This is a genomic window from Deltaproteobacteria bacterium, from assembly GCA_020848905.1.
Lineage (GTDB): Bacteria > Myxococcota_A > Polyangia.
The window spans coordinates 223,993-281,663 of record JADLHG010000031.1; the positions used below are offsets into that span (position 1 = coordinate 223,993).

Annotated in this window: 42 protein-coding genes and 2 pseudogenes (2 of these 44 only partly in view); 22 read left to right on the plus strand and 22 right to left on the minus strand. The window is 70.9% G+C overall.

All coding sequences use genetic code 11. The features are described 5' to 3' along the window. The 3 genes in view from IT371_13235 to recA are tightly spaced (at most 31 nt apart) and all read left to right on the plus strand, a layout consistent with a single transcriptional unit that may run on beyond the window. Positions 1-640, plus strand: the 3' portion of a protein-coding gene (locus tag IT371_13235; protein ID MCC6748619.1) for a competence/damage-inducible protein A. It extends 806 nt beyond the left edge of the window; the window shows 640 of its 1,446 coding nt (coding positions 807-1,446); the start codon falls outside the window, past its left edge; the stop codon is at positions 638-640. Continuing rightward, positions 637-1,308, plus strand: coding sequence for an RNA 2',3'-cyclic phosphodiesterase (thpR, locus tag IT371_13240; GenBank protein ID MCC6748620.1), 672 nt, complete (start codon positions 637-639; stop codon positions 1,306-1,308). Before IT371_13235 ends, thpR begins: the two co-directional genes overlap by 4 nt. A gap of 31 nt (positions 1,309-1,339) precedes the next feature. Next, on the plus strand, positions 1,340-2,479 hold the full coding sequence (recA, locus tag IT371_13245; GenBank protein MCC6748621.1) for a recombinase RecA: 1,140 nt from the start codon (positions 1,340-1,342) through the stop codon (positions 2,477-2,479). A 79-nt stretch (positions 2,480-2,558) separates the two neighbouring features. Here the strand turns inward: recA and IT371_13250 are convergent, their stop codons facing one another. From IT371_13250 to IT371_13260, 3 genes and pseudogenes are all read right to left on the minus strand, one after another. Then, positions 2,559-2,885 carry a PilZ domain-containing protein gene (locus IT371_13250; protein ID MCC6748622.1) on the minus strand — a complete coding sequence of 109 codons (327 nt, stop codon included), beginning with the start codon at positions 2,883-2,885 and terminating at the stop codon, positions 2,559-2,561. 115 nt (positions 2,886-3,000) lie between these two features. Further along, positions 3,001-3,207 (minus strand): annotated as a pseudogene (locus IT371_13255) (DUF4214 domain-containing protein). A gap of 168 nt (positions 3,208-3,375) precedes the next feature. After that, positions 3,376-3,552: a hypothetical protein gene (locus tag IT371_13260; protein MCC6748623.1), complete on the minus strand. Its 177-nt coding sequence runs from the start codon at positions 3,550-3,552 to the stop codon at positions 3,376-3,378. 655 nt (positions 3,553-4,207) lie between these two features. Here IT371_13260 and IT371_13265 point away from each other — a divergent pair. Then, entirely contained in the window at positions 4,208-4,504 is a 297-nt protein-coding gene (locus IT371_13265; GenBank protein MCC6748624.1) for a hypothetical protein, read from the plus strand. A 31-nt stretch (positions 4,505-4,535) separates the two neighbouring features. Here IT371_13265 and IT371_13270 read toward each other — a convergent pair whose 3' ends face one another. Genes IT371_13270 through IT371_13290 form a run of 5 tightly spaced genes read right to left on the minus strand, consistent with a single transcriptional unit; the run spans position 4,536 to position 10,533 of the window. Next, a complete protein-coding gene (locus tag IT371_13270) occupies positions 4,536-5,504 on the minus strand; it encodes an ankyrin repeat domain-containing protein (protein MCC6748625.1) in 969 nt (322 codons plus the stop codon). Between the two features lie 52 nt (positions 5,505-5,556). Continuing rightward, positions 5,557-6,939 (minus strand): DUF4340 domain-containing protein, encoded by a 1,383-nt coding sequence (locus tag IT371_13275; protein ID MCC6748626.1) that lies wholly within the window; start codon positions 6,937-6,939, stop codon positions 5,557-5,559. Further along, a complete protein-coding gene (locus IT371_13280) occupies positions 6,939-8,819 on the minus strand; it encodes a Gldg family protein (protein MCC6748627.1) in 1,881 nt (626 codons plus the stop codon). Before IT371_13280 ends, IT371_13275 begins: the two co-directional genes overlap by 1 nt. Beyond that, on the minus strand, positions 8,819-9,538 hold the full coding sequence (locus IT371_13285; protein MCC6748628.1) for an ABC transporter permease subunit: 720 nt from the start codon (positions 9,536-9,538) through the stop codon (positions 8,819-8,821). Before IT371_13285 ends, IT371_13280 begins: the two co-directional genes overlap by 1 nt. Then, positions 9,535-10,533: an ABC transporter ATP-binding protein gene (locus tag IT371_13290; protein ID MCC6748629.1), complete on the minus strand. Its 999-nt coding sequence runs from the start codon at positions 10,531-10,533 to the stop codon at positions 9,535-9,537. Before IT371_13290 ends, IT371_13285 begins: the two co-directional genes overlap by 4 nt. 214 nt (positions 10,534-10,747) lie before the next feature. Between IT371_13290 and IT371_13295 the strand changes: the two genes are divergently transcribed. After that, positions 10,748-12,058 carry a hypothetical protein gene (locus IT371_13295; GenBank protein ID MCC6748630.1) on the plus strand — a complete coding sequence of 437 codons (1,311 nt, stop codon included), beginning with the start codon at positions 10,748-10,750 and terminating at the stop codon, positions 12,056-12,058. Positions 12,059-12,062: 4 nt separating this feature from the next. On the opposite strand, the gene IT371_13300 is transcribed toward IT371_13295, so the two are convergent. Then, positions 12,063-13,334 (minus strand): cystathionine gamma-synthase family protein, encoded by a 1,272-nt coding sequence (locus IT371_13300; GenBank protein ID MCC6748631.1) that lies wholly within the window; start codon positions 13,332-13,334, stop codon positions 12,063-12,065. Between the two features lie 127 nt (positions 13,335-13,461). Here IT371_13300 and IT371_13305 point away from each other — a divergent pair, with 127 nt between their 5' ends. Continuing rightward, positions 13,462-14,349: a tetratricopeptide repeat protein gene (locus IT371_13305; protein ID MCC6748632.1), complete on the plus strand. Its 888-nt coding sequence runs from the start codon at positions 13,462-13,464 to the stop codon at positions 14,347-14,349. Positions 14,350-14,353: 4 nt separating this feature from the next. Here the strand turns inward: IT371_13305 and IT371_13310 are convergent, their stop codons facing one another. Next, a complete protein-coding gene (locus tag IT371_13310) occupies positions 14,354-16,204 on the minus strand; it encodes a TIGR04551 family protein (GenBank protein ID MCC6748633.1) in 1,851 nt (616 codons plus the stop codon). A 252-nt stretch (positions 16,205-16,456) separates the two neighbouring features. Between IT371_13310 and IT371_13315 the strand changes: the two genes are divergently transcribed. The 4 genes from IT371_13315 to nagZ are packed head-to-tail and all read left to right on the plus strand — an operon-like array spanning position 16,457 to position 22,268. After that, the gene (locus tag IT371_13315; protein ID MCC6748634.1) at positions 16,457-19,618 is read left to right on the plus strand and encodes a hypothetical protein; all 3,162 of its coding nucleotides are present in this window, start codon (positions 16,457-16,459) and stop codon (positions 19,616-19,618) included. 5 nt (positions 19,619-19,623) lie between these two features. Continuing rightward, positions 19,624-20,787 (plus strand): putative metal-binding motif-containing protein, encoded by a 1,164-nt coding sequence (locus IT371_13320; GenBank protein ID MCC6748635.1) that lies wholly within the window; start codon positions 19,624-19,626, stop codon positions 20,785-20,787. 6 nt (positions 20,788-20,793) lie between these two features. After that, entirely contained in the window at positions 20,794-21,195 is a 402-nt protein-coding gene (locus IT371_13325; protein MCC6748636.1) for a hypothetical protein, read from the plus strand. Continuing rightward, a complete protein-coding gene (gene nagZ / locus IT371_13330; protein MCC6748637.1) occupies positions 21,192-22,268 on the plus strand; it encodes a beta-N-acetylhexosaminidase in 1,077 nt (358 codons plus the stop codon). Before IT371_13325 ends, nagZ begins: the two co-directional genes overlap by 4 nt. Here the strand turns inward: nagZ and IT371_13335 are convergent. From IT371_13335 to IT371_13350, 4 genes and pseudogenes are all read right to left on the minus strand, one after another. Beyond that, a complete protein-coding gene (locus IT371_13335) occupies positions 22,265-24,496 on the minus strand; it encodes an MFS transporter (protein ID MCC6748638.1) in 2,232 nt (743 codons plus the stop codon). The genes nagZ and IT371_13335 overlap by 4 nt on opposite strands. 31 nt (positions 24,497-24,527) lie before the next feature. After that, a pseudogene (gene feoB, locus IT371_13340) lies at positions 24,528-26,692 on the minus strand (ferrous iron transport protein B). Positions 26,693-26,751: 59 nt separating this feature from the next. Beyond that, entirely contained in the window at positions 26,752-27,819 is a 1,068-nt protein-coding gene (locus IT371_13345; GenBank protein MCC6748639.1) for a FeoA domain-containing protein, read from the minus strand. A 95-nt stretch (positions 27,820-27,914) separates the two neighbouring features. Further along, positions 27,915-28,760, minus strand: coding sequence for a site-specific DNA-methyltransferase (locus tag IT371_13350; GenBank protein MCC6748640.1), 846 nt, complete (start codon positions 28,758-28,760; stop codon positions 27,915-27,917). Between the two features lie 189 nt (positions 28,761-28,949). On the opposite strand from IT371_13350, the gene IT371_13355 reads away from it, so the two are divergent. Genes IT371_13355 through IT371_13365 form a run of 3 tightly spaced genes read left to right on the plus strand, consistent with a single transcriptional unit; the run spans position 28,950 to position 32,935 of the window. Continuing rightward, complete coding sequence (locus IT371_13355) at positions 28,950-29,969, plus strand: MoxR family ATPase (GenBank protein ID MCC6748641.1); 1,020 nt, start codon at positions 28,950-28,952, stop codon at positions 29,967-29,969. A 6-nt stretch (positions 29,970-29,975) separates the two neighbouring features. Next, positions 29,976-30,872, plus strand: coding sequence for a DUF58 domain-containing protein (locus IT371_13360; protein ID MCC6748642.1), 897 nt, complete (start codon positions 29,976-29,978; stop codon positions 30,870-30,872). Next, the gene (locus IT371_13365) at positions 30,869-32,935 is read left to right on the plus strand and encodes a VWA domain-containing protein (GenBank protein ID MCC6748643.1); all 2,067 of its coding nucleotides are present in this window, start codon (positions 30,869-30,871) and stop codon (positions 32,933-32,935) included. The genes IT371_13360 and IT371_13365 overlap by 4 nt, the downstream gene beginning before the upstream one ends. A 10-nt stretch (positions 32,936-32,945) precedes the next feature. On the opposite strand, the gene IT371_13370 is transcribed toward IT371_13365, so the two are convergent. Then, positions 32,946-34,526 carry a hypothetical protein gene (locus IT371_13370; protein MCC6748644.1) on the minus strand — a complete coding sequence of 527 codons (1,581 nt, stop codon included), beginning with the start codon at positions 34,524-34,526 and terminating at the stop codon, positions 32,946-32,948. Further along, positions 34,523-37,594: a DUF4175 family protein gene (locus IT371_13375; GenBank protein ID MCC6748645.1), complete on the minus strand. Its 3,072-nt coding sequence runs from the start codon at positions 37,592-37,594 to the stop codon at positions 34,523-34,525. Before IT371_13375 ends, IT371_13370 begins: the two co-directional genes overlap by 4 nt. A gap of 83 nt (positions 37,595-37,677) precedes the next feature. Here IT371_13375 and IT371_13380 point away from each other — a divergent pair, with 83 nt between their 5' ends. From IT371_13380 to gloB, 8 genes are all read left to right on the plus strand, one after another. Beyond that, the gene (locus tag IT371_13380) at positions 37,678-39,861 is read left to right on the plus strand and encodes a transglycosylase domain-containing protein (GenBank protein MCC6748646.1); all 2,184 of its coding nucleotides are present in this window, start codon (positions 37,678-37,680) and stop codon (positions 39,859-39,861) included. A gap of 223 nt (positions 39,862-40,084) precedes the next feature. After that, entirely contained in the window at positions 40,085-41,398 is a 1,314-nt protein-coding gene (locus IT371_13385) for a hypothetical protein (GenBank protein MCC6748647.1), read from the plus strand. A 183-nt stretch (positions 41,399-41,581) separates the two neighbouring features. Continuing rightward, positions 41,582-42,313, plus strand: coding sequence for an RNA methyltransferase (locus IT371_13390; GenBank protein ID MCC6748648.1), 732 nt, complete (start codon positions 41,582-41,584; stop codon positions 42,311-42,313). Positions 42,314-42,434: 121 nt separating this feature from the next. Then, positions 42,435-44,747 (plus strand): PBP1A family penicillin-binding protein, encoded by a 2,313-nt coding sequence (locus IT371_13395; GenBank protein ID MCC6748649.1) that lies wholly within the window; start codon positions 42,435-42,437, stop codon positions 44,745-44,747. Next, the gene (locus IT371_13400) at positions 44,744-46,168 is read left to right on the plus strand and encodes a VCBS repeat-containing protein (protein MCC6748650.1); all 1,425 of its coding nucleotides are present in this window, start codon (positions 44,744-44,746) and stop codon (positions 46,166-46,168) included. The genes IT371_13395 and IT371_13400 overlap by 4 nt, the downstream gene beginning before the upstream one ends. Beyond that, the gene (locus IT371_13405) at positions 46,168-47,628 is read left to right on the plus strand and encodes a hypothetical protein (GenBank protein ID MCC6748651.1); all 1,461 of its coding nucleotides are present in this window, start codon (positions 46,168-46,170) and stop codon (positions 47,626-47,628) included. The genes IT371_13400 and IT371_13405 overlap by 1 nt, the downstream gene beginning before the upstream one ends. After that, positions 47,628-49,352, plus strand: a complete 1,725-nt coding sequence (locus tag IT371_13410) for a HAMP domain-containing protein (protein MCC6748652.1) — start codon at positions 47,628-47,630, stop codon at positions 49,350-49,352. The genes IT371_13405 and IT371_13410 overlap by 1 nt, the downstream gene beginning before the upstream one ends. A 2-nt stretch (positions 49,353-49,354) precedes the next feature. Continuing rightward, positions 49,355-50,125 carry a hydroxyacylglutathione hydrolase gene (gene gloB, locus IT371_13415; GenBank protein MCC6748653.1) on the plus strand — a complete coding sequence of 257 codons (771 nt, stop codon included), beginning with the start codon at positions 49,355-49,357 and terminating at the stop codon, positions 50,123-50,125. A 48-nt stretch (positions 50,126-50,173) separates the two neighbouring features. On the opposite strand, the gene IT371_13420 is transcribed toward gloB, so the two are convergent. From IT371_13420 to IT371_13430, 3 genes are read right to left on the minus strand one after another with little or no spacing between them, the layout of a single operon-like run. Next, positions 50,174-51,499, minus strand: coding sequence for a hypothetical protein (locus tag IT371_13420; GenBank protein MCC6748654.1), 1,326 nt, complete (start codon positions 51,497-51,499; stop codon positions 50,174-50,176). A gap of 13 nt (positions 51,500-51,512) precedes the next feature. After that, positions 51,513-52,805 carry a pyridoxal phosphate-dependent aminotransferase family protein gene (locus IT371_13425; GenBank protein ID MCC6748655.1) on the minus strand — a complete coding sequence of 431 codons (1,293 nt, stop codon included), beginning with the start codon at positions 52,803-52,805 and terminating at the stop codon, positions 51,513-51,515. 34 nt (positions 52,806-52,839) lie between these two features. Further along, positions 52,840-54,945 carry a molybdopterin oxidoreductase family protein gene (locus IT371_13430; protein MCC6748656.1) on the minus strand — a complete coding sequence of 702 codons (2,106 nt, stop codon included), beginning with the start codon at positions 54,943-54,945 and terminating at the stop codon, positions 52,840-52,842. A 367-nt stretch (positions 54,946-55,312) separates the two neighbouring features. Between IT371_13430 and IT371_13435 the strand changes: the two genes are divergently transcribed. Continuing rightward, positions 55,313-56,170 (plus strand): hypothetical protein, encoded by an 858-nt coding sequence (locus IT371_13435; protein ID MCC6748657.1) that lies wholly within the window; start codon positions 55,313-55,315, stop codon positions 56,168-56,170. 31 nt (positions 56,171-56,201) lie between these two features. On the opposite strand, the gene IT371_13440 is transcribed toward IT371_13435, so the two are convergent. From IT371_13440 to IT371_13450, 3 genes are all read right to left on the minus strand, one after another. Further along, the gene (locus tag IT371_13440) at positions 56,202-57,131 is read right to left on the minus strand and encodes a rhomboid family intramembrane serine protease (protein MCC6748658.1); all 930 of its coding nucleotides are present in this window, start codon (positions 57,129-57,131) and stop codon (positions 56,202-56,204) included. Next, the gene (locus IT371_13445; protein ID MCC6748659.1) at positions 57,128-57,445 is read right to left on the minus strand and encodes a hypothetical protein; all 318 of its coding nucleotides are present in this window, start codon (positions 57,443-57,445) and stop codon (positions 57,128-57,130) included. Before IT371_13445 ends, IT371_13440 begins: the two co-directional genes overlap by 4 nt. A gap of 171 nt (positions 57,446-57,616) precedes the next feature. Next, a protein-coding gene (locus IT371_13450; GenBank protein ID MCC6748660.1) for a zinc ribbon domain-containing protein crosses the window boundary here: on the minus strand, positions 57,617-57,671 show its end. 236 nt of this gene lie beyond the right edge of the window; the window shows 55 of its 291 coding nt (coding positions 237-291); its start codon lies beyond the right edge, outside the window — the gene reads right to left on this strand; the stop codon is at positions 57,617-57,619.

A 57,671-nucleotide genomic window follows, 5' to 3' on the forward strand; every position in this document is an offset into this window, starting at 1 on the left:
GGTCCGGTCCGACGCGGGGAGCTCGGCGGGAGCCGCCGACGCGGCGCTCGGGGCGCTCGAGGCGGAGGTGCGGCGCCGGCTGGGGGCGAACGTCTATGGAGCCGACCGCGAGACCTTCAGCGAGGCCGTCGTGGCGGCGCTGAAGGGGGCGGGGGCGCGCGTGGCGCTCGCGGAATCCTGCACGGGCGGGCTCGCAGCCGACCTGCTCACGCGGGCCTCGGGGGCGAGCGAGGTCTTCGAGCTCGGCCTCGTGACGTATGCGAACGCCTTCAAGACGTCGCTGCTCGGGGTCCCCGAGGCGGTGCTCGCCACGCACGGCGCGGTGAGCCAGCCCTGCGTAGAGGCCATGGCGGCGGGCGTGCGCGAGCGAGCAGGGGCGACCCTCGGTCTCGCCATCTCGGGGATCGCCGGTCCGACGGGGGGCACCCCCGACAAGCCGGTAGGCACGGTGCACTTCGCGCTGGCCAGCGCCGCCGGCGTGCGGCACCTCGAACGGCAGTTTCGCTACGGGGAACGGGATCGCATCAAGCTCCTCGCGGCGTACGTGGGGCTCTGGCTGGTCTATCGGGCCGCGCGTGGGGAGCTCACCGAGCCGGGCGACCTGCTCCAGGGGCGCTGGACCAAGGAGACGTCGCGATGAAGCCTCTCGAGCGGGTGCGTGCCTTCGTGGCGGTGAACCTTCCCGCGGAAGCGGTGACCCGAGTGGCGGAGCTGCAGAGGCAGCTCAAGCCCAAGGCGGCGGGGCTCGGCCTGCGCCTCGGCTGGATCTCTCCGGCCAACCTGCACGTGACGCTCAAGTTCCTGGGGGAGATCCCTCGCGAGGTCGTCCCCGCCATCTCCGCCGCGCTCGAGCGGTGCGTGGCCGGGATCGAACCCCTCCCGGTGACGGTGCAGGGGGTCGGTGCCTTTCCGAGCCCCGCGCGGCCGCGCGTGATCTGGGTCGGGGTGCAGAGCCCCGGAGGCGCGCTCGAGAAGCTGGCCGCCCGCGTCGAGCATGCGCTGGGGGAGCTGGGTTTCTCTCCGGAGGCCCGTCCCTTCCACGCCCACCTGACGATCGGGCGCGTGCGGGAAGGGGGGGGGGATCTCACCGCTGGTGCGCCGGAGGCGCCGGTTGACCAGTGCGCTCTCAGCGAGCTGGTGTTATATCAGAGCGTTCTTTCGAGCCGCGACGCCGAGTACACGCCCCTCTTTCGACTCCCGCTTCCGCAGCCGCCGCGCGCCGCGCGCGAGCGAGCGGAGCGTCGAGCCGAGGAGTCCTCGCGCGACGGCGAGGAAGGCTCCGAGGACGCCCGGGACGACGACACGTAACCGACGCTGGACGACGAGATAGGAGACGCACATGGCCATGGAGACCGTGACCCGAGACAAGACCATCGAGCTCACCCTCGCCTCGATCGAGAAGCAGTTCGGCAAGGGCGCGATCATGCGGCTCGGGGACGCCGACCGCCTGGTGAAGGAGCTGGAGGTGATTTCGACGGGCTCCCTGGCCCTGGACATCGCGCTCGGCACCGGCGGACTGGCGCGGGGCCGGATCATCGAGGTCTTCGGGCCGGAGTCGTCGGGGAAGACGACCCTTGCGCTGCAGGTCATCGGACAGGCGCAGCAGCTCGGCGGAGTTTGCGCCTTCATCGACGCCGAGCACGCGCTCGATGTGGGCTACGCGAAGAAGCTCGGCGTGAAGATCGAGGACCTGCTGGTCTCGCAGCCGGATTGCGGTGAGCAGGCGCTCGAGATCGCCGAGATGCTGGTGCGCTCGGGGGCGGTGAGCGTGATCGTGGTGGACTCGGTCGCGGCGCTCACGCCGAAGGCCGAGCTCGAGGGGGAGATGGGCGACTCGCACATGGGGCTGCAGGCGCGGCTCATGAGCCAGGCGCTCCGCAAGCTCACGGCGACGATCTCGAAGAGCGAGACGCTGGTCATCTTCATCAACCAGATCCGCATGAAGATCGGCGTGATGTTCGGTAGCCCCGAGACCACTACCGGCGGGAACGCGCTCAAGTTCTACTCCACGGTGCGCATCGACATCCGGCGCGTGGGGGCGATCAAGCAGGGCGAGGAGGTCGTGGGCAGCCGCACGCGCGTCAAGATCGTGAAGAACAAGCTGGCCGCGCCCTTCAAGCAGGTCGAGTTCGACATCATGTACGGCGAGGGGATCAGCTACGAAGGGGACCTCGTGGATCTCGGAACGCAGCACGAGGTGGTGGACAAGAGCGGCGCCTGGTTCGCGTTCAAGGGCGAGCGTATCGGTCAGGGACGCGAGAACGCGAAGCAGTTCCTGAAGGACCATCCGGAGACGGCCGAGGCGATCCGCAAGGAGGTGCTGAAGAAGGTCGGCCTGATCAAGGAGGCCGACGCGGCGCCGGCGGCGAGCGCGGCGGTCGAGGCCGCGCCGGGCAACGGAGACAAGGCCAAGGCCAAGGAGGCCAGGGCGGCGACGCCGATCAGCGCTGCTCCGACGGCGGCGAAGGCCAAGGCCTAGCTGCCGGCGTAGCTGCCGGCCCGAGGCGTGTTGGACCCCAGCCGGATGGGAGGGATCCCGCGACCGAGCTGACCCGTCGTCAGGCCGCGTCGGCGTACCAGACCAGGCCCATTCCCACCCCCTTGTCGGGGTGCTCGCCCGCCCAGACGACCTCGGCGCCGATCGAGACGAGCTCTCCGCTCGAGGGGAGCTGGATCGTCAACTCGACCGCCGTGCCCGGGTCGAGCAGCCGCGGGGTGTGCACGAACGCGCCGCGGAAGCTGAGCTCCACGACGCGCCCGATGGTGTCCGACGGCTGGTCGTCCGCGAGGTGCCCGTCGGGCAGGCGCAGGAGCAGCTCCATCTCGGCGTTCAGGCGCTGCGCGTGGCGTCGCTCGGGTCCGCTGCTGGGGTACATCGTCGTCACGGCGTTTCTCCCGGTGAGGGTGACATCCACGTTCAGCGTGCCACGGCCTTCGCGTAGAGCGAAATTTCCGGTCCGGAGCGGACGGTAAAGGAGCCGCCGGGTAGCGCGCGCAGACCGCCGCGTACTCCGACCTCGAGAGGAAGCCGTCGATCACCGCGGCCCGGGTCGCCACCTGGCCGAGCCAAGACAGCCAGCCGGCATGTCCGGCGGCGTTGGGGGGACGCTGGAGCAGTCCGAAGTAGAGGTCGGTGACCAGGTCGGAGTTCGTTCGCGCACGACGCACGCACTCGGCCGAGGTGGCGAACGCGCGTCCGAGGCTGATGCAGGTTGCGGTACCCGCGTTCCCTGCGGCGAGCCAGCCCGCGTAGCCCGGCGCATCGGCCGCGCGGTCGAGTAGCCCGGTAGAGGTGGGTCACGCAGTGGCCTCGCGAGAGGCTGGCTTTGGTCGCGAGGTGTGGCGAGGACGTGGTTTCGCGTCGGTCGCACGCATTCAGTAGCCCCGACCGGCGGATGGAAGGACATTGACCTGACGCATCACGGAGCTCCCGTTGGCCTCGACGGGCACGCAGGCGCGCGGCTGGCCGCAGCTCGGGACCCCCTCGGTCACGACGAACGCGATCTGGTTCGGGATGCCCAGTAGCCCCTGCCGCTCGAGCTCGGCGAGCACGTTGTGCTCCGTGTTCTGCGTGTGGCAGCCCTCGCCGGAGCCCCAGCAGGTGCCCGGATCGCGGTGATCGCGATACCCGTTCGAGAGAGAGCGCGACGCCGTAGAGCCGAACCTCGTCGATCACCCCCTGGTAGGCGTTCCACGAGGGGTGGTTGCCGATCGTGAGCGGACGTGTGGAGACCTGCGGCGCCGGATCGACTGCTGCGCGCGCCGCTCGGCGACTCGTCTCGGACGACGGTTCCGGTGGGGGTCTCGTCGAGGCCCCCCGCACAGGCTGCCAGAGGGAACAGGACGGCGAGCGCGAGAGCGTGCCGGCACGGTCGCGTGAAGGGGGGGCTCGATCGAAGGAACGGGCTTCGCATAGGCGCCTCCTTGCGCACTGTCGAGCGCTGCGCGAGGGTCTACGGAGTCGCCCCCTGCGTGTCGCGTCGCCGTCCGGTGCTGCAAGAAGGCTGAAGCACCGCACGTGCCAATCTCCTCTGGGCGGGATTCACTTGGCACTTCGAGGCGGTGGCCTGTCGTTGGAGGCGCCGCGACCTTTCCGCTCCGCGTTGCCCCGGCGACACGGGTGGCACAGCGCGTATCCCGACGGGAACGACGCCACCTGCGGCGCCGCCGTGTGGTATCCTCGCCGCTCACTTCAAGGAGGACGACGATGAAGAACTGGATCGGATGTCTGGCGGCGTTCGCGTTGACGCTGGGCGTAGGGCTGGGGCTGAGCGGGACGGCGGCGGCGGACGGCTGCTACATCTGCACCTCGGGGAGCTCCTGCGGGCAGTACTGCCGCCACTCGGGTCCCGACACGCAGAAGGCGCGTGAGGCCTGCAAGGCGCGCGGGTGCAAGATCGGCGGCACCGCGTCCTGTCCCACCGCGGCAAACGTCAAGATCTGCCGCGCGCCGGTGCGCTCGGACCTGATCCCGGTCGCCTGGCTGCACCCGTCCGTTCGCTAGCCCCCCTCGCCGGGCGCGCGAGACGCCCCCGTTACTTACCGCCACACGCGCGACCCACCGCCTTCGTCGAGGCCACCTCGGCCACCGTCTGATCCTTGTCGGTCTTGGCCGTCGGGTCCGCACCCTTCTGACGCAGGAGACGGCAGAGCGACACGTCGCCGGAGGCCGCGGCGAAGTGGAGCGCGGTCCAGCCGGGGTAGTACTGCCCGGCGGTGCGCGTGGTGACCTTCGCCCCCCTGGCGATGAGCTGTCGTGCGACTGTCGCGAGGCCCTTGTGGAGCGCCAGTTCGAGCGGGGTGAAGCCCTTGTAGTCGGGCTCGCCGCCGAGAACCCCGTCGACGCGGGCTCCGCGCCGGAGCAGTTCCTCGGCCAGCGCGGGCAGCTTGCGCAGGATCGCGAAGGCGAGCGGCGTCCAGTGGCCACCTGCGTCGGCGTGCACGTTCGCACCCTTTCTCAGCAAGTGCAGCGCTGCGGGGCCGTGCGCGCGGTCGAGCGCGTTCACGAGCGGGGTGTAGCCCTGGGCGTTGCGCGCCTCGAGGGCGGCGCCCCTAGCGAGCAGGAACTCCACCGTCGCGACGTGGCCCCCGAGGACCGCGTGGTGCAGCGGCGTGTGTCCCGAGCGGTCCGTGCTCTCCAGGCCGAGGCCCGCCGCCAGAGCGCGTTCGGTCAGCCAGACCAGGCCCCCGTGTGCCGCGGCGTGGGCCAGGTTCAGGCGGTGGTGCGTCAGTGCCTTCACGCTCGCGCCCTTCCCCAGCAGGTAGCGGGCAACCGGGGCGTGTCCTCTGGTCGCCGAGACGAGGAGCGCCGTGATCGCGTCGTCGCCGGGGGCGTCCACCTTCGTGCCGCTGTCGACCAGGGCGCGCACCTTGGTCAGGTCTCCGGCCGCCGCCGCTTCGTGGAGCGGAAAGGCGCCGGGGAGGGGCTTGGCTCCCTCCGCGGGCGTCGCCCAGGCGAGGCCCACCGCCCAGCCGAGACAGGCCACGGGTACTGCGCGTCTCATGCGTCTCCTGTCGTGAAGGGGTCCTGCTCGTTGATACGGCCGGACCGGTGCGCTACTCCCTGAGCACCGCCTCGATGTCTCGGGCTACCTCCTCGCCGAGGGGGCGGCTGAGCTTCACCACGGTGCGCGAGAACTCGGTGAGCGCGTAGTAGTCGCCCACGGCGTCCTCGGAGCCGGGGACGACCTTGGAGGGGGGCGCGATGCGCTTGAAGAGCTGCAGCGTGCCGAGCTTGCGGGAGCCGAGAGCCCACTCGACGGTCATTACGTCGGCCAGCCCGTCGGGCTTCTCTCCGGGAGGGAGGAATTCGAGGCTGCGGAGGCGCGAGAGCCGGTTGACCCAGTTGCGGAAGAGTTCCTTCTTCTTGTCGGGCATCCCCTCGGGGAACCAGGTCGAGCTCGACTGATCGCGGCGTCCCTGCTGTTCGAGCGTGCGCTTCTTGCCCCCCGCCGACAGCGTGACGCGGTCCACGTCCTGTAGCCCGAAGCTGTGCAGGGCGCGCTCCTGCATGCGGAACTCCGCGTACTGGAGATCCTGCAGCTGACGGGGGCGAATCACGTAGACCCTGCCGTCGCGCAGGTCCTGCACGTAGAAGTCCATGTTGCCGTAGGTCTTGCCGCCGACCTTGAACTCGCGTCGCTCCCCGCCGGAGACGAAGACGAGGCGCGACTTGCTCTCCTTGAGCTCGAAGGTCTTGAGGCGCTCCTCGCTCACCACGCCGAGGGAGCGCAGCGCGGTCAGGCGCGCCAGGTCGTTCATCAGCATCTCGGCGTTGCCGTCGCCCTTGAACTCGCGCAGCTTGCGGACCTTGGGCGCGGCCTTGACCACCGGAGGCGGGACCGCTCCACCGGGGGCGCCGGGCCCGCCCGGAGCGCCAGGTGCTCCGGGTGCTCCGGGTGCCGCCTGCGCCACGCGCATGCCGGGAGCGGGGGCTTTCTCGGGACCGGCCTTGGGGTCCTGCTTCAGCCGTGCACCCTCCTTCGACGGCGCCTTGGACGGCGCCTTGGCGGGAGCGAGCACCTTCGCCGGTGGTGCCTTCGTCGGCGGTAGCGCCTTCGCGGGCGGCGCGGCCTTCGGGCCGTGACCGTGCGCGTCCCCGGGCCCGTGCTCGTGCGCGTGCGGGTCGTTCGGGTTCACGGTCCCCGGGCCGGGTCTCGGCGCGCTTCGCACCCCCGGCGGAGCGAGCGCGGCGGGCGGCGGCGGCACCTCCCAGGTCTCCATCTTGATCCAGTAGTAGACGCCCGTGGAGTCCTTCTTCCGCGAGATCTCCACCTTGCGCTCCGGCTCCTCGAAGAGGAGCTGGTCCAGGTGCCGTACGTTGACGAGCGGGATCTCCTCTTCCAGACCCTCGCGCACCGGGTCGCGCGTGTAGACGACGTAGGCCGCGGAGAGCCCCGCTGCGAGAACCACACCGTGAGCGAATGCGGGGTGCTTCATCACTGCTTCCTCCGGCGGCGGGTGTAGTAGATGCCGCACCCCAGGACGAGCGCCGGCATGCCGAAGATCGTGAGGTAGAACCAGGCCTGGTCTTCCTTGCGCGTGTGCGTGATCCGGACGTCCTCCTCGGAGGTCGTCTCCCCGATGAACCGCTCCTCACCCCCGAGCCACTTCATCGCGTCGACGAGCAGGTAGCCGTTGCCGGGGTTGCGGAAGACCTTGTCGCTGATGACGTCGGCATCCGCGACGACCACGAGGCGCATCTCGTGCTCCTCCGGCGCCCCCTTCTTGGGGGCCGGAACGACGGGTTTCATGGTCACGGCCGCGGCCAGCTCGTAGACCTTCCGCTTCTCCGTCTTGGCGTCGTACTCGTGGTTGTTGTCCAGGTCGTCCCAGGTGAAGGGCATGGAGTGCACCGTGAACTGGACCTGAGTCTTGTTGGTCTCCGTCGGCGGCTGCTCCTCCAGATAGCCTGCCCCGAGGAAGACCGACGCCATGCGCGGCGCGTTGCGGCTCAGCGTGCTGACGCTGGGGTGGGCCGAGAACGCCGTCGAGAAGACGAAGTGCCGGTCCGCCGGGGTGTACGTGAGACGCGCGTGGTAGCGGTCGTTGCTCAGGCGCACGGGCTGGAACTTGAGCCCGAAGGGGTTGAGCAGCGAGGCGCCGTTCCATCCCCCTTCCGGGTCGAGGAAGAAGAGCACGCGCCCACCGCCGCGGAGGTAGTTCTTCAGAGCGCTGACCTCGGCCGGGAGGAACTCCTTTCGCGGCCCGGCGATGATCACCATCGTGGCGTCCTTCGGTATCTCGGAGGCGAGCCCCTGACCGATGCCGAGATCCTTCAGATCGTAGTTCAGCTTCTCGAGGACCATGCGGAGGTCGCGGATCGACGAGCCCTGCACGTCGTCCCGCGGATCGCGCGTCAGCTCCTCGTGCCCCACGGTGAGGTAGGCCACCTTCTGCTGCGTGGCGAGCTTGAGGAAGGCGGTCTGGAACTCGCTGTCGAGCTTCTTCAGCTTCCCCTTGGCCTGGTTGATCGTGGTGCCGAGGTTGATCTGATGCGTCTGCTTGCCGCGCGCCAGCACCACGATGCCGTTGTCCGAGACGGAGAGCTCCTTGGCCAGCCCCGGGTCTAGCGCGTGGTCGGTCAGCTCCAGCTTGAAATGGCTCGACTCGGCCTTGAGGCCCTCGAAGTACGCGCGCGCCTGCTCCCGCACCTCGTTCGAGCTCGGGAAGAAGAGCACGGCGCGAAATGGTGCCGAGAGGTTCTTCAGCATCTTCCGCGTCGATTCGGAGGGGTGCGTGGTCTTGAAGTACGAGAGGTCGACCTTCTTATTGTACTCGGCGACGACGTAGTTCAAGGCGAAGGCGGTGCAGATGGTCATGGCGAGGATCAGCGCGCTGCGCGTCGAGCGCTGGATGTTCTTCAGCTCGACGGTGCGCGTGGGGTCCATCGGCGCGTACGAGATCTCGATGAAGACGAGCGGCATGGCGGAGCAGATCCAGAGCACCGGCCACAGGGCGCCGAGGATCACCCCGTAGCGCTCGGCGCTCTTGGCCTCGGTGAAGAGGGGGCGGAGCCGCTCGAGGACGAAGTCGGCCTGGGCCGCGTAGAGCGCGAGGGCGAGGAGGCCGACCAGGTAGCAGGTGAGCAGCCGGCGCTCGACGGGGACCGCCATCGGTCCGAGGTTCTTCGCCCGCAGCACTCGGCCCCCGATCGCCGCGGCGATGCCGAGGAGCCCGAGGCCCACGAGGCCCAGCCGGACGCTCGTGGACTCGAAGAGGATGCGCTCGGCTACGTAGATGAGCACCATGCCGGCGAGGTAGAGCCCCGTGAGTCCGAGGCCTCCTGCGGCCCGGCGGGTCGTGTTGGGCCCGGTCATCAGCGCCACCTCCGAGCCTGGAGGACATGGGTCGAGAGCAGGAGAAAGGCGTACGTCGCGGACAGGTAATAGAAGAGGTCCTTGCTCTGGAGGAGCCCCGTTTGCCACTGCAGGTGCCGTTGGGGCGAGAGGAAGGACATCAGGTCGCGGATCGGAGGCTCGGCGACGTTCGCGCCCAGGTAGCAGAGGTAGAGGGCGGTCATCATCGCACCCCCCGCCACCGCGGCGACGATCTGGGTCTTCGCGATGGCCGAAGCGAAGAGCCCGACCGAGAGCGAGAGCGCGCCGAGCATGAGGAGCCCGAAGTAGCCGGCGAAGATCTGCCCCACCGACACCTTGCCGTTCACGAAGATGAGGAGCGGCATGTAGATCGTCAGGGCAGTCATCCCCGCGTAGAAGAGCAGCGCTGAGACGAACTTGCCGAGGATGATCTCGTGGTCCTTGATCGGCGAGGTGAGCAGCAGCGTGAGCGTCCCGAGCTGCTTCTCCTCGGCCAGGAGCCGCATCGAGAGCAAGACCCCCGAGACCATCGTCATGAAGGTGGCGAAGGCGAAGAAGAGCTGGAGCACCTCGGAGGAGAGCTTCGGGGTGCCGCCGAGCGCGTAGTAGTTGAAGAGCAGACCGTCGACGAAGAGCACGATCGTGGCGATCACGTAGCCCATGGGCGACTTGACGTACGCGCCGAGCTCGCGGCGCGCGAGCAGCCAGATGTTCCTCATGAGCGCACCTCCTCCGGTGCGGCGGTGGCGTTGGAGACCTTCGGTCGATGGGTCAGGCGCAGGAAGATCGACTCGAGCTCCGCCTCGGCCGGGCGCAGCTGCAAGAGGCCGTGGCCCGCCTGGACGAGCTCGCGGGCCAGGTCCTCGCGCACGTCACCGTCGGAGGTGACCTCGATCTCGTGGACGTCGGTTCGCGCTCGCCCGATCACTCCGCGTCCGTCGCCCACGCTCACGGCCGTGCAGAGGGTCACCTTGGGGAGCTTGCGCAGCAGCTCGAGGATCGGGCCCTGCTCGCCCCGCACCGTGAGGAGCACGCGGTTTCCGCCGGCGAGCTTGGCCGTCAGCTCCTCTTCGGTCCCCGCGGCGACGATCTGGCCGTCCTGGATCACCAGGATGCGGTCGCAGGTCTGGCTGATCTCGGAGAGGATGTGGCTCGAGACGAGGATGGTGTGCTTGCCCTTGAGGCCGCGGACCATCTCGCGCACCTCCACGATCTGCACCGGGTCGAGACCGCTGATCGGCTCGTCCAGGATCAGCACGGGCGGGTTGTGAATGATGGACTGGGCGATCCCCACGCGCTGGCGGTAGCCGTGCGAGAGGTTGCCGATCACCTCGCCGCGCACGTCCCTCGTGTTGGTCACCGCGAGGACCTCTTCGAGCCGCCCGAGGGTCTGCGCCCGGGTCAGCCCCCGGAGCTCGCCCGCGAAGGTCAGGAAGCCCTCCACGGTCATCTCGGTGTAGAGCGGGGGCACCTCGGGGAGAAACCCGACGAGCTTGCGCGTCTCGTGCGGGTGCTCCACCACGTCGAGGCCGTTCACCTTCACCGTGCCCGTGGATGGCAAGAGCAGGCAGGCCAGGATCTTCAGCGTGGTGCTCTTTCCGGCGCCGTTCAGGCCCAGGATGCCCACGATCTCGCCTTGCTGGATGTCGAAGTTCACATTCTGTACGGCGCACTTGTCGCCGTAATACTTGGTCAGCCCGTGGGCCGAGATCATCGGTCTTTCTCCCGGCAGGTCTCTAACGTGTCAAAACTGCTAACGCTTGCTTGGGCCGGGAAGATAGGCACGGATGGGCGGCGGGTCAAGAGGACTCGCCCGTGGCATGGCGCCCACGCGCGGGCCACGGGGGTCCGGCGCGCCTCCTAGATCCTTTCGCGAGGTCCTCCGTTCATAGGGACTGCCCACCGCCGCCGCGGGAAGGAGGGTCTCCATGTCACTGCCGTTGCGCTTCGAAGATCACGCCGCGTTTCACCGTCAGGTGGTCCGCCTCACCCTGGTCGGGGCTGCCCTCGGGCTGGGGGCGCACCTCGTGGGCCTGCTCGGGGTCACGGGGGAGGGGGCGGTCCTGCGGCTCGTCGCGCTTGCGGCCTCCGCGGCGCTCCTCGGTCTGGCGGCGCTTCCTCCGCGACGGGCCGAGCTCCTGCGCGCGCTGCCCGTGGCGGCTCTCGCGGGGTTTCTGGGCGCGATGAGTCTGCACCTCCTCTCCGGCGCCCCGCCGGCGTACCCCTGGTTCGGTCTCGGCCTCTACGGCCTGTCCGTGGGCTTTTTGGCCAGTCGGGACCTGAAGGGTCCGCGGCGCTGGCTGGTTCCGCTGGCCACGGGGTGCAGCACGGCCCTCGCCACCTGGGCCACGGTGACGCTCGAGACCCGCTTGCCGCTCACGGCCTATGTCCCCGCGCTCTTCGCCGCGCCGATGCACGGTGCGGTGTACGGCTTCCTCGTGGCGATGGGGCTCGTGGTGCGTCAGCTCCGGCTGGATCGCGACCCGGTGGCCCTGGCCTTCCTCGAGATGCGACCCAGTCTCTCGGGGGAGATGCTGGAGCTCTGCGAGCGGGCGATGGGGATCCACCGACGCATCACCGAGGAGGTGCGGCAGCGCAAGGACCAGGGGACCAGCACCGAGCCCAAGCTCGTGGCGCAGGTAGAGAAGCTGGTGCTGAAGATCCTCGCCCTCGGGCGGCGCTGGCAGGAGGTGGAGCGGCAGGCGGGCTCCACCACGGCGGAGGCCCTGGCGGACCGGCTCGCGGACCTGAGACAGAAGGTTTCCGCTTCGCAGGACCCGGTGGCGCGCCGCCAGTACCAGAAGGCGCAGGACGCGCTCGAGGCGCAGCTCGGCTACCTCCGGGAGATCTCGCGCAGCCGGGAGCGAGTGATGGCCCGGGTGCACAACTACCTGGCCGCGCTCGAGCGGCTGCACCTGGCCGTGCTGAATCACCGCGGGGCGGACGCGGCCAAGTTCTCCGACGAGCTGCAGCCGATCATGGACGAGATGGACGACCTCGGCGCCGAGATGGATATCGCGGCCGAGACCATGTCCGAGGTGGCGGAGGCCCAGCTTCCGAAGGAGCAGGCCGTGGCGCCGACGCCCGCAGCCGCTACGACCGAGACCGCTGAGCCGCAGACAGCCGCGCCCGAGTCTGCCGCGCCCGCAACCGCTGCGCCCGAGGCTGTCGTACTCGAGGGGCCGGTTCCTCGCCCGGTGGACCCCGAGGCCGAGCTCACCGCCGCGGCCTTCAAGTAGAAGGTCACACCCCCTCGAGGGCCTGCGCCAGGTCGGCCAGCAGGTCCTCCGGGTGCTCGACGCCCACCGAGAGTCGTACCATCGCCGGGGTGATCCCCATCGCGCGCTGCGCGTCGGGCTCCACGTCGGCGTGGGTCATGGTGGCCGGATGCTCGGCGAGGGACTCGGTGCCGCCGAGGCTCACGGCCAGCTTGATCAGCTTCAGCTCGTTCAGCAGGCGGAAGGCCTCCTTCTCGCCTCCCACGACCTCGAACGAGATCACGGACCCCGGGGAGGCGCACTGCTTGCGGTAGAGCGCCCACTGCGGGTCCTCCTCGCGCAGGTGACCGAGGTAGTGCACGGACGCCACCTTGGGGTGGTCGGCGAGGAAGTCCGCCACGTAGCGCGCGTTCTTCATCTGACAGGTCATGCGGAGCTTCAGGGTCTCGAGGCTCCGCATGAGCAGCCACCCCGTCCAGGGGCCGGCCATCGTGCCGAGGAAGGTGCGCAGCGTGCGCACGCGTTCGATGAGCTCGCGCGAGCCGAGGCAGGCGCCGGCGATGAGGTCACTGTGCCCGCCGAGGAACTTCGTAGCCGAGTAGATCACGAGGTCCGCGCCGTGCTTGAGCGGCTGCTGCCAGAGGGGGCCGAGGAAGGTGTTGTCCACAATCACCGGGACCTTGCGCTCCGGGCGGGCGAGGCGGCGCGCGAGCTCCGCGCAGGCGCCGATGTCCACGAGCTGGTTCGTCGGATTGGCCGGCGTCTCGACGAAGATCGCGCCGAGCGGCCGCGCTCCGCCGCTGGCCACCGCCCGCTCCATCTCGGCGAGGCTCGCGCCGGCGGGGAAGCGGAGGTGCACGATCCCCTGGCGGGCGAGGACGTGGGTCAGCAGGTAGTCGGTGCCGCCGTAGAGCGGAGCGGAGGAGAGGACGGCGTCCCCGGGGCGGACGAACTCGAAGAGCGTGGTGGCGATGGCGGCCATGCCGCTCTCGAACACCGCGCAGGCCTCGGCCTCGTCCCAGAGCGTGAGGCGGTCCTCCAGGATCTCGAGGTCGGGGTTGTTCAGGCGGCTGTAGATGAGCCCGAGTTCCTCGGTGGGGCCCTTCTGGCGCAGCCCGTAGGCCAGCTCGAAGAAGGCCTTGCCGTCCTCGGCGCTCTTGAAGACGAAGGTCGAGGTCTGAAAGATCGGGGACTTCAGCGCCCCCTCGGAGAGCTGGGGGTCGTAGCCGTAGCTCATCATCAACGATTCGGCGCGCAGGCGGTGCGTGCCGAGGGACCGGGGCTTGTCCGTGGACATGTCGCTTCTCCAGGCGGGAGGGACGAACTGTAGCGCGAACGGAGACTCGCCGGTTAAAGTAGCTGCGCCCCGTCGGGACCCGCTCGGGTCCGCCGGAGGCCATCGGACAACGAACAGGGAGGGAGCCGTGCGTACCGTGAGCTGCACGCTGATCATCTGGGCCGCCTTTGCGCTGCCGTCCGGCCGGGCCGCCGCCGACCAGGCCTCGGCCCACCTGCACAAGGCCATGGCCCACAAGAAGGAGGGGAAGGCCGACGAGGCGATCGCCGAGCTCAAGAAGGCGCTCGAGCAGCGCGAGGCCTACGCGGCGGCGCATCACAGCCTGGGGATGCTCTATCGCGAGAAGGGAGAGCTGCCGAAGGCCATCCAGCACCTCGAGCGGGCGGCGCAGCTCGAGCCCAAGTCGGCCATGCTGCACTACAGCCTCGGGATCACCTACTTCAAGGCCGACCGCAAGCAGGACGCGCTGCGCAGCCTGACCGAGGCGGCGCGACTCGACCCGAAGGACGTACAGGTGCAGGCGCAGCTCGGGGTGCTGCTCATTCGCACCGATCCGCAGAAGGCCATCCCGTATCTGGAGGCGGCGGTGAAGCTGAAGCCCGAGCACCCGGACTACGCCCATCAGCTCGGGCTGGCCTACCGGCGTACGAGCGCGAACCTCACCGCGCCCACGCAGGCCAAACAGCGCGACGACTACCTGCGCCGCGCCGAGCGCTACTTTCTCAAGGCGGCGGAGAAGAAGGAGAGCGCGGAGCTCGAGTTCGACCTCGGAGCCCTCTACCGCCGGCTCGACAAGGTGGACGAGGCGATCAAGCACTACGAGAAGGCGATCCAGCTCAAGCCCAAGATGGCGGCGGCCCACTGGGACCTCGGCCACATGTACGTCAAGGCCAAGCGGAACGACGAGGCGATCGAGTCCTACAAGCAGTACCTGAAGCTGGCCGGGGAGGGGGCCAAGGACGCCGACATCGCCAAGAAGCGCATCAAGGAGCTGAAGGGGAGCAAGAAGAAGTAGCGTTCTAGAACTTCACGACCATATAGGCTTGCAGCGTCTGGGCCACCGCGGCGCTGGCCGCCTGCGAGAAGTAGAGGTCCGCGGGGCGCGCCAGGGCCCCCGAGCCGCCGAAGGGGAAGAAGACGCCGTAGCGGATCCCCGCGAAGAAGCCCTCGTCCACGTTCCGGTAGTAGAGCTCGAGATCCATTTCCAGCCCCAGGTTGATCGCGTTGCCGGGGTAGGCCACGGGCCGGTTGGCGAGGGCGTAGATCAGATCGAAGCGCCCTCCGAGGCTGTCGAAGAGGTCGTACTGCACCGAGGGCTTGAAGTAGGTCGCGTTGGCCACGGTGCCGAGCACCTCGCGAAACATCAGCCACCCGACGTGGTAGTCGTAGTCGAAGCGGAACTCGGAGAGCTTGCACTTGCGGCCCTTGGTGGCGCCGCAGAAGCCGGCGTCCACCATCGGGAAGGTGCGACGCCGGTCGATGTCGCCGTTCGGCGCCTCGTCCTCGCCGCCGGAGGCCATCCCCACCTCGAGCCCGATCTTCAGCGCGTCCTTCAGCAGCCGGTACTGCGAGCGGAAGGCCCAGCCGTACTGGAGCACGCTGAGCTGATCCTCGCCGTTCTGGTCCGAGATGTTGGCCATCCGGCCCCCGACGAGGACGCCCTCGAACTCGATGGAGAGCTTCTTCCAGAGGAGCTTGAACCAGAGGTCGGGCATCAGGAGCCAGCCCTTGCGCTCGATCATCGCCGCAGCGTAGTCGCGCGTGCTGGTGCCGAGGCCGACGCCCGGGGCGTAGTCGAAGTCCTGCTTGCGCAGCGTGAGGTGCAGCCCGTAGTTCAGCACCAGCTCGCCCTGCTCCACCTTGTCCTTGATCACCTCGGGCTTGTCGAAGCGGCCCACGATCCAGAAGAGCTGGTCGATGTCGTCGAGCTGCTCCATGTCCACGGCCTGGCCGCCGCCGAGGTAGCTCTGCCCCGAGGCCAGCGTGAGCGAGGTGGGGCCCGTCGAGTTGAAGTCGTACCCCATGGAGAAGGTGTGCTTGGCCAGCTCCGTGGTCTGGAAGACCACGCGGTCCACGCTGTCTCCGTAGTTGCAGTCCCAGCAGCTCCCGTCGTTGTGTACGAGGCCGAGACCCCACTGGTTCGGCATGCGCCCGAACTTGATCGTCCCGACGGGGGTGACGACCTCGGCCCAGGCGCGCTTGGCCAGGATCCCGGGGGTGCGGGTGTTCTGTCCGGCGATGGGGGCGGCCTGCCCTTCGTTGAAGAGGGACAGCGGGAGGTCCGGGGTGCGACGGGCTCCCGCGGGGACGGCCGTCTGAGGCGTGCTTCCCAGGACCAGGTTGTCGAAGACGTCGATCTGGGTGTGAATGGAGACGCGCTCGGCCACGTTGATCGTGGGCTCCAGCCGCAGCCGGATGTTCGCGCCGGCGATGGTGTTGCTCGGGCAGGAGCCGGACTCGAGGCCCCGCGTGCCGCCGCCCGGCACGGGCTTGGTGATGCGCTTCTCGCAGCTGACGGGCGAGCCGACCTGCTCGGAGAGGGGCGTGTTGAAGGGCGCCGTGAGGCCTCCCGTGTTGTGCATGCCCAGATTCACGTTCTGGAAGAGCTGCGCGCGAAACCGGAAGTACCCCTGCATCTGGAAGAACTGGAGCTTTTTCGAGTCCTGTCCTGGCCAGGGGGGCAGCGGAGGTAGCTCGGGCTCCCCGTCCTTGCCCTCCGGGGCGGCCTCGGCGGGCCCCTCCTTCTCCTCCTTGTGAGGAGCCTGGCCGGCGCCCGGGTTGGGCTGCGGCATGAGGCCCTGGGCTACTACGGCCCGGGGTGCCGCTACGAGTAGCGCGAGCGCCGCGCTTAGGGACACCAGCCGCATCATCAGCACGTCCTCCGGATCCGATCGAGCGAAGGCGCCCCCTCGAGAGCGCGTTTTCAGCCTAAAAGTTGCGGGACTATAGCCATGCGGCGACGCTCGGGTCAACGCGTTTGACCGACGGGGCGAGGCGTGCGTTGCCCCGCGTTCTCCGACGCGCACCAGGGAACCTGCGCCCGGGAGGACCTCGGGTTGTCGCCCCCGTAACCGCTGCGATATACTAAGGACAGGTCACGCGACCAGCCCAGCGCCAACGAGATGACGGGACGACGGGACGAGGGAGGCCAGGGGGCAGCCCCGGGAGGCGCCGCGAGTGTGCGGCGTTACCCGGGGGCCCGATGGCGTGCGCGCCTGGGCCCGGCGCTCGTCGTGGTCGCCGGGGCGCTGGCGCTGGCGAGCCTGCCGCGCTGCGGGCAACAGCACGCGCTGCTCTTGACCCTGCGAGCCCAGAGCCTGGTCGAGACCTTCGACCTCCGCGTGAAGGACCTCTCCACCGGGAAGCTCATCCTGGAGCGGGTGGGCGAGCGGGTGGACTCCTCCAATCCGAATCGGGACATCTCGCAGCCTGACCAGGCGCTCCGGGTGGCGATCGAGTTCGGCGCCGCCGGGAACTACCTGGTGCACATCGTGGGCCGGGGCGGTCAGGGGGCCGGGGGGATCCAGTTCGCTCTGCGGGACTTCCAGGTGGATGGCGTGCAGGAGGTGGGGCTGACGCTCGTCCCCCTCGGGCGCGATGAGGACGACGACGGGTTTCCGGCGTGCAACTCGCCGGGCTTCAACTGCCAGGTCATGGCCTGCACCTTCTTCGACTGCAACGACCGGGAGAAGCAGGTGCACCCCTTCGCCAAGGAGATCTGCGGCAACGGGCGGGACGACGACTGCAGCGCGACCTGCCGGGCCCAGCCGGGCGAAGGGGACGAGGTGTGCACCGACTCCGATGGCGATGGCGTGCCGAGCACCGAGGACTGCGACGACAACGACCCCTGTCGCTCGCCGCGGCTGAAGGAGGCCGAGGACCTGTGCAAGGCGGGGCAGGACGCCTTCCCCGCGCTGCCGAAGGCGTGTCTCGACAAGCTGGCCAAGGAAGGGAAGACCGCCCCCGCGGCCCCCTTCTGCGGAGACGGCATCGACGAGGACTGCAACGGTCAGGACACGTCCTGCAAGACCGACGACGACTGCGACGGCTACGCGCCGCCCATCGACTGCGACGACAAGGACAAGAAGGTCAACCCGGGTGCGCAGGAGGCCTGCGACGGCATCGACAACAACTGCAACAAGGTCACCGACGAGGGGTGCGTGCCGTGCGACGTGGACGGCGACGGCCATGCACTGGCCACCGTGACCGACCCGAGCTGCACGGTGCCCCGCGACGATCCGGACGACTACGACGCGGGGATCTTTCCCGGGTCCACCAAGGACTCGGAGGGGAAGGAGGGGGGCACCGTCCTCGGGGGGTTGCGGCAGTTCTGCGGCACGGGGGCGACCAAGGACGGAGGCGCGCTGCGGCAACGGGATGTGGACCACGATGCGGACGGGAAGGCGGCCAAGGACGACGGCTGTCCGACGGAGACGTGCGACAAGGACGGAGACGGCTTCGCCGGGGCGCAGTGTAGTCCGCCGCAATCCCAGCTCGACTGCGACGACGCCGACCCGCGGGCCTTTCCCGGGGCGCCTGACAAGTGCGGAGACGGCAAGCGGCAGAACTGCGTCTCCGACTTCGCCTGCGCCCAGGTGACGGACAAGGACGGTGACGGCTTCGCCCCCCCGGCCGACTGCAACGACAACGACAAGACCGTCTACCCGTGGGCGGTGGAGAAGTGCGACAAGCTCGACAACGACTGCGACGGGTTGGTCGACGAGGGGAACCCGGATTCGAGCGGTGCGCTCGTGCCGACGAACGTGGGCAAGTGCAACGACGACAACGACGGCAAGTGCGGGCCGGTGACGGGGATCTGCGCCTGCAGCCCGCTCAAGCCGGTGGGGACGCGAGACGAGGGGAATCGCGTGACCTGCGCCGGGGAGGACCTGGCGGCACCGGCCTCGGCGCGTTGCTTCCGCGCGATCCAGCCGCAGCCCGAGCGGTGCGACACGGACGACTGGGACTGCAACAAGCGGCCGGACGACCCGCAGGGGGTGAATCTGGCGGACAAGGGAAAGAGCTGCGGCAACAGCGTTGGAAGCTGCAAGGCGGGGACGGTCACGGGCTGCGACCTGAGTCGCAAGCTGCCGAACGCCGACCTCGTGGCGCGCGTGATGGCCGCGCAGGGGGTCGAGTTCAACCCGAACTGGGTCTGCACGGGCGCCGAGCTGCCGGTGCCGGAGGCCTGTAACGGCAAGGACGACGACTGCGACCGCGTGCTGCCGAACGAGGAGAAGGACCCCGACGCCGACAAGTTCCTGCAGTGCGCGGGGTGCAATCAGGGGACCGGGAGGCTCGATCTGGCTGCGGGGCTGAAGGGGTGCGCCGATTGCGACGCCAGCTCGCCGAGTGTCTTCCCCGGGGCGCTCGAGACCTGCAACGGTGTGGACGACAACTGCGCGAGCGGAATCACCGACGACGGCAAGGACCAGTGCGCCGCGGGCACGGTCTGCTGCTCGAGTCAGGGGCAGTGCCGCGCGCTCGGCAACGACAAGGACAACTGCGGGGGCTGCGGGCGGCGGTGCAACGGCCCCGACGTGGATAGCTGCGCCGGCTCGACCTGCGTCTGCGGCGCCACGGGAGGACCGTGCGCGGCGGGGCTGAACTGCGTCAACGGGCAGTGCCTGTGCATAGCGAACGGGCGGTGCAGCGGCTGCTGCGAGAACAGCGCGTCGTGCCGCGCTACGGCGGCGCAGAGCGCGTCGAGCTGCGGGCGAAACGGAGAGACGTGCCGCGGGTGCGCGGATGGCAACGAGTGCACGCTCGACCAGTGCAACAGCGGCGTGTGCGGCAATCCGGCGCGGCAGGAGGGCGCGGCGTGCAACGGCTCGAGCGGCCAGTGCCACGGCGCGGCGTGCTGCTCCGGCTGCTGGGACGGCGGTACCTGTCACGCGGGGAACACGAACGGGCAATGCGGGCGCGGCGGGGACTGGTGCGGGTCGTGCTCCACCTCGCAGGCCTGCAAGGTGGCGAGCTGCGCCACGGGCTCGTGCTCGATCGGTAACGTGGGCGACGGCACCGGTTGCAACGACGGGCAGCGCTGCACCCTGAACGATCAATGCACGGGCGGAGTGTGCGGCGGGACGCCGCGCGTTTGCACGCCGAGCGGCGAGTGCAAGACGGCGAGCTGCAACCCGTCGAACGGGAACTGCACGGAGCAGAACAAGAGCAACGGAACCTCCTGCGGCCCCGGGGGCAACTGGTCCTGTCAGAGCGGCGTCTGCGTGCCGCCCTCGACGCCGGACCTGGGCGTGGACGCGGGCGCGGATTCCGGGGGATAGCGGGCGTGCGACGGGCCTGGTGCAGTCTGCTCTGCTTCGGCGCGTCGCTGCTCGTCGGCGGCGGCTGCGGGGGTGAGACGGGGCTCCTCGTCGCCGTGAGCGGCGGCCCCGTCGACGAGCTCGAGTTTCGGTTGGCCGTGAAGCAGGGGGACAAGTTCCTGCTCCAGCCCGTGGGGGCGGGGGAGCGGCACGACGTGCGGGGGAGAGACCTCGCGGCGCGCCCGTACGAGCTGCTCTTGCGGGACGATGCGCCCGACGGGGGAGCGCTCGAGGTGCGGGTCCTCGTGCTCGGGCACCGGGCCGAAGCGGGGAAGCTCAAGATCACGCGCTTCGCGGTCACGGACCCGCCGCAGGCCTTCGTGCGAGGCGAGGTCCTGCGGCGCGCGGTGATCCTGCAGGGCTTCAGCGGCGCGAATTTCGCCACGGCGTTTGCGAACGGCTGCTACCGGGTGCGCGTCGTCAACAAGGCCGCCGACCTCGTGCTCCCCTACGACCAGGACTGCGACGGCAGCAATACGACGGACCCGAAGCCGGACTGCAACGACCAGGACGCGACGGTGCACCCGGGCGCGCCGGAGCTCTGCGACGGCAAGGACAACAACTGTGACCGGCAATTCGCGCCGGCGAGCATGACCTGCTACCTGGAGGCCCCCGAGGGGCAGTGCCGCAAGGGGAGCCGGCAGTGTCGCGACGCGCAAGGGAGCGGCTGGGACAAGCAGTGCGCGGCCAGCGAGCGGGTGCCCCATACCCACTGCCACGCGGCGGCGGAGTGCGGTGCGAACGCGGACCCGGCCCCCTGCACGAGTCAGGTGAAGCGGCGCACGGTGCACTGCACGCTCGAGCGACAGGACGGTGGGGGAGTCTGTTCGGGGGGGACGCTGGCGCTGCAGCCTCCCGAGGCCGGCCTGACGAGCTGCAGCTGGGAGGTCTACGAGGCGGGCCCGTTCGCGGTGGGGCTGAGAGGGGCGGGGAGCACGGGCTTCGGGCTCACCACGAGCTCGTGCAAGGCGTTGCTCTCCGTCGAGCCGGGACCGGGCGAGCCGGCCGGCGGCACGGCGGTGCTCGAGTTCCTCGGGCCGAGCGTGGCCAGCTCCTACGTGGGAGACCTTCAGGTCACCTTGAAAGTGGTGCCGAGCTGCGGCACGAATCCTCTTAGCTGTAGCCTGTGAGGGACGATGCTCGACGAAGTGCTTAGCGTGGCCTTCCACCGCGGCCCCGCCGCCGCGGCGAACCAGCTCATCGCCGACGTGCGCGAGACGGTCGAGGCCGCCTGCGGACGGGCGGTGAACTACGAGGTGGTGGCGACCGACCGCGGGTGGCCCTACCTCGCGGAGCAGGTGGCTCCGCGGCTCGCCCTCTTTCTGCGGAGCAAGCGCCTGCGGGTCTCGTCGTGCCGGCCGGTCTTCATGAGCCTCTTCGTCGGGGACAGCCTCTATTTCATCGGCGCGCCGGATTTTTTCCGCCTGGTGCAGCAGAGCATGGGGCTGACGGACGCGGCCTTCGGGGCGGTGACGCAGGTCTGGGAGGAGACGGGCCAGCCGGTACCGGGCCGGCTCCTGCTCGGCGGAGGGGCGTGACCGTGGACCTGGCGTCGCGCATCGGACAGCTCCTCGTGGTGGGCTTCGACGGGCAGACAGCTCCCGACGAGCTGCTCGCGCGGATCCGCCGGAGCGAGGTGGGAGGGGTGATCCTCTTCTCGCGCAACCTCGGCACCGTCGAGGAGGTGGCGGCGTTGACCCGCGAGCTGCGCGGCGCAGCGCCTCGTGGGGCTCCGCTCCTCGTGTCCATCGATCAGGAGGGGGGCCGGGTGCAGCGCCTCAAGGCGCCCGTGCCCGAGTGGCCGCCGATGCGGCGCGTTGCCGGGCTCGCAGACGAGGCGCTCACCGAGGCGGTGGGACACGGGGTGGGGCGGGACCTCCATGCGGTGGGCTTCAACCTGGACTTCGCCCCCGTGCTGGACGTGGTGAGCTCGGAGGCGAACACGGTGATCGGCGACCGCGCCTTCGGGAGCACGCCCGACGAGGTGGTGACCCACGCGCTGGCCTTCGCGCGCGGGCTCGAGCGCGCCGGGGTCCTCTCCTGCGGCAAGCACTTCCCCGGGCACGGCGGGGAGGTGGCCGACAGCCACCACGCGCTGCCCGTGGAGCGCCGGGGGGCCGAGGCGCTGCGGGCGATCGACCTGGTGCCGTTTCGCGAGGCGGCGCGGGCGGACCTGCCGATGTTGATGACGGCCCATGTGGTCTACGAGGCCCTCGACCCGCAGACCACGGGGACCTTCAGCCGGCGCGTCAGCACCGAGCTTCTGCGAGAGGAGCTCGGCTATCGCGGGGTGCTGGTCTCGGACGACCTGGAGATGGCGGCGGCTGCAGATCAGTACGAAGCAGGGGAGGCCGCCGTGCTCGCGCTCGCCGCGGGCGTGGATCAGCTCCTGCTCTGCCATCGGCGGGACCGGCAGCAGGCGGCCTTCGAGGCGCTCGTGCGTCGGGGGCAGGACGACCCGCGGTTCGCCGCCCGGCTCGAGGAGGCGGCGGAGCGGGTGGCCCGGCTGAAGGCCCGGCTCGCACCCCCTACGCGGCTCTCGCCAGAGGCCGCGGGGGCCGAGGTGCGCGCCTCCGGGCGGCACGCGGAGCTGCTGGCGCGACTGCGTTAGCGAGGGCTGAGCCGGAGGGCCGCCTCCACGATCTGCTCCTCGCTCGGCAAGACGAGCCGCGCGGCGGGACCCAGCGGGATGTAGCAGTCCTCGCCGGCGACGCGCGCCACGGGAGGCAACGGGCGACAGCGCTCCGCGAGGACGCCGAGGATGGCCTCCCCCACGCCGCCGGTCCTCCGCCCCTCGTCGACGACCAGCACCGCGCGACACTCCGCCGCCTGCGCGGCGATGAACTCCTCGTTCAGCGGGTTCAGCCAGCGCAGGTCCACCACGCGCGTGGGCAGGCCGTGCTGCTCCGAGAGGCGCTTCGCGGCGCGCAGCGCGAAGTAGAGCCCGTTCGCATAGCTCAGGACGAGCAGCTCGCGGGCCTCCGGGTGGTAGACGCGCCCCTCTCCGACGGGGATCTGGTGCTCTGGGGCGGGGTAGTCGGTGAGCCAGAGCCCGTCGCCGTCGGCGTGGAGATCCTTCGTCATGTAGAGCGCGATGGGCTCGAGGAAGACCACTACGCGTCCGTCGACGGCCGCGAGCGCCATCGCCGTGCGCAGCATCCCGACGGCGTCGTCGCCGCGCGCTGGAACGGCGAGGACCAGGCCCGGTATGTCGCGCAGCGCGGCGAGGCTGTTGTCGTTGTGGAAGTGCCCGCCGAAGCCCTTCTGGTAGCCGAGGCCGGCGATGCGCACCACCATGGGGTTTCGGAACTGGTCGCAGGAGAAGTACTGCGTGGAGCAGGCCTCGCCCCGGAGCTGGTCCTCGGCGTTGTGGACGTAGGCCAGGTACTGGATCTCGGGGATGGGCAGGAGCCCGAGGGTGGCCAGCCCCTGCGCGAGGCCCAGGATCGACTGCTCGTCGAGGATGGTGTTGAAGACCCGTCCGGGGCCGAACTTGCGGTAGAGGCCGGTGGTGACGTGGTAGACGCCCCCCTTTTCGGCCACGTCCTCGCCGAAGACGGTGGCCTGGGGGTACTTCACGAGCAGCTCGGTCAGCGCGCGGTTCAGCTGCACGGCGAGGTGCTTCGGCGGGCCGCTCTCGGGGCTCTGCGCGCCGGAGCCGAAGGCGAGCGCACGCTGCTCCTCGGCGAGAGGGCGCCCGGCCTCGGTGGCGACCCGATCGGGGTGGTGGGGGGCGAGGGGTTCGAGCACCTCGGCCGCGCTGGTGAGCTTCGGTCGCGACACGGCGTAGCTCGCCTCCTCGCGGACCCGGCGTCGGAGCGCCTCGTAGCGGGAGAGGAGCTCCTCCGGGCTCGCGAGCCCTGCGCGCAGGACGAGCCGGGCCGTGGCGAGCAGGGGGTCGAGCGCCTCGGTGGCCTCGATCTCCTCTTTCGTACGGTAGGCCCCTTCGTAGTCGCTGCCGGCGTGGCCGAGGAGGCGCACGACCTGCAGGTGCAGGAAGACCGGCACCCGCTGCTCGCGGCAGACGCGCGCCGCCTCCTCGGCGACGCGGTGGGTCTCGACGAGGTCGCGCCCGTCGGCGAAGAAGTAGCGCAGGTGGGGCCGGGAGCCGCAGGTGGTGCGTACCCAGTCGACGGGCGTTCGCGTCGAGATGCCGATGCCGTTGTCCTCGCAGACGAAGAGGATCGGCACGGGGAGGCGGCGGTGGGCGGAATAGAGCGCGGCGTTGATCGCCCCCTGCGCGGTGCTGTGGTTCAGACTCGCGTCGCCGAAGCTGCAGAGGACGATGCTGTCCCGCGGGAGCGGGGGCGTCTGCGCGAGCCGCCGCGAGCGCTCGATCGCTACGGCGAGGCCCACCGCCTTGGGCAGGTGGCTGGCGATGGTGCTGGTCTGGGGCAGGATCCAGAGCGGTCGGCTCCCCCACACCTTGTGTCGCCCGCCGGCGATCGGCTCCTCGCGCGAGGCCACGAGGCCGAGCAGCGTGTCGCGTACGACGTCGACCTCGGGGCGCTGCCGCGCGCGCTCCGCCACGAGGGCGCCGCTGCGGTAGTGCAGTAGCGCAGGGTCGGTGTGCCGTGTGACGCGCCCGAGGACGGCGTTCCCCTCGTGCCCCGCGCTCCCGATGGTGTAGTAGGACTGGTCGAGAGCCCGGAGCTCCCGCGCGGCGAGGTCCAGGTGGCGGCAGACGAGCTGCGCCTCGGCGAGCTCGAGCAGCGCGGCTCCGGTGAGCGGAGCGCCCTCGCGCACGGGGAGCTCCGGTGCGCGGCGCGGCACCTCCTCCTTCCACTCGGTGAGCAGCTTGACGTAGTTGCGATCGACGATTTCGGCGCGGTTGATCATCTCGGGTTCCGTGGAGGGGGAATCGTCCGGGTCAGGCGCTCGCGACGAGCCGCCATACGAGGGCCACGAGCGCGCAGACCAGGAAGGCGATGCACAGCGGCATGAGCGCGCCGACGGCGGTCCATTTGCGGCTGCGCGTCTCCTTCCAGATGGTCAGGATCGTCGTGGCGCAGGGATTGTGGAGCAAGGAGAAGAGCATCAGGTTGACGGCGGTGAGGAGCGTCCAGCCGTGCTGCCCGACGAGCAGGGCGCGCAGGCCGTCGAGGGATTCGAGCTCGGTCATCTGGGTCGTGCCCATGTAGACCATGAGCATGGTGGGGACCACGATCTCGTTGGCCGGGATGGCGATCACGTACGCGAGGAGGATCACCCCGTCGAGGCCCAGGCCGCGTCCGAGAGGGCCGAGCAGGTCCGCCAGGTGCTGGGCGAGGCTCGCCTGGCCGAGGTGCACGTTGCCGAGCACCCAGATCACGGCCCCCGCGGGCGCCGCGGTGAGCAGCGCGCGACCGAGCACGAAGACGGTGCGGTCGATGAGCGAGGTATAGAGGATGCGCAGCACGCTCGGACGGCGGTAGGGGGGGAGCTCGAGCGTGAAGGCCGAGGCCTCCCCCTTGAGCACGGTGCGCGAGAGCAGCCACGAGACGCCGAGGGTGAAGCCGATCCCGAGCAGGACCACCCCGACGACGGAGCCCGCGGCGGCGAGGCTGGCCCAGGCCGGGGGGAGGCTCGCCCCCATGAAGACGGTCCCGAGCATGATCAGCGTCGGGTAGCGACCGTTGCACGGCACGAAGTTGTTGGTGAGGATGGCGATCAGCCGCTCGCGCGGGGAGTCGATGACCCGCGTCGCGATGACCCCCGCCGCGTTACACCCGAAGCCCATCGCCATGCTGAGCGATTGCTTGCCGTGGGCGCCGGCGCGCTTGAAGAGCCAGTCCATGTTGAAGGCCACCCGCGGCAGGTAGCCAAGGTCCTCGAGGATGGTGAAGAGCGGGAAGAAGATGGCCATCGGCGGGAGCATCACGCTCAGGACCCAGGCCAGGCCCAGGAAGACGCCGTTCCAGAGGAAGCCGGTGAGCCAGCCGGGGCTGCCGGCGTACTGGAAGAGCGCGATCCCCTGATCCTTGAGCCAGAAGAGGCCCTTGGCGAGGAGCGCCGAGGGGACGTTGCTTCCCACGATGGTCAGCCAAAAGACGAGGGCCAGGAGCGCGAGCATCAGCGGAAGGCCGAAGATCGGCGAGGTCACGATGCGGTCGATGCGCTGGTCCCAGTCCCAGCGGCGCGCCCCGTCGGTGCGGACGGTACGCTCGGCGATCCGGGCGGCCTCGGCGTAGAGCGCCTCCACCATGTGGTCGCGAAAACGGTCCCCGAGGCGCCGCTGCAGCTCGTCCACGTGGGCCAGGATCTGCTCGGGAGCGGTCTTCGGCTGCTCGCTCATTGTCGCCCCGCCACGGCCATCTTGCGGCTGGCGGCCTCGGGGCTCGCCGACTGGGCCGCGCTGAGCTGTGCGAGCTCACCCGTGAGGAGGGCCTGCCGCACCCGGTAGTCTCCGTCGAGGAGACGGTAGGCCACCCACCGCGCGTTCGGCAGGCCGGGGGCGACCTGCTCGATGAGCGGCAGGAGCTCGTCCACCGCGCGCTGCACCTCGGGGGGGGCGGGAGCCTTGCGTGCCGCGATGGAGATCTTCCCCTCCACCACCTCGGCCGCGGTGCGCACCAGGTCGTGTAGCCCCTCGCCCGTGCGCGCGACGGTGGGCACGGCGGGGACCCCCAGCTCGCGCGCGAGGGAGCGCACGTCCACCGTGATCCCCTTGCGCTGCGCCTCGTCCATCAGGTTCACCGCGACCACCACGCGGTCGGTGACCTCGAGCACCTGCAGGACGAGGTTGAGGTTGCGTTCGAGCGCGGTGGCGTCGACGACGACGATCGTGCAGTCGGGCCGCCCGAAGAGGATGAAGTTGCGGGCCACCTCCTCGTCCTGCGAGGCGGAGAGGAGCGAATAGGTGCCGGGCAGGTCCACGAGCTTGTAGCGCACGCCCGCGTAGACCAGGCCCCCTTCCGCGCGCGTGACGGTCTTGCCGGGCCAGTTGCCCGTGTGCTGCTTCAGGCCGGTGAGCGCGTTGAAGACGCTCGACTTGCCGGTGTTCGGGTTTCCGGCGAGGGCCAGCACGCGGTCGAAGTTCTTGAGGCTGATCCCCATGCGGCCGAGCTCCTGGTGGAGCGGGCAGCTTTCGCAGCCAGAGCTCGGGCCGGCGCGGCTCACGAGGCCCCCCCTTCGGATTGCGGCGTCGCGGACTCGGGCGCCGGCGGCGACCGGCGCCGCACCCAGATGTGCGGCGTCTGCTCCCGCCGGAGGGCGATGAGGGTGCCGCGCACGCGGAAGGCGCGCGGGTCGCCGAAGACGTTGCGCAGGGCAGGGTAGATGGCCGCCCCGGGGGTCAGCCCGAGGTCGAGCAGGCGTCGGCGGTTGAACCCGCGGCAGAGCGGGTCGAGCGCCACGACCTCGGCTTCCTCGCCGTCACGGAGCTCGTCGAGCGAGACGACCCCTTCCGGGCGGGAGGCGGGCTCGGCCACGACCTGGACGTGGATGCTCGCCGCGAGCGCCGGGGCAAGGCGGTGCTCCTCGATGCCGTCGCTGATCACGAGGCGCGTCCGGTCGGCCTCGATGACCCGCAGCTGCATCCCGGGGCGGAGCCCCAGCGCCACGATCTGGCGAAAGAGCACCTCCGGCTCGTCCTCCACGTGGACGATCTCGCAGACCTTGTCGTGCGGCCAGTCGGTGAGAGGGACCCCGACGTGGGGGTTGACCGTCCCGTCGGCGGCGGGGATCGGATCGCCGTGGGGGTCGGCCTGCGGGTGACCGAGGTGCGCGTCGAGCGCGTCCACCTGGGTCGCCGTCAGCCGGTGTTCGGCCCGTTCCGCCGCGCGGTGGATCCGCTCGACGGGCAGGCCCGCCTCGTCGGCCAGGTAGCGCTCCCAGAGGCGGTGCGCGCGGACGACCTGCAGGGCCCAGCGCTCGCCCTCTGCCGTGAGGTGAAGACCCTGCGCGACGGACTGCAAGAGCCCTCGTGCCTCCATGCGCGTGATCACGCCGAGCACCTTCTGCGGCGAGAGCTTGAGGGCTCCGGCGAGAGACTCGGGGCTGGCGTGTCGTCCCTGGTGTTCCCGACCCAGGAGGTGCTTGAGCGCGTCCTCCATGCGGGCCCGCTCCCGCCACTCGCGCCACGCGCGGCCTCGCGCCAGGAGCCCGAGCCTGGGCCAGAACACCAGCACCGCGGCCGCCGTCGCCGCGATGACCGCGCTAATCCACGTGCCGTCGCGCCCCATAGTCCTTCGCGAGCCGCCAAGATTTAGGGCGACCTAAACTTGATTCAAGTGTGGGCCTGAGGTCGCGGCGTGTCAAGGCACCGCCGTGCGGGGTGCTAGCCGACGCGGGCCGGCCCGCGCCGCGGCGAGCGCGTGGTCTGCGCCCGCTCGCCGTCCAGGTCGCGATAGCGGCTCAGCGTGAGCTCCAGGTACTCGGGGTTGAGCTCGATGCCGACGTAGCGCCGGCCGAGGCGAGCGCTCGCGATCCCGGTGGTGCCGCTGCCGGCGAAGGGGTCGAGGACCACGTCGCCTTCGACGCTGGCCGCGCGCAGGATACGCTCGAGCAGCGTGAGCGGCTTCTGCGTCGGGTGCTTGCCGTGCCGCTTCTCCGCCTTGAGCGGAGGCAGCACTGACCAGAGGCTCTGCATCTGCTTGCCGCCGTTCTCGGCCTTCATCACCTCGTAGGCGAAGTAGTGGCGACTGCGCTCGTCTCGCGCGGCCCAGAGGATGGTCTCGGTCGAGTGCACGAAGTACCGGCAGCTCAGGTTCGGCGGGGGGGTTACCTTGTACCAGCTGATGTCGTTCAGCATCTTGAAGCCGAGCTGCTGCATCGCGAAGCCCACGCTGTAGATGACGTGGCGTGTCCCCGAGACGAAGATCGTGCCGTTCGGTTTGAGGACGCGGCGGCAGGCGGCTAGCCAGCTCAGGTTGAAGGCGTGGTTCTCCTCGACCCCCGCGGACGCGTCCCAGGCCCCCTTGTCCACGCTCACCATGCGCCCCGACTGACAGGTGATCCCACCGTTAGAGAGGAAGTAGGGCGGGTCGGCGAAGATGAGGTCCACGCTCTCGGCGGGGAGGTCCGCCAGCACCTCCCGGCAGTCCCCCCGATGCAGCGTGAAGGTGTCGTCGTTATTACGGAAATACTCCCTCTGGAGCTGAACCGGCGCGTTGGCTGCGTACATGGTCCTACATTAGTTCACACAGACCTACTGGGCAAAAAATCGGACGACGCGCCAGCGGAGCCTCGGGGCCGCGCCTCGACGGCCGGGCGCGCAAACCGCGTGCAGGCTCGCAGGTTTGTCACGGAGCCGCCTGTGGTTTGAGGATCGCCCTTGTGGCAAGATGAACTCCCTTCACGCACGAGCGACGCGATGAGCGCTGAGCAGGCCGAGGAGCTCTCCCGAGACGACGCGGACCTTCAGGCGATCCACGAGGTCGCCGAGGCGCGACGGCTCGTGCTCGCGGAGATCGAGAAGCGCATCGTCGGTCAGCACAAGGTCATCGAGCACCTGCTCATCGCCCTCTTCGCCCGCGGGCACTGCCTCTTCGTGGGCGTCCCCGGTCTGGCGAAGACGCTGCTCGTCTCGACGCTGGCGGAGCTCTTGAACCTGCGCTTCTCGCGCATCCAGTTCACCCCCGACCTGATGCCGTCGGACATCACGGGGACCGACGTCCTGCAGGAGGACCCGGCCCAGGGGCGCCGCTTCTTCCGCTTCATCAAGGGGCCCATCTTCGCCAACCTCGTGCTCGCCGACGAGATCAACCGCACCCCGCCCAAGACGCAGGCCGCACTGCTCCAGGCCATGCAGGAGTACCGCGTGACGGCGGCGGGCGCGACGCACGAGCTCGAGCTGCCCTTCCTCGTCTTCGCCACGCAGAACCCGATCGAGCACGAGGGAACCTATCCCCTCCCCGAGGCGCAGCTCGACCGCTTCATGTTCGAGGTGGACGTGGGCTACCCCTCCGAGGAGGAGGAGGTGCAGATCGTCAAGCAGGTGACCAGCGACTACACGCCGCAGCTGCGCAAGGTGCTCAGCCCCGAGCGCATCCGGCAGCTGCAGGACCTGGTGCTGCGCGTCCCCGTCGCGGACCACGTGGTGCGCTACGCGGTGGGTCTCTGCCGGCTGAGTCGTCCCGACGCCGAAGGGGCTCCGGCGGTGGTGAAGGAGTTCCTGAGCTGGGGGGCGGGCCCCCGCGCCTCGCAGTACCTGGTGCTCGCCGGGAAGGCCAAGGCCCTGCTCGAAGGGCGCTACGCCGTGCGCGTGGAGGACATCCGGGATCTCGTGCGCCCCACGCTCCAGCACCGGCTGGTCCGCAACTTCCACGCGGAGGCGGAAGGGGTCACCACGACCCAGCTCATCGATCAGCTGCTGGCCGCCGTCCGGCCCTGAGCCCCGATGGTCACCACCCCGCGACACCGGCACCTCGACGGGGAGGCGCTCGCGAAGCTCGGCAATCTGCAGCTCCGGGTGCAGGCGGTGGTCGAGGGGTCGCTCGCCGGTCTGCACCGTAGCCCCCACCACGGCTCCAGCATCGAGTTCGCCGAGCACAAGGAGTACGCGCCGGGGGACGACATCCGGCGCATCGACTGGAAGGCCTACGCTCGCTTCGACCGCTACTACGTGCGGCAGTTCGAGGACGAGACGGAGCTGCGCGCCTACTTCCTGCTCGACGCGAGCGGGTCGATGGGCTACGGCGCGCCCCTCTCCAAGCTCGAATACGGCAGCGTGCTCGTGGCCTCGCTGGCCTACCTCCTCGCCCGACAGCGCGACCAGCCGAGCCTGCTCGCTTTCGCCGAGGACGTGCGGTGCTACCTGCCGCCGCGCGGGAGGACGGCGCACCTCTCCCATTTTCTCACGGCGCTCGAGGAGCTCGCTCCGTCGGGGCGCACGGACCTGGGGCGCGCGATCCATTACTTGACCGACGTGATCGGCCGGCGGAGCTTCGTGCTCGTGGTGAGCGACCTGTTCGACGCCCACCCCGACGCGCTGCGCCTCCTCCGCCAGCTCCGCGCGCGGGGACATCGCGTGGTGCTCTTTCACCTGCTCCACGAGGACGAGCTCGGCCTGCCCTTCGGTGACCTCACGCTCTTCGAGGCCATGGAGGACACGCGCGCCGTGCTCGTGGACCCGGGCGGCATCCGCAAGCTCTACCTGAAGGAGATGGAGCGTTTCCTGGAGCGCACGCGCGAAGCCTGCCGGCAGGGGGAGATCGGCTACCACCAGATCTCCCCGGGGCAGCCGGTCGACCAGGTGCTGCTCCGCTTCCTGAGCAGCAAGCGAGGACGGCGATGAGCTTCCTCGCTCCGGTGATGCTCGTGGGCCTCGTGGCGGCGCTCGTGCCGCTCATCATTCACCTCGTCGGGCGCCGGCGGGCTCCACGCCGTCCGTTCGCGGCCATCGACTTCGTCCTGCGCTCGAACCGGCGCGTGGCGCAGCGTCTTCGGCTCCGGCAGTGGCTGCTCCTCGCGCTCCGCGTGGCGCTCGTCGCTGCGGTGGTGCTGATGGTGGCGAAGCCCTACGCCGAGGTGGATTCCGAGCTCCCCATGGTAGGAGCCGGCCCACAGAGCGCCGTGATCGTCCTCGACGACACGTTGAGCATGCGCCGTCGATCGTCCACCCGGACGCTCGGCCACGACGCGGCCCGCCGAGCGCAGGAGATCGTGACCTTGCTCGGAGGAGGCGCCGACGTGGCCGTGCTGCGCGTCTCGGTGCCGGACGGCCCCCTGCCGACGCTGACCCGCGACACGCGGAAGGTCCGCTCGGCCATCGCTGCCGTGCAGCCGGGCTACCGCCACGGCGGCCTGGGGCCCGCGGTGGCACAGGCGGCGCGGCTCTTGCGCGATTCGGCGCTCCCCGAGCGGCACATCTACGTCCTCACGGACCTCGCGCTCCACGGCCTCGCAGGGGTGCGGGGGGAGGTTCCCGCCGACATCCGGCTGCACGCGGTCGACGTGAGCGGCAAGGGTCAGGCCGAGAACCGGGCCGTCGTGGCGTTCACGGCGCATGCCTCGGGCGCTCCGGGGCAGCGCTCCACCGCGCTGGTGGCGAAGGTATGCAACTACGGGCCGGCGGCCGACGCGGTGAAGCTCTCGCTCGAGGTCGACGGTCGGCAGGCGGCGCGGGGGGTGCTCGCGCTCGGGGGCTGGAGCTGCGGCCGAAAGCGTTTCCAGCACTCCTTCCCGAGCGGTGGGGTGCACCAGGCCGTGGTAGCGCTCGAGCCGGACGCCCTGCCCGAGGACGACCGACGCTACCTGCAGGTGGAGATCCAGACCGAGCTCCGCGTGCTCCTGGTCAACGGCGATCCGTCACCGGTGCGTCACCGGGACGAGCTCTTCTACCTGGAGACGGCGCTCGCCGCGGGAGGCGTGGGCGGTCAGGCCGTGAGCGCCAAGGTGGTCACGGTGGACGACCTCGAGCGCGCGCGGCTCACGAGCTTCGACGTGGTGGCCCTCTGCAACGTGAAGGGGCTCGCCCCCCCCCTGGCGCAGCAGCTCGAGCAATACGTGAACAAGGGGGGGGGACTGTTCGTGGCGCTCGGGGAGCAGGTGGACGCCGAGGCCGTGAACCGCACCCTCGGTCGGCTGCTTCCACAGCCGCTGCGCTCCGCGGTGAGCGCCACGGCGCCCGACAGCGGGGGCAGCGCGCTGCGCATCGGTCGCGTGGACGTGGAGCACCCCATCGTGGCCGGGATCTGGTCCGAGGAAGGGGGGGGCGGCCTTCGTACGGCCCGCTTCGACCGCGTCTACCGGCTGAGCCCCGCGACTACCGCGGATCGTCGGGTGATCCTCTACTACGACGACGGTTCGCCCGCGCTGCTCGAGGGGCGTCGAGGGCTGGGGCGCGTGGTGCTCTTCACCTCCACCGTGGATCGCGACTGGACTGACCTGCCCATCCGCCCGGGGTATCTTCCGCTCGTGCAGCAGACGATTCGTTATCTGAGCCGGGCGCCCGACCCGCAACAGCGGCGGGCCTTGACGGTCCCCGGGCGCTACCTCCTCGACCCCGTGCCCGTGCGGCAGCACCTGCGCCTGGTCACGCCGTCGGGCGAGGAGCAGAGCTGGACCGCGAAGCAGCTGGCGCGGAGGGCGACGCTCGAGCTCCACGCCGATCAGCCGGGGTTCTACCGCCTGACGGCCGTGTCGGACGAGGGACGCGTGACCGCGCTCGAGCGCCAGAGCTTCGCGGCCAACGTGGACCCGGCGGAGTCGGACCTGCGAAAGGGTACGCTCCAGACCTCGAAGGTGGACGGCCGCCGGATGGCGCGCGCGAAACAGCGCGTGGAGCTCTGGCACGCCGTGGGGGTGGCGTTGCTCCTCCTGCTCCTTCTCGAATCGATCTTCACCCGGCGCGGGTAGACCCGGGCGCTCACTCGACCAGGGTGGAGCAAAGGCGACCGTGGCGCTCCGCCTCGGGGCCCGCCGGCAGCGCGCGCGAGAGACCGCAGTGGACCTCCGGGTCGAAGGGGTTGAGGCGCAGGGCCACCTTGAGGTGCCGCGTGGCCGCGCGCGGGTCCCCCCGCCGCAGGTACGCCGCGCCCATCGTGACCTGGGGCCCCGAGAGGTCGGGGTAGTACTCGAGCACGGGCGACAGCGCCGCGATGGCGCGTGCCGGCTGGTCCACCTCGAGGAAGGAGCGGGCGAGAGCGTTGCTGACGAAGGCGTCGCGTTCGCCGGCCGCGTCGCGCGCCCGCTCGTATTCCAGGATGGCGGCGGGGAGGAGCTTCCGCTGCCGCAGCAGGTCAGCCAGCCGGAAGTGCCGCTTCGCGCGCTGCTCTCGCAGGGCCGCCAGCTCCTGCTCCTTCGTCCGCGGCGTGCCGAAGGTCAGCTCGGCCGGCACGAGGCCCGGCAGGCGGCGCAGCTTGAGCCCTCGGAGGTACTTGCGCCAGGCCCGCTCGAAGCCTCCCGGCGGCAGCGTGGCCACCTGATGCACGGCCAGCCAGTCGTCGCGGCCGGCGCGCAGCGCTCCGAGGAGGCGCCGGAGGCCGGGGAGCCCCGCGCGCTCCTTGAGGTAGGCCAGGGCCGTGTGGACCTGCGCGAAGGCGAGGGCGGTGGAGCGCTGGTCGGGGAGCTTGGCCATGGAAGGGTGCATCTCGGACCACCCCACCAGGCGTCGCGCCGCGAGCGCCTCCGCGAGCAGGTGCTCCTGCGTGGGTCCGAGGGGGACCTCTTCCTCGGGTCCGAGCCGCCAGCGCACCTCGAAGAGCTTCGCCAGCCCCTCGTGCAGCCAGATGGGAACCGTGTTGCGCGACGCGCGGCTCACGACCAGGTGGACGTACTCGTGCGCCAGGGTGTCGCGCCATGGGTACCCCCGAAGCAGCGCTCGCGGACTCACCGCCATCAACCGGTCGTACTTGCAGAGCGCCACGGTTCCCGAGCGCTCGATCTCCTTCTGCGTGAGCGTGGAGACGCGCGCGAGCTCCTCGGCGCGCGGATAGATCTCGACCAGGACCGTCCCCGGGGGGGCGTAGCCGAGATCCTTGGCCAGCGCTTCGCGGATGGCCTCGAGCGTCTCGATGGCGAAGGGGACGAGCAGCTCGTCCTTGCCGCGAGCGGTACGGATCCGGAAGTGTCCGCTCGGGCTCTTCTTCTCGACGAAGCCTTTCACGGCCTCGGCGGTCGAGCGCACGAGCTCGGTGAGGGGGCGGAAGCGCGCCGCGAGGCCGCGCTGGCCGCGCTCGGCGGCGCGGAGCAGCGCGAGGGCGGCATCGTATTGCCCCTGGTGGAAGAGGACCGCGCCGCTGGCAGCCAGGACGCGAGGGTGGCCGGGAGCGATGGCGCCGAGCCGGTGGGTCAGGGCGGCGGCCTCCTCGATGCGCCACTCGCCGAGGAGGCGGTCGACCTCCTGCGCGCGGGCGGCGACGGTGGTGGCCGCGGGCGCGGCATGGGCGACGGAGGCTCCCGCGGCCCAGAGGAGGAGCGCGAAGGCCCAGCGACAGAGGCCGGTCACCGGACGAGCTCCTCGTAGTAGCGCTTGACCATCCGCCGGTAGCGGGAGGGCGCCTTCTCCTTCATCGCGTCGAGGAGGTCCTGCCGGAACTCCTTGGGGGGGCGGAAGGTCTCGGCACCTGGAATTGGAACGCGCTCTCTATAACTCGACTCGCCGGTCGGGTCGCGCGGCTGCCGCGACTGCTGGACCTGCTTCTGTAGCTGGGCGAGGCGGTCCGCCGCCTCCTCCTGGGCCCCCTGCGCCTCCTGGGGATGCGCGGCTCCCAGCCGCTCGGCCGCCTGCCCCATGTATTCCTCGCTCTGGCGCAGGCTGCGGCGCGCCGCGGGCCCGAGGAGGCGCGCCCCCGCCTCCTCGCTCTGCAGCTTCCGCAGGAGCTGCTGGGCCTCGCGCCGCAGGGTCTGCTGGCTGCGGCGGAGCTTGCCGAGTTCCTGTCGATCTTCGGCACGAAGGAGACTCCCCGGCGGAGGCAAGGCCGTCTCGAGGTCCGACTGAAGCTCGGCCGCGAGGCTCTGCGCCCGACGCGTGCCGCCGAGGGCCTTGCGCAGCGCCTGCCCCTGCCAGGCCCCGGCGCCCTCGAGGTCGTCGGCGAGGTCCTCCTTCAGCGTGCGCAGCCCGTTGTTGGCCCGCTGCGCCATATGGAGGGCTTGTTCTAGATCGCCCTGCTGCAATACACCTTGCAGCCCCTGGACGCGTGCCCGGACCCGGCCGAGCTGCTCCTGTTGAAAGTCGGGCAGGCGGCGTTCGTCCACCTCCTCCACCGCTTTGGCCAGCTTGCGCGCCTTGGCCAGGGCCCGCTTGAGCATCGGCTGCACCTTGGTCTGCATGAGCGAGGTCGCCCGCTTCTGATACTGCCCCACCACCTGCTCCGTTCGCCGCGCCAGCCCGCGCTGCTGGCCTTCGAGGTCACGGACGCGGTCGAGCAGCTTGCCGTAGGCCGCCTCGCGCTCGCTCATGCGCTGGCCCCGGTAGTCCTGCAGGTTGCCGCCGAGCAAGGACTGCATGCGCGCGAGCTTCTGGTCCAGGCTGGCCAGGGCGGCCTCCACGTCGGCGATCTTCCCCTGCTGGAGGAGTTGACTCATGCGCTTGAGCTCCTCCCCGGCCTTCACCTGGGCCAGCGCCTCGCGGTTCAAGTACTCGTCGGGCACCGTGCTCCTCAGGCTGGCGAGCTGCGCCTGGAGCTGCTGGAGCTTCCGCTCCATCGCGGCGATCTCGCGGAGGAGCTCTCGCTTGAGCTGCTCGCTCTGGCTGCGCTTGTAGCGCGCGAGGAGCTCCGCCAGCTTCTTGCGCGCCTCCTGAAGGTCCTGGGTCAGGCTCACCAGCCCCTGGAGCCGCTGCTCCTCGAGGAGATCCGCGAGCAGCAGGGCGTCGAGCTCGAGTGCCGTCACCAGCTTGCGATTCTGGGTCTCCACCGGCGCGAGCTGCGACGGTCGCGGGGCGCCGCGACGTTTCGCCGCCTCGAGCTCCTTGAGGAGCTTCGTCTCTCCCTCGAGAGCGACGCTCTGCCGCCGGCGGATGGCGGCGACGGTGCGAACGACGGCCTCGGGGGTGAGGGGGTCCTGCTTCATGCGGAGGCGCAGCTCGCGCAGCCCGTCCACGAGCCGGCCGTGGCCGCGGTGCAGGGCGAGCGCGCGGTCGAGCTGCCCGGAGCCGGCGACGCTCGCCTCGGAGCCGAAGAGGAGCAGCCGGCCGGAGAGGAGCTCGAGGGCCTGTTCGGCCAGCTCCTGCTGCTGTTGCAGCGTGCGCTGGTGCTTCTCCTCGGGGCTGAAGACGCGCAGGTGTGCGGTGGCGGAGAGCCCGCGCTTGGGACCGAGGACCGCGTCGTTGTCGATCGCCTCGATCCAGTAGGCCACGCGGGCCCCCGCGCGGAGGCCGAGCGTGGAGAGGTCCCACTCGTGCTTGCCGGCGGCGCTGCGCTGGCGCGTGCGGGGGTCGCTCTTCCAGAGCGGGAGGCGCTGCGTGGGGCCGCTGCCGAGCTGGTAGGCGAGCTCCACCCCCGAAAGTCCGACGTCGTCCTCGGCCTGATACGCGAGCTCGACTTTTTGCCGCTGGGCGATCTCGAGCTCCTCGGGGGGCCCGTAGAGGGTGACGCGCGGTCGCTCGTCGGGCTCGAGCTCCACCCGGTGCTCCACGGGGTCTCGGACGCGCTCGCCCGCAGAGCGCACGACCTCGAAGTGATAGGTCCCCTCGGCGCGCAGCAGGAGCTCGGTCTGCACGGAGAGGGAGCGCACGATCGTGAGGGGGTGGCGCGTGGTGCGTCGTCCCTCGCGCGCCTCGAAGACGAGCGCCCCATCGGTCAGGGGGACCATCGCCGTGGTCTGGATCAGCGCGCGGGTCCCCGGCGGTCCGCTCAGGTGCCCGGTGGAGCTCTCGACGCGGCGGGGGGGGCGACCGGTGTGCGGCGGGTAGTAGTAGGTGACGCGGAGGTCGCCCACGAGAGGTTCTTCGGCCACCTTCTCGGGCGCGCGGAGCTCGAACCGGAGGAGGCGAGCGGCGGCTTCGCGCAGCGCCTCGGGGGCGAGAGCCAGGGCGCCGGCCCAGGCGACGGCGGCGGCGGCGAGGCCCATGGCCGCGCGCCGGAGGCCGGTGGAGGCGACGACCCGCCGGGGGTCGACCTTGCCGAGGCGCTCGGCGGTCTGTTGCGAGAGCGCACCCAGCATCGCGGTGGAGAAGCGCACGGGGCCGCGGCGCGCCTCGTCGATCAGCTCGACCGACGAGACCAGGTCGCTGCGCAGCGCCGGGACGCGCTCTCCCACCAGCTCGGCGAGATGCTTGGCGTCTCGGAGCCGACGAAAGACGACGACGAGATGGACGGCGAGGGCGACCAGGCCCACGAGCGGGAGGCCGAGTCCGAGGAGCTGCAGCGCGCCGTCCAGGCGGGCGACGGCCGCGGCGCCGAGGAGGAGCAGCGCCAGCCCGGCGAGGCTCGCGCAGTAGACGGCTGCTCCTCGCAGCGCGTGCAGCCAGCGACTTCGGCGGCGGATCTCGGCGAGGTAGATCGAGATGTGGGTCGAGGCGTCCACGCCGAGGAAGTATACCAGCGGCGGGAGGTGTGGGATTCCCTCGCGCACCCCCGCCTTCGAGCGGGCCTACCCACCGTCTGTGGTAGGCTGCCTTCGTGGTCTCCCGGAAGCCCTCGCGCCGCCGCCGATGGATGCGTCCGTTACTCTGGTCGAGCGGGGTGCTCCTGGTCGCCGGGGGCCTGTACCTGGCCGGGCCCCTCGTGGCGCGCTGGTACCTGTTCGGGCGCCTCGTCCCTCGCCTCGGCCGCGCGCTGGGGCGCGAGCTCGCGGTGGGGCGAGCCGTGGTCGGGTATCGCCACGCGGAGCTCGAGGGGCTCGTCGTGCGCTCGCCTCACGACGACCCCGGCGGGCCCGGGGTCTCCGTCGCGCGCGTGTCGATGGACTACGACTTCGGCGCGCTGCTGAAGGGGCGTCTCGAGGTGCGCGAGGCACGCGTGAGCGGGCTCCGCGCGCGATGGGTGCGCCACCCGGACGGACGGAGCAACGTCCTCGACCTGCTCTCGCGCCGACGGCGCGCGCCGGGGGAGGGGCGCCTCAAGCTACGGAGCGTGGTGCTCGAGGGCGGGTCGCTCGAGGTCCACGACCGACAACGTCGGGTCGAGCTGCGCGCCGCGCGCCTCGTAGGGCGGGTCGTTCCCGGCGCGCCATCGGTGGTCACCCTCTCGGGGATCCTCCTCAGCTCTCCCCGTTTCCCCAGCACCGTTTCCTTCGACGAGCTGCGGGTGAGCGGAGTGTTGCGTCGCTCGCCCCTCGCGCTGCCGGATGTGACCGTGAAGGGGGGGCGCATCCAGATACTGCCGCGTCTGGTGCTCTCCGGCATCCGCGGGACGATCGGACCCGACGCGACCGGCCGGCGCGTGACGCTGGCGCTCGACGGGAGCTACGGGGGGGCGGAAGCCAAGCTCTGGGCTGCGGCAGGCTGGGTCGAGCCGGGGCCGCGCAAAGGGCTGCTCGAGATCAAGGCGGCCCGCTTCAGCCTCGGGCGCATCGCTTCGATCCTCACGCGCACGCCGGTGATCCTTCCCCAGCGCACCCAGGTGGACGGGACGCTTACCCTGCGCTTCGCCGAAGAGGTGCTGCGCTTCGACGGGGACCTCGCGATCCAGGGCCTCTCGCTCTTCCACCCGAACCTCGCGCGAACCCCCGTGCTGGACCTCTCGGCTGCTACCGCCGTGGCCGGGGAATGGAACGTGGCGCGGCGGGAGCTGACCCTCGAGCGGCTGCAGGTGCGGTCGAGGGGGATCGACCTCCGACTCTCCGGCAAGGCCGAGCGCCTCGGCGACCGCCCCAAGGTGTCGCTGCGGCTCGCGTCGCCCCCCGTCCCCTGCCAGGCCGTGCTCGCGGCCTTTCCGCCATCTCTCACGCCGGAGCTCCAGGGCTTCAAGCTGAAGGGGACCTTCCTGCTCGACCTCCGCGCGGTCGTGGACTACGAGAACCTCGACGCGCTCGAGCTCGGGGGCCAGGTGGGGATCAACCGCTGCAGCGTGGTGGAGGCGCCCGAGGCGATGAGCGCCGCGCGGTTGCTCACCCCCTTCGACCACACGGTGGAGCCGGCTCCCGGTCAGTTTCTCACGCTGACCGTGGGGCCCGACAACCCCGAGTTCGCCCCCTTCGCCGAGCTCTCGCCGCACCTCGTGAACGCCCTGCTGACCACCGAGGACGCGGGCTTCTTCAAGCATCGGGGCTTCATCACCTCGCAGTTCCGGGTGGCCCTCGCGCGCAACCTCAAGGCCGGCCACTTCCGCCTCGGGGCCTCCACGATCAGCATGCAGATGGTGAAGAACGTCCTGCTGACGCACGAGAAGACGCTGGCTCGCAAGCTCCAGGAGCTCTTCCTCACCTGGTACGTGGAGCAGCACGTGCCGAAGGAGCGCATCATGGAGCTCTACTTCAACGCCATCGAGTTCGGGCCCGGGATCTACGGCATCGGGCGCGCCTCGCGGCACTACTTCGGCAAGCGGCCGAAGGAGATTACGCCCCTCGAGGCGGCCTTCTTCGCCACGATCCTGCCCAGTCCGAAGCGCCGCTACATCCAGTATTGCCACGGAGAGCTGAGCGCGGCGTGGGACCGCTACGTGCGGCGCGTGCTGAGGCGCATCCACTCGCGCGGGCGAATCGACGACGCGGCGTGGCGCGCCTCGGAGCAGCAGAAGCTCGTCTTCGCCCGCGACAAGGGAGCTCTGTCGGAGGAGAGCTGCAAGCAGCAGCTCACCGCGCTCCTCGACGGCTGGAAGCAGGAGTACCGGCAGCGCCTGAAGGACTCGGTCCTGCGCGCGGCCCCCCACCAGGTCGAGCTGCACGTCCCCAAGGACTGACAGCGGCTGACGCTTGCGTCGATCCATCCCGCCATGCGGCGTCGCTCGCTGCGGTGCGTGCTCACAGCGCAAGAAAGGCTGCTCCGCGCGCTCCTCGCTCGCTCCTTGCCTGGCGCGCGCCTCAACGCAAGCGGGCGCCGCTGGGAGCCTCCGGGGGGATGTTTGACTACTCAGTGCTACATGTGGGAGTATCGTCCACATGCGACACCCTTATCGATCACTGGTGACCCTCGTGGCTCTCGTCTTCTGGCTCGCGGGGGCGGTTCCCGACGCCGCGGCGGAGCGCCGGCTGGTGCTTTCGGGAGACGCCGGGTTCGGCGGGATGGCCGGGATGGCCCAGAGCTCCCTCGCGCTCGGAGTCGAGGTGCAGGAGGGGGGGCTCTCCCTCGGTCTCTTCGGCCGCGTGCGCTTCGTCCTGGACCGCGACCGGGACGAGGGTCCCCTCCGGCGCCGCGACTGGGACGAGGTGAGCGACTACGTGCACCTCCTCAGGGAGCTCAGGTACCAGCGCAGCTTCGGGCGGACCGAGCTGGACGTGCGTGTCGGGGAGCAGGCGGCGCTGACCCTCGGGCACGGCACGCTGGTGCGCGAGTATTCGAACCTTGGCGACCCGGATCATCTCCATAGCGGCATCGCCGTGGAGCTCGTCCGTCCGCGCTTCGACGTGCGCGCCTTCCTCGACAACTTCATCCACCCGTCGCTCGTCGGAGCACGTCTCGGGCTGCGACCCTTCGCCCGCGCGCCGCGGCTGGGCTTTGGCGCGAGCTTCACCATCGACCCGCGGGCCCCCGTGCGAGTTGAGACGGACGCGCGCGGAGTGCGGCAGGTGGATGCGGCGTGGAACCTCGAGACGGAACATCGCACGCTCACGCACGCCGGCGTGGACGTGCAGGTGGTCCTCGGGAACCCCGACCGAGGACAGGTGACCCCCTACGCCGACTTCAATACCTCCTTCTACGGCGTCGGCATGCACCTCGGCGGGATGGGACGCCTCCCCCTCGGACGCACGGGGGTGACCCTGACCGGCCAGCTCGAGTACCACGTCGGGACCGGCGGGTACGCTGCGGCGTACGTGCAGACCTTCTACGACGTGGATCGACACCAGGCGAGCCTGAACCTGCCGGATCCCGCGCGTCCCGATGCCGCCGCGCACGGCCCCAAGCTGGCGGCCCTCGGGCGAGGGCTCTTCGGCGGGCACGGGGCACTGGCGCAGCTCGGCGTGGAGGCGCCGGGGCGCGTGACCCTTCGCGCCGGGTTCGAGCATCAGGCGGGACCCGACCCGAACCGGCTCTGGGTGCGCTTCGGGGCGCAGCCCGCCGATCGCCTGAACGTGGCGGCGCTCTTGCTCCTGCGCCACCTCGGCCCCGGAGCGGCTCCCGGGGGCGTGGCCGCGGCGGTCGAGGGGCGCTTCCGGGTGACCCGTTTCCTCTACGCCCTAGGGCAGTACAGCCGCCTCTGGTCCCTCGACGCGGAGACGCGGTACTACGGCATCGTGCAGGCCTTCAACCTCGGTCTCGGCGGCAACTGGTCGATATAAACATGGTCACCTTGGCCGCGATCCATCCCGTCATGCGGCGTCGCGCCTGCGCTCCGGTGCTCACAGCGCCACCAGGCTGCTCCGCTCCGGTGCTCGGCGCTCCTGGCCTGCCGGGCGCCTCGCGGCCAATGCGACCATGTTTGATCACGCTGCAACGCGTTGCTGGGTAGACCGGTCTCAGCGATGCCGACCATTCGCATCGGGCAGCGCGCGGCGACCGAGGTGGACCCGCGCCTCGGCCCGGAAACCGTGCTGGAGGCCCTCGCGCCGTTCCTCTCTCCGCGGCGCCAGCGTCGGATCGCGCGCGTGGTGGAGCAGCGCCTCCTCTCGGTCACCGTGCTCCTCGAGCACCCCTACGACCCGCATAACGCCGCCGCCGTGCTTCGCACCTGCGAGGGCCTGGGCCTTCTGACCGCGCACGTCGTACCCGGCGAGGCCGGCTTTCGGCTCTCCGCGCGCGTGACCCAGGCGGCGGACAAGTGGATCGACGTGTACCTGCACGCGGACACCCGGGCGGCGCTCGGCTACCTGCGGAGCGCGGGCTACCGGCTGCTGGCCGCCACGCCGCCGCCGCTCGGCGAGACGCCGGATCGTGCCGCGCTGGCAGGTCATGCGTCGCAGCCCGTCGCGCTCGTCTTCGGCAACGAACACGCCGGGCTCACCAGGGAGGGGCTCGAGGCCTGCGACGGCCGCTTCCACCTGCCGATGTTCGGGTTCACCGAGAGCTACAACCTCTCCGTCTCGGCGGCGCTCGCGTTGGCCAGTCTCGTCGACGCGCGGCGAGCCGTTCTCGGTGCGGGCGGAGATCTTTCGCGTGCGGCGAAACTCCGGCTGCGTGCGGCGTACTACGCCCGGAGCGTGCCCCGTGCGGCAGGGCTCGTGCAGCGCCACCTGGCGGCGCGAGACCCACGTTGAGGGAGGCCGGGAGGCCTCGCCGCGCGACGTGCGACCGGATCGCGCGGAGGGATGGCGCACCCAGGGGGCGCTTGGCGCCCGATGCGGCCGCGTACTACAGTTCCCCGGGAATTGAGGGAGGATGAACCGTCCGCGCGAGAAACCCGTCGAGAAGCCGGTCCGACGCAGGCCCTTCGCCCTGCGGGTGGTGCTCTGGCTCGTCTGCCTCGGCGTGCTCGGCGGCCTGCTCGGGGCCGTCGGGGTGGTCGGCCTCTTCCTCTACTACGGCTCCGACCCGAAGCTGCCGCGGATCGGCGCGCTCCACGACTACCGGCCGAAGACGGTCACGCGTATCCTCGACCGCCGCGGAGTGCTGATCGGCGAGCTCTCGGCTGAACGGCGCACCGTGGTTCCCTACACGCGCATCCCCAGGGTGCTCGTCCAGGCGGTGGTCTCCGCCGAGGACGCGGGGTTCTTCCAGCACCGCGGGCTCGACTACGTCGGGATGCTGCGGGCGCTCGTGAACAACCTGCGCGCCGGCCGTTACGCGCAGGGCGGTAGCACCATCACCCAGCAAGTGGTCAAGACCTTTCTCCTCGGGCCGGAACGCACGATCCGGCGCAAGGTGCAGGATGTGATCCTCGCGCGTCGGCTCGAGAGCGAGCTCTCCAAGGACCAGATCCTGAACCTCTACCTGCAGCAGATCTACTTCGGCCACGGCCGCTACGGGGTGCAGGAGGCGTCGCGCTTCTTCTTCGGCCGCGACGTGGAGAGGCTCGGGCTGGGCGAGGCAGCCATGCTGGCGGGGCTGCCGCAGTCCCCCGAGCGGCTCTCGCCGCTGCGCTACCCGGAGCGGGCGAAGCGTCGGCAGCTCTACGTGCTGCGCGAGATGGCGCGACGGGGCCACATCTCTCCCGAGCAGGCCCGCAAGGTGGGGGCGCAGCCGATCGAGGTCGTGCGGCACCAGCGGCCGTTCTTCAACGTGGCGCCCGAGCTGGTGGACCTCGTGCGCGACCACCTGTCGAAGACCTTCGGCGCCGACAAGCTCACCACTCTGGGCCTGCAGGTTCAGACCACCGTGGACGCGCGCCTGCAGCAATCGGCGCGGGAGGCGCTGCAGTGGGGGCTCCGCGCTCTCGACGCGCGCGAGGGCTACGGCGGGAAGGTGGCGCACGTCGCCCCGGCCCAGGTGGCCAAGGTCCTGAAGCGCCTCGCACGCACCCAGCCCAAGCTGGAAGCCCCGGGGCAGCTCCAGGGCCTCGTGACCAGGATCGACGACGTCGAGCAGGAGGTGGAGGTGAACCTCGGGCGGGCCTCGGCGACGGTGCGGGTGGACGACGAGCGCTACAACCCGCAGAAGGATGCGCCCTCCCGTCGTTTCGCCGTCGGAGATCTGATCCGCGTGCGGTGGGAGGGGGATCAATACGTCTTCGACGGGGGCCCGCAAGGGGCGCTGGTGGCGATCGACCCGCGGACCGGAGAGGTCAGGGCCATGGTGGGTGGCTACGACTTCGCGCCCGGGGGGTTCAACCGGGCGCTCCAGGCCCTTCGGCAGCCGGGGAGCTCCTTCAAGCCCTTCCTCTACGCGGCGGCGCTCGACTCGGGACGCTACACGGCGGCCTCGGTGATCGAGGATGGGCCGGTGAGCTTCGGCAACTGGGAGCCGAAGAACTTCGACGGGGTCTACCGCGGGCCCGTGCGCCTGCGAGAGGCCGTCGCGCATTCGATCAACACCGTAGCGGCCCGGGTGATGAAGGACGTCGGACCGCCGGCCGTGCAGCGGCTCGCCGGCGCGCTGGGGATCGCCACTCCGCTGGCCTCGGACCTGAGCCTGGCCCTCGGCAGTTCTGAAGTGCGCGTTCTAGATCTTGCGCTCGCATACGCGGCCTTTGCCAACGGCGGACAGGCCGTCGAGCCGCACTACGTGACGCGGGTCGGCAGCCAGGAGGTGCCTCTCTCTCCTCCGCGCCGCGTGATCCGGCCGGAGGTGGCGTACCTCGTGACGAGTCTCCTGCAGAGCGTGGTGAGCGAGGGGACGGGGCAGCGGGCCCAGCAGCTTCGCCATCCGGTGGCGGGGAAGACCGGCACCACGAACGAGCAGAAGGACGTGTGGTTCGTCGGGTACACCCCGGAGCTTCTCACCGCCGTGTGGGTCGGGTTCGACACCCCGCGTTCGCTCGGCAAGCGCGAGACCGGGGGGCGCGCGGCGATCCCGATCTGGGTGCGGTTCATGCAAAAGGCGCTCGCGGGTCTGCCACGGCAGAGCTTTCCGCGGCCGAGCGGGTTGGTGGTGCAGCGGGTGGACCCGAGGAGCGGGCTGCTCGCGCCGACGGGGGCGCTCGAGGGGATGGACGAGCTCTTCATCGCCGGGACCGAGCCGAAGGAGACGGCGCCGCAGGTGGACCCCACCACCTCGGACACGGTGCTGCTCGGCACGGCGCCGGTCGTCCCATGAGGGCGCGCCTCGGCTTCGGTCCGGCGGCGCTCGTGGCGAGCCTCGTCGGGCTCGCGCCGGGAGGACGCGCCGAGCGGAGCGGCACGCTGGACCAGCTCGCGGATGGGTTCGACCGACGCCTCGAGGAAGCGGCGCGGGGCGTGCGACGGGCGCGCGTGGACCTGGGCCTCACGGTCGAGCGCGGAGCGGGGCTCGGTCGGAGCGGCGAGCTCGTGGGCGTGGTGCGGCGTCTCGTGCTCGCGCGGCTCGTGCGTCGAGGCTATCGGTCGGTCTCGTCGCTGCCTGCGGCGGACACCGCCGAGGAGCAGCGGCTGCGCGCGCGGCGGGCGGGGTTCGAGCTCCTGGTGGCGGCCGAGCTGGTCCTGAGCGAAGGGCACCTCCACCTGCGCGGGGTGCTCTTGCCCACGGACGCCTCTCTCTTTCGTGACGCGGTTCAGCCGGAGAGAGGGGCGATCGCGCACCTCGACGCCCGGGTTCGGGCGGACGCCGAGGTCCGCGCGTACCTGGGCCAGCCCGCCGCCCGGCGCACCGGCTACGCGCTGCAGGGCGGGGGATGGAAGGGCGAGCCGGTGCTCGACCTGGCCGTGGCGGACCTGGATCGGGACGGACGTCCGGAGGTGGTCGCGCTCCACGCCCGGTCGGTGAGCGTCGTGCGCTCTCGCGGCGGCGGCCACTTCGCGACGGTGGAGAGCTTGGGGTTGGCGGGAGCGGGTGCTTCTCGCCGTCCCCGACGGGCCCTCGGGACCCTGCGCGTGGCGGACCTGGATGGGGACGGGGTGCCGGAGCTGCTCCTCCGGTCGAGCGAGTATGCCGACGGAGCGGAGCTGGTCCGCCAGCAGGGGGCTCTGCGGCAGCGAAGGAGCCTGGCGGGTTTCCCGGTGGCGACGGTGGCGGTCGGACGAGGTGCGGTCGCTGCGGTGCTCTCGCTCTCGGGGGGTGGGGACTTCTTCTCTCCCGCGGACCTCTCGGTGGGCGCGGGGGCCCCGAGCCAGGCCTCGGCTCGACGCCTCCCCGCGGCCTTCTACATGGCGCAGCGTGCGAGGGTGGGGGGACCCGGCGGCGGCGCGACCTACTGGGGGACGGTAGACCTGGCGGGGCGTCTCGAGGTGCACGCGGAGGCGGGAGGGACGACGGCCGCCGTCCTCGCCGGAAGCGGCGTGGCGTTCGCGCTCGGCGACCTGGACGACGACGGCGGGCTCGAGGTCGTGAGCACACTGAGCGGGGATGGGGACGAGCACGACGATCGACTGCTGATCCATGCGCTCGGCGGCGGAGCGCCGCGCCTGGTGTGGCGCAGTCCGGAGCTCCCCGGCCGGGTGACGGCCGTGGCGTGCGGTGACCTGGACGGGGACGGGCGACTGGACGTGGTGGCCTCGGTCGAAGATCGCGAGGGACGCGCGTCGCTCTACGGAGTGGAGTGATGCGGAGGGCGGCGACCCGGTGGCGTCTCGCGCTCGTCGGCGCGTGTCTTCTCCTCGGCGGCGCGGCCGGGGCCTACCTGCCCGGCCACTACGGTGGTCGCCTGACCGGTCCGCTCTCGGAGGAGGTCGTCACGTTCGACCCGGCGCAGGCGACGCGTGAGGCGGAGCTTCAGGTGACGGCTCTGCTCTACGACGCGCTCTACCGACGAGATGCGCGAGGAAGGCCGACGCCACAGCTCGCGGAGGCGCTGCCCGACTGCGACGCGGAGGGGCGAACGTGCCGCATTGCCTTGCGGTCGGGGGTGATTCTTCACGACGGCCGCACGCTCGCGGCGCGCGACGTGGTGACCTCGCTCGGGCGTGTCCGTCGCGGGCCTCACGCGTATCTGCTGGCTGCGGTGCAGGGGATCGCTGTCGAGAAGGATCAGGTCGTGCTGCGGCTGCCGCGAGCGACGCCGGACCTCGCGCTGGCGCTGAGCGCGCCCGCTACGGCCATCGCGGTGGCGAGCCGTGGGGGCCTGACGGGGAGCGGACCCTTCCAGCTCGCAGCCCGCCGTGCCGGGGCGCTCTCGCTCAAGGCCCACGCGACGTGCTTCGCTGGCCGCCCCTACGTCGAGCAGCTCGAGCTCAGACACTTTCCCTCCGCGTCGGCCGAGGCGGCGGCCTATCAGGTGGGGGCGCTCCAGCTCTCGTACCACGGTACAGCCGTCTTCGGCGGCACTCCCCGGTACCGTGCCCGTCCGGTCGAGCTCTCCTCCGCCGGGGCGATGCTCCACCTCGCGGTCGGGGCAGCCCCCGCCTGGCTCGCGGACCGGCGCGTGCGCGAGGCGCTCGGGCACGCGATCGACCGGCGACGCCTGGCGCGCCTCGTGGGAGGCGGTCGCTCGCTGCCGGCCGAGGGGCCGGTGGACGGTGGACCGCTCGCCGACCGCTGGACGCCGCATGGATTCGACCGAGGCGTGGCTCGCCGGTTGCTGGTAGCCGCTGCCGCGGGGCACGCGGAGCTGCAATCCCTTGGGCAGGGAGGGCGCGCGCGCGTGACGCTCCTCGTGGATGGGAGTCGTGCGGCCGACCGCGCCGTGGCCACGCAGCTCGTGGCCGATCTGGATCAGGTGGGCCTGGCGGTGACCGTGGAGAGCGCGGCAGCCAGCGACTACGCGGCGCGGCTAGCGCGCGGCGCGTTCCACCTGGCGCTCGCGCGGGTCGTGCCGCAGCTGCCAGAGCCCGCAATAGCCCTCGCGAGTGTCTTCGCCGCGGCCGGGGAGGGGGCCGCGGCCCGGCGCTGCGTGGCCCACGGAGCCTGTGCGGCGAGCGATTTGGCCCGGCTGCGTCGCAAGCTCTCCGTGATCCCCCTGCTTCGCACCACGGTGCGGCTGGACGTGGATGCGCGTCTCGGCGGCTTCCGCCGGCTGGGTGCGGCGGCGGTCCCGTACGCGGACCTCTACTGGCTGCGTCGCTGATGCGCATCCGGGGCAAACTCGCGCTGGTCGCGGCCAGCGCCAGTATCCTGCCGGTGGTAGCCGCAGCCCTCGTCGGGCGCTCGGTCGTGGAACGACGCTTCACCGCCGAGCTCGCGGGCCTGCTCTCGGACGGCGAGCAGGAGGTCAAAGCCCAGTACGACCGCCTGCGGGAGGAGCTCGCGGAGGCCGTGCAGCGTCTGGCCGATCCGGAGGATCACTTCACCGGCCCGATCCTGATCGCGATCGCCAAGGGCGACGCGGAGGAGCTCTACCCGAGCCTCGCCGCGGAGGCGCCTCGCGTGATGCGCGAGCGCGGCCTCGATCTGCTGGCGATCGTGGACTCCGGGCGACGGGTCCTCGCGGCGGGGCACTTCCCGGGGCGGGTGGGCGACCTCTACGCGGGCGTCCCCGGCGGGGCCAGCGCGACGCTGCTGCGAAGCGAACGGCTCCTCGAGAGCGGACGCCCTGTCTCGCGACTCACGCTACAGAGCTGGAGGGTGGCGCGCTCGCCCCTCGGGCCGTCGGTGCGGGTGATGGGAGGCCTCGCGTTCGAGCAGCGGCTGCTCCGCAGGTTGCGTCTTCGCGAGGGGACGGTCGCCGTGCTCGAGGGTCCCCGTGGGGGAGGCCTCGCGAGCTCGACTCCGATGCTCGCCGCCTACGAACGGTACCCGCGACGCACCGTGCGGCTCGCCGACCGCCGGCACACGGAGCTGGCCCGCGTGACGCTCCTCGTCCCCGACACGCGATTACGGATGGCGCTGCAGGCCATCGACTACACGGCGGCCGCTCTGGTGGCGGGCGGGCTGCTCCTGGCCCTCCTGCTCGGCGCGCTGACGGCCGGCATCTCGCGCCCCCTCGAGCAGCTCGCGAAGGGGGCCGAGGCCGTGGCCGCCGGAGATCTGGATCGGACCATCCCGGCCGGCGGTCGCGACGAGGTGGGGGAGCTCGTCGCGGCCTTCAACCACATGACCGCGCAGCTCAAGGACTCCAAGGAGCAGCTGCGGGCGGCGGAGCGCATCGCGGCCTGGCGCGAGCTCGCCCAGCGCATCGCGCACGAGATCAAGAACCCGCTCACTCCCATCCAGACCTCGATCGAGACGCTGCGGAAGGTGCACCAGAAGCGGCACCCGGCGTTCGAGGAGGTATTCGAGGAATCCACGCGCACGATTCTCGAGGAGGTGGACCGGCTGAAGCGGATCGTCACCGAGTTTTCGAGCTTCGCGCGGCTCCCCAAGCCCACCCTCGGGCCCTGTGACCTGCGCGAGGTGCTGCGGGGCGCCGCGTCGCTCTACGCGACCGAGGAGGTGCCGGTGAGCTGCGCGCTCCCCGAGGCCTTTCCGGAGGTCACCGCCGACCGCGAGCAGCTCGTGCAGGTGCTCGGGAACCTGCTGAAGAACGCGCGAGAGGCCGTGGCGGGCCGACAGGAACCCCGCATCGAGGTCGGGCTCCGCGCGACGGCCGGGTGGGCCGAGCTGACGGTGGCCGACAACGGCCCGGGGTTCGAGGACGCGGACCGCGAGCGCCTCTTCGCGCCCTACTTCACGACCAAGGCGGGGAGCGGCGGAAGCGGCCTCGGGCTGGCCATCGTCGAGCGTATCGTGCGGGACCACGGCGGGACGATCGACGCCCGGCGTGGGGCCGAGGGGGGGGCGACCTTCGTGGTACGCTTGCCGCTGGCGGTGGGCGCCAGCCAGGCGGCGGCGGGTCCGCGGGAGGTGAGCTGACGATGCGCGTCGTGACCGTTCCGATCTTGAGCGACAACTACAGCTACCTCGTGATCTGCGACGAGACGCGGCGCGCCGCGGTCGTAGACCCCGGGGAGGCGGACCCAATCCGCCGGGCCCTGCGCGACGAGGGGGTGGAGCTGGAGGCGATCCTTTGCACGCACCACCACGGGGACCACGTGGCGGCGGTGGAGGCCTTCTCGCAGGAGGGGCGCTGTCGCGTCTACGGCCCGGCGAGCGAAGGGGGGCGCCTCCCCGCGCTGAGCCACCCGCTGGAGGACGGCGGAGAGGTGGCGGTCGGTCGCCTGCGCGGACGCGTGATGGCCACCCCGGGTCACACGCTCGGGAGCGCGGTCTACCTCTTCGAGGGCGCGGTCTTTACCGGCGACACCCTCTTCGGCGGCGGGTGCGGCCGTCTCTTCGAGGGGGACGCGCCGACCCTCTACGCCTCGTTGCAGCGGCTGGCGGCGCTGCCCCCGGAGACCGAGCTCTACTTCGGGCACGAGTACACGCTGAAGAACCTCCAGTTCGCGCGCGGCGTGGACCCGGAAAACCCCGATCTCCTGGCGCGGATCGTGGGAGCGGAGGAGGCGCGTGCAGCGGGCCGCCCGACCGTTCCGAGCACGGTGGCGCTCGAGCGGGCCACGAATCCGTTCCTCCGCTGCGGCGAGGGGGCGATCGTGGCGCACCTCGGGTTGGACGGTGCCGAGGCGGCGGGGGGCGACCCGGTGGGTGTCTTCGCCCGGCTGCGCGAGCTGCGTAACGTGTTCTAGAACGATGTATCTAGAATGGGCGAGCGGGAGCGGCCTCGGTCGCGAGTGTCAAACGCCGTAGCGCTCGTGCAGGGCGTCCTCGTTCACCGCCCGCCCCACCAGCTCGGCGAGCTCGAGCGACCGTGGCGGCAGGCGACGCCGCTTCTCCTCGAGGAACGCGCGGTAGTCGCCGAAAACGAGGAGCCAGACGTAGCGCCTTCCCTCCTGCACCGCCGGGCTGAAGGAGACCGGGAAGAGCGCGAAGGTCTTCGGCGCGCGTCCGGGTCTCGGGGCGTGCTTCTCGACGAGTTTCCGGTAGGGCGCTTCGTCCTCGGGGTGGAGCAGGTCCCAGTGGCCGTAGGCGAGCGTCTTGTCGCGGAGCCCGAGGCGGTCGAGGAGCAGGGCCACCGGATAGCCACCCGTGAAGCGCGCGTTCACGTCGGTGATCTGGAGGGTGCGGCCGTTCTGGAAGTAGTCCATCCCGCAGAGCAGCCCTTCGGGGGCGGCGTAGCCGGCCCGCTGGAGCTCGGCCGTGCAGGCCAGCAGCCCCTGGAACTGCGCGTCGTTGAGGTATAGGCGCGGCGAGTAGACGTTGCCGAACCACTGGTTCTGGTAGGTGAGCTTGCGGCGCACGTTCGCGAGCGAGACCCCTGTCGGCCGAAGGACGAAGTCCGCGATCTCCTCGGACCAGCGCCGGCGGTCGATCGCCTCCTGGACCACGAAGGTGGTGCCCGTGGCGTAGCTCTCCGCGAAGGCGGCGCAGTCGGCTGCGCGACGGAGGCGCTTGACGTTGAAGCCGCCGCCGAGCCCGTCGGCCTTGGCGTAGACCGCGGTGCGCGGGAAGCCCAGGTGCCGCGCGAGCACCTCGGGGCGAAGCTGCGCGCTCGGCACGACGAGCGACCGCGGGATGGGGTAACCGGCGCGCGGCGCCCGCCGGACGAGCTCGATCTTGGAGTTCGCCGTCTGGGTGGCGCGGAGCTCGCGGCGGATGGAGGCCACCTCGGCCACCGCGTACGAGTAGCAGACGGAGAGGACGCGCCCCGCTGCCGGGCGCACCCGGAGCGCGCGACGGTAGAGCTCTCTCGGGGGGGCGAAGTGGAGCTGGCGCGTGGGGGTGAGCCCCATCCGCTCGTAGAATCGACCGTGCCAGCGCAGGAGCTCGGGGGTCGTCAGCCAGAGCTCGTCGAGGACGAGCTGGTCGTCGGGCTTGGAGAGCGGCCACATGGCGAGGGCGTAGGGCAGGATGTTGTAGCGCATCAGCTCGTGGTGGCGGAGCTGGTGCGCGCCGAGACGCCGCTCGGGGGCGAACATCAGCCCCTCGTCCCCCGCCATGCAGTAGACGTCCGGGCGCAGGGGAGAGGGGGCGAAGGGACCGATCGGGGCGGAAGGAGGCATCGGGGCGGCTCGGTCAGAGCGCCGCGCGCTGTTCGGGGGTCGGCTCGAGCGGAATCCCGGCCTGCCGCCAGCTCGTGGCCACCTGGGAGAGGCAGTCGAGCAGGTGGTCGATCTGCGCCACCTCGTTGTTGGAGGTGACGGTCACGCGCAGGGCCTCCTTGCCGCGGGGCATGGTGGGGTAGGGGCACGAGGTGAGGAAGATCCCCTGGTCGTAGAGGCGGCGGGAGGCGTCGATCAGCTTCTCGGTGTTCCCGGCCCAGATGGAGATGATCGGAAAGAGGGTCTTGGTCATGACGAAGAAGCCCATCCCGCGCAGGCCCTCCACGAGGCGCTTCGTCAGCTGGTAGACCTTCGCCCGCCGCTCGTCGCCGACCTTGGGCTGGAGGTCCAGCGCCGCGCTGAGCACACCCATGGCGTAGGGGGTGGACGGGTGCGTGTAGTCCAGGGGCTTGGCGTAGGCCATCAGGTACTCCTTCATCTCCGGGGTCACCGAGAGGAAGGCGGCCGCGCCGGCGAGGCCCTTGGCCGTCCCCGCCACGTACATCACGTTGTCGTAGGAGAGGCCCGCGTGCTTCACCACGCCGTTGCCGGAGAAGCCGTAGGGCATCGCAGCGGCCGGGCGCTCGCCGAGGAAGGCGAAGCCGTGCCCGTCGTCCACGTAGAGGAGTGCGCCGTATCTCTTGGCCAGCGGGGCGAGCTCGGCCAGCGCCGCGTAGTCGCCGGTCATGCTGTAGACGCCGTCCACGCAGATGAGCTTGCGCTTCGCGTCCTGGTGCCGCTCGAGGAGGTGCTCGAGCTGGTCGAAGTGGTCCTGCCGGTAGCTCGCCAGGATCGTGCCCTTGTCGCGCGCCAGCTGCGCCGCCTGGTACATCGTGGCGTGGGCCGACTTGTCGAGGACGATGAGGTCCCCCTTCTTCATGAGCGCGGGGATCGTTCCCACGCCGAGCAGGGTCGTGTTGGGAAAGAGGAGCGTGTCCTCGACGCCGATGAAGCGGGCGAGCTTCGCCTCGACCTCGGAGAAGAGCTCGTGATAGCCCATCAGGCGCGCGCGGCTGGTGTGCAGACCGTACTGCTTTACGGCCCGGACGCCGGCCTCGAGCAGCGCCTCCTGCTCCTGGTCGAAGCTGATGTAGTTGCACGAGGCGAAGTCGAAGAGCTGGTGGCCCGAGGCGTCGGTGAGGACGCGCCCCTTGGCCGAGACGATGCGCACGTTGTACTGCTTGCTCTCGCGTAGGACCGCCAGCAGCGGATCGCGCTGGTCTCCCTCTCCCGGTTGAATGAAGGTGTCTTGAAGGTGTCTGGCCATGGCTCCCTCCACGGAGGGCCATCTTGCCACAGCTTCAGCGTGACGAGAGAGGGGCGGCCTCCGGTTCGACCCAGACGCAGTTGCTGTGGAAGGTGCTCTGGCCCGCCACGTCCCCGAGGCGGTCGGAGGTCGTCGCGTTGGCGTTTTGCCCGTCGTCGGCGAGGCTGGGCCAGTAGCCCTTGGGCGTGCAGACCACGCCGCGGCGGAGATCGGCGCTCAGGCGCGCCACGAGGGTCAGCCGTCCGCGCTGGTTATGCACGCGCACCCGTGCTCCGTCGCGGATGCCGCGCGCAACCGCGTCCTCGGGATGGATCTCGAGGAGCGCCGGCCCCTGGCGTCGGCGGAGCGAGGCTTGCGCGCCGAAGCTCGAGCTCACGAAGTGATGCGCGGCGGGGGTGAGCAGGACGAGCGGCGCGCGGTCGTCGGTCTCCGAGGCCTGGGAGAGCTCGTGCGAGGGGAGGAAGTCGGGGAGGGCCTCGAGGCCCGTGCGTGCCAGCGCCTCGCACGACAGCTCGAGCCGGCCCGAGGGGGTCGGAAAGCGGCCGTCGGCGAAGGGGACGTGACCCGCGGGGAGGGCGTAGGGGACGGTCCCCTCGCGCTTCAGTCGGTCGAGCGTGATGCCCTCGAGGAGCGGGTTGGTGCGGCGCGTGGCGTCGAGAACCTCGGCGATCGTCGCGTCGCCGTCGGTCGAGAGCCAGGCGTCGTCGAAGCCCATCGCCTGCGCGAGGGCTCGACAGGTGTCCCAGTTGCTCCGCGCCTCCCCGAGAGGTTCGATGGCCGCGTGGTTGTAGCGCAGGAGGCGCTGGCCGTAGCCCTTGTGCAGGTCGCACTGCTCGAGCTGCGAGGTGGCGGGCAGGACCAGATCGGCGAAGCGCGCGGTGTCCGTCAGATAGAGGTCGTGCACCACGGTGAAGAGATCCTCGCGCGCGAGCCCCTGCCGCACGAGGGCCGAGCGCGGCGCGCTGGCGGCGGGGTTCGCGGCGAAGACGTAGAGCGAGAGGATCGGAGGGTTTCGGACCTCGCCCGTCAGCGCCGCCCCGAGTCGGTTCATGTTCACCACCCGCGGCGTGGGTGGGCACGCGCTCGGGTGCCCCACGGCCTCGGTGGCCCAGCGCACGTACCCGCTCGTGGAATACCAGAGCCCGCCGCCGCGCACTCCGTACTGACCCGTCAGGCCGGGGAGGGAGGCCACGGCCTGGACCGTGCGTCCCCCGTTCTCGTGCCGCTGCAGGCCGTCGGCGATCTTGATCGCCGCGGGGCGCGTCGTGCCGTAGCGGCGTGCGAGGGCCACGATCCGTTCGGGCGCGATCCCCGTCAGCTCGCTCGCCCGTGCCGGCGGGAACGCGCGCAGTCGCTCCCGGAGGGCCGGCCAGCCGACGCTCTGCCGCGCGAGCCAGGCTTCGTCGACCAGGCCCTCCTCGGCGAGGACGTGCATGAGCCCGAGAGCAAGCGCCCCGTCGGTGGCGGGTCGCGGGGCGAGGTGCTCGTCCGCGCTGCGCGCGCTCAGGCTGCGCCGCGGGTCGATGACCACCACGTACGCTCCCCGGCGCTGCGCCTCGCGGACGAGCGGGACGGTGTGCGGGGCGGTCGTAGCGGGGTTGTGGCCCCACAAGATGATCAGCCGGCTCTCGGCCAGATCTGCGGGGTCGGGGGACCAGCGCGCGCCGAGCATCGCCTCCACGACGTGCTCCCCTGCGGCGCCGCAGATCGATCGCTCGAGTCCCGAGGCGCCGAGGCGGTTCCAGAGGCGTGAGGAGGCGACGGCGTTCTGCAGGAGTCCGAGCGTGCCGCCGTAGGAGTAGGGGAGGATCGCGGCCCCTCCCTCCCGCGCGAGGAGGGCGCTCCAGCGGGAGGAGATCTCTGCCAGCGCCTCTTCCCAGGTCACGCGCTCGAAGGTGCCGCTCCCCTTCGGCCCTCTGCGGCGCAGCGGGTGCTCGAGCCGGGCCGGGCCGTAGACCCATTCGAGGTACGGCCGAACCTTGGCGCAGAGCCACCCGCGGGTGAGCGGATGGTCCGGGTCCCCCTCGACCCGAGTGGCGCGCCCCCCCTCGACGGTAGTGAGCATGCCGCACGCGTCGGGGCAGTCGTGAGGGCAGACCCCTCGCACGAGCTGGGTTGCGGATGGGGGCCGGGGATCCATGATCTCCTCATAGCACGCGCGAGGAGAGGCCGGCCGGGACGGTCGTTCCGAATTTTATTTGCGCGCAAGATCGCAAAAACAAACAGTGGCGAAGGCTAATAATCGTCAAATTCAATGTTTGATAGCTTGCATCAGAAGCTGATAGCTCGAGCTTTTTTGGCCCCCACATGGGCCGTGTATGCCCCACTGCGGAGAGGTGAGATATGTGTAATACATTGAAATAATGTGATAATTTTTCACAAAATTCTCTTTCGATCGAGGGATTTTTATGTAAATATTATTTGAAAGCTGTCGTACATTATTCACTGACAGTGTTTGCCGCGGTCGCAGAGCAAACGAACCGGCCCCGGGGGCCAAGGAGGAACCCATGGTGACGCTCAGAAGAAGACTGACGCACGTGGTCGTCGTTTGCGTGGGCTCCTTCGCCTGGGCTGCGTGCGGTACCCCCGACGATGGCGCGTGGCAGCCGGGCGAGACGCCGCAGGCGAGCGGCACGGTGTCCGGCGTGGCCAAGCTCCCGCGTAACCCGAAGGAGGTTACGACCGAGGTGGACCCGGTGCCGGGAGGCGGCGGTGTCCGGTTCGCGTGCGAGCTCCCCTCGGGTCCCGGCTACCCGTACCTGCTCGAGCCAGGCGCCGACGTCCCGTTCCGCGGCTCGTCCAACGGCACCACCTTCTGCCTCGGGGAGTCGGCGGACGCCGGGCAGGAGTTCTGCCTCTGGGTCACGCGGCTCGAGGCGCGGCAGCGTGCCATCGCCGAGTGCCACAAGACGGTGGTGAGGGCGCTGAACGAGGCCGGGCTCGACGCGGTGAGCGGTTCCGCCGAGCGCTGGGCGGAGGTCAAGCGCGGGTACGTGCCTCAGGCCTGGGCCGTGCCGGCCGAGGAGATCGGCCTCGACCTCGGTTTCTACTCGGGAGCCGTGGCCCTGATGATGAACGGCGGGAGCTCGCTGCAGGCCCCGTCCACCCCGTTCTGCTTCCAGAAGAACGTCGGCGCCGAGGTGGGCGAGGCCAAGGCCGAGCTTCTGCGGCGCCTCTACGACCTCTGGCGCGACCACGAGACGAAGGAGAAGGCCACCCTCGTGGCGCTGCAGCGGGGCGTGGACGTGCCCGCGCAGGACGGAGTGGCGGGCGTGAAGATGTCCGTCCGGTTCGTGGAGGTCGGCCCGTCCGAGCTCCCCGTGAAGCGCTCCTGCTCCTTCTTCATCCCGCCGCTTCTCTACTAGTCCTCGTTCGTCTCCTTCGCACCCCGCCGAGCTACTTCCCCGCACGGTACGCCAGGGCAGCTGCTCCCCCCACGAGCGCGAGAGCCAGCAGCCCCGCGAGCAAGGCCGGCCACCGCCGCGGACCGGCCGCGCTCCGCGCCTCGAGCGTGGGGAGCAGGTAGCTGAGCGCGAGGCCCGCGAGAATCCCTCCCACGTGGGCCGCGTGGTCCACCGACCCGGTACCGACGACGAGTCCGTAGAAGGCGACGAGGGTGGCGAGGACGTGCCAGGGTCGGAAGCGCGAGTGGTCGTCTCCGCCGAGGAGCTGCCGGAGCCGGAGGCCTGCCACCAGCCCGAGGAGTCCGAGCACCGCTCCCGAGGCGCCGGCCTTGATGGCGGGACCCGGGGAGACCACGAAGCTGACCCAGTTTCCCGCCACGCCGCAGAGCACGTAGGCCGCGAAGCCGTAGCCTACGCCGAAGGCGCGCAGCGCGAGCGCGCCGAGGACCCCCAGGCTGACGGTGTTGCCCACGAGGTGCGTCGCGCCGATGTGCAGGAAGACGGCGGTCACGGTTCGCCACCACTGCCCCTCGCGCAGGAGCTGGGCCTGACTGGCCCCGAAGCGCAGCAGCACGCGATGCGCCTCGGAGCCTCCGGCGCGCTCCATCAGGGAGAAGACCCCGAGATTGACCAGCATGAGGCCGACGACCCAGTAGAACCCCGGGCGCGGGACCTCCGGCGGCGGACGGTCGCGCAGCGCGCGCAGGCGCTGTTCCGTGCGCTCCTCGTCGAGAATCCGCTGGGCCTCGGCGAGCCGTTCGGTCGGCACGTGGACGGCCCAGCCGCGCGACGCGTCGGGATCCACGAGGACGAGCGGCAGGACCCGCGCGTCGATGGCCTGACTCGTCAGCACGAGTCGCAGCTCCTCGGCCTCCCGTCGCGTCGGCGGGCGACAGAGCTCCACGAAGGCCGCGTCGCTCACGGGTAGGCGCGGATCATCTCGAGGTATCGCTCCTCGACGGCCGGTGCCGAGCGTGCGAGCGCTAGCCGCTCCAGGCGGCACAGGAAGTCCAGGCGCACCGGCTCGCGCGTCACGCCGTAGACCGTCGGGACGGTTTCCGCCTCGCCTGTCAGGGTGCGCAGCCACCAGCGCCCCGACTCGAGGAGCCGGAGCGCACGGAAGCAGCGGTGGGCGGTGGACAGTCGTCCGAGGCGCGCCTCGTCTCCCACGCACGCCACGAAGGGGCGGCGCGCCTCGTCAAGGCGTGCCTCGAGCTCCTGCGCGCACACGGACACGGAGCCACAGCGGGGGCGGCACGGCGCGGTGCGAGGGATCGTGGCGGGGGGCGGACACCCCGCGGCGCCGAGAAGCAGGGCGACGACCATCGCCCGTGGTGCGTGTGCGGGGCGGGGAATCGGCGCGGGTCCTTTCCAACGACCTCGGGTTCTAGAACACCGATCGGTGTCCTAGATTCCGGTCGAGGCGGCGGGCTCGCCCTTGTCCTTCTTCTCGGACTTGTCC

Bases quoted from the DNA above. Each gene is read 5' to 3' on its own strand.
- IT371_13360 (MCC6748642.1), top strand. From the start codon at position 29,976: ATGGTCACCACCCCGCGACACCGGCACCTCGACGGGGAGGCGCTCGCG.
- IT371_13335 (MCC6748638.1), bottom strand. From the start codon at position 24,496: ATGATCAACCGCGCCGAAATCGTCGATCGCAACTACGTCAAGCTGCTC.
- IT371_13285 (MCC6748628.1), bottom strand. From the start codon at position 9,538: ATGAGGAACATCTGGCTGCTCGCGCGCCGCGAGCTCGGCGCGTACGTC.
- IT371_13410 (MCC6748652.1), top strand. From the start codon at position 47,628: ATGCGCATCCGGGGCAAACTCGCGCTGGTCGCGGCCAGCGCCAGTATC.
- IT371_13300 (MCC6748631.1), bottom strand. From the start codon at position 13,334: ATGTCCACGGACAAGCCCCGGTCCCTCGGCACGCACCGCCTGCGCGCC.
- IT371_13430 (MCC6748656.1), bottom strand. From the start codon at position 54,945: ATGGATCCCCGGCCCCCATCCGCAACCCAGCTCGTGCGAGGGGTCTGC.
- IT371_13435 (MCC6748657.1), top strand. From the start codon at position 55,313: ATGGTGACGCTCAGAAGAAGACTGACGCACGTGGTCGTCGTTTGCGTG.
- IT371_13315 (MCC6748634.1), top strand. From the start codon at position 16,457: ATGACGGGACGACGGGACGAGGGAGGCCAGGGGGCAGCCCCGGGAGGC.
- IT371_13420 (MCC6748654.1), bottom strand. From the start codon at position 51,499: ATGCCTCCTTCCGCCCCGATCGGTCCCTTCGCCCCCTCTCCCCTGCGC.
- IT371_13405 (MCC6748651.1), top strand. From the start codon at position 46,168: ATGCGGAGGGCGGCGACCCGGTGGCGTCTCGCGCTCGTCGGCGCGTGT.
- IT371_13310 (MCC6748633.1), bottom strand. From the start codon at position 16,204: ATGATGCGGCTGGTGTCCCTAAGCGCGGCGCTCGCGCTACTCGTAGCG.
- IT371_13390 (MCC6748648.1), top strand. From the start codon at position 41,582: ATGCCGACCATTCGCATCGGGCAGCGCGCGGCGACCGAGGTGGACCCG.
- IT371_13325 (MCC6748636.1), top strand. From the start codon at position 20,794: ATGCTCGACGAAGTGCTTAGCGTGGCCTTCCACCGCGGCCCCGCCGCC.
- IT371_13380 (MCC6748646.1), top strand. From the start codon at position 37,678: ATGCGTCCGTTACTCTGGTCGAGCGGGGTGCTCCTGGTCGCCGGGGGC.
- recA (MCC6748621.1), top strand. From the start codon at position 1,340: ATGGCCATGGAGACCGTGACCCGAGACAAGACCATCGAGCTCACCCTC.
- IT371_13350 (MCC6748640.1), bottom strand. From the start codon at position 28,760: ATGTACGCAGCCAACGCGCCGGTTCAGCTCCAGAGGGAGTATTTCCGT.
- IT371_13400 (MCC6748650.1), top strand. From the start codon at position 44,744: ATGAGGGCGCGCCTCGGCTTCGGTCCGGCGGCGCTCGTGGCGAGCCTC.
- IT371_13355 (MCC6748641.1), top strand. From the start codon at position 28,950: ATGAGCGCTGAGCAGGCCGAGGAGCTCTCCCGAGACGACGCGGACCTT.
- IT371_13290 (MCC6748629.1), bottom strand. From the start codon at position 10,533: ATGATCTCGGCCCACGGGCTGACCAAGTATTACGGCGACAAGTGCGCC.
- gloB (MCC6748653.1), top strand. From the start codon at position 49,355: ATGCGCGTCGTGACCGTTCCGATCTTGAGCGACAACTACAGCTACCTC.
- IT371_13425 (MCC6748655.1), bottom strand. From the start codon at position 52,805: ATGGCCAGACACCTTCAAGACACCTTCATTCAACCGGGAGAGGGAGAC.
- IT371_13345 (MCC6748639.1), bottom strand. From the start codon at position 27,819: ATGGGGCGCGACGGCACGTGGATTAGCGCGGTCATCGCGGCGACGGCG.
- IT371_13270 (MCC6748625.1), bottom strand. From the start codon at position 5,504: ATGAGACGCGCAGTACCCGTGGCCTGTCTCGGCTGGGCGGTGGGCCTC.
- IT371_13365 (MCC6748643.1), top strand. From the start codon at position 30,869: ATGAGCTTCCTCGCTCCGGTGATGCTCGTGGGCCTCGTGGCGGCGCTC.
- IT371_13295 (MCC6748630.1), top strand. From the start codon at position 10,748: ATGTCACTGCCGTTGCGCTTCGAAGATCACGCCGCGTTTCACCGTCAG.
- IT371_13265 (MCC6748624.1), top strand. From the start codon at position 4,208: ATGAAGAACTGGATCGGATGTCTGGCGGCGTTCGCGTTGACGCTGGGC.
- thpR (MCC6748620.1), top strand. From the start codon at position 637: ATGAAGCCTCTCGAGCGGGTGCGTGCCTTCGTGGCGGTGAACCTTCCC.
- IT371_13275 (MCC6748626.1), bottom strand. From the start codon at position 6,939: ATGAAGCACCCCGCATTCGCTCACGGTGTGGTTCTCGCAGCGGGGCTC.
- IT371_13395 (MCC6748649.1), top strand. From the start codon at position 42,435: ATGAACCGTCCGCGCGAGAAACCCGTCGAGAAGCCGGTCCGACGCAGG.
- IT371_13280 (MCC6748627.1), bottom strand. From the start codon at position 8,819: ATGACCGGGCCCAACACGACCCGCCGGGCCGCAGGAGGCCTCGGACTC.